The following is a 57,671-nucleotide window of genomic DNA, read 5'->3' as shown; positions in this document are numbered from 1 at the left end:
CTCGGCACTTGGCGAGGACGACCCCGTGAAGATGGCGATCGGCGCGCTGCACCACGGCCGGGCGGTACTGAAGACCGCTGTGGCCGACGGCGGCATCACGGACGAATCCTGGGTCGCGGGCCTCCGCGGCTGGTTCGAATCCTTCGTGGAAGGCCTGGCGAGCGGGCCGCCGGCCCTGCGCTCTGCGCAGCTCGCGGCGCTGGCGCGGGCAGGAGTCGTACGCTTCGTGGGCCCGGACCCCAAGTTCGGCGTGGATCGCCGGGCCCGGACGTTCACAGCGGCGTCGCCGTGGGTGGGCAGCGAAACCGATGAAACCGAGGGTGAAGAGTCAGAGGGCGCCGGAATGTATGGCGCCGGACTGGACCGTGCTGGCGTAGGCGCCGTCGGTGTGGGCGTCGTTGGTGCTGTTGGCGCCGGCAGCGGAGCCGTGGGTGGCGCCGGCATGCAGAGCGCCGCTGTGCGGAGCCCGGGTGCGGCGAGGGCGCGGACGGAGACCGCTGTGGCGGGCGCGGTGTCCGCGACGGCGATGATCGAGGCGCTGGCACCGGCCAACCGGGTAGCCGTCAATTCCTCGCCGCTGCTGGAACAGCTACTCGCCGAGGGGTTGGTGCGGCCGCGCCTCATGATGACCGTGGAGGGAACCCCGGTGGAGACCTCCGGGCTGGACGTCGTCCCGCATCCGTATCGGCCGCTGGGTGCCAACGGGTCCATGACGCCGGGACTGTATGTGCTGGGGCTCCAACTCTCCGCCACGCAATGGGGCACGGCCATCGCGGCCGAGGCCCGGCCGAAGTCTGGCCCCGTCTACCGCAGCGGCCAGCGCACGCTGCGCGACGCCGACGAGATCGCCCGCGACATCCTGGCCCAGTAGCCCGCCATTGCCCGCCTACGAAGAATGGGCATGTGCCGGGCTCGCCCGCCTCGCAAAAATGGACATGCCCTCCCTTGGTGCCGGGCAAGGGACACTTGGTGTTTATGTCCAGTGCCGCGGGCCAGGGGAGGGCATGCCCAGTGGTTCGCCCGCCTCGCAAGAATGGACATGCCCTCTCTAGGTGCCGGGCAAGGGACACTTGGTGTTTATGTCCTATGCCGCGGGCCAGGGGAGGACATGCCCTGTGATTGGCCCGCCTCGCAAAATGGGCAGGCCCTGTGGTTCGCCCGCCTCGCAAAAATGGACATGCCCTCCCCTGGGGCCGGGCAATGGACACTTGGTGTTTATGTCCAGTGCTGCGGGCCAGGGGAGGGCATGGGCCGGGGTGTCGGACTAGGAAGTCCGGGCTAAGGCATCAGCCCTTGAGGCACTTCCGGTAGGCGGCCATGGCTGTTCCGTAGTTGACCTGGCCCACAACGTCCGCGGGCCTCGTCGGCTTGACCGGAGGCGTGCACTTCGGCGGGACGGGGACGCTGGCTGCGACCAACACGACCGCTTTCACCACGGTGCCGGATTCGACGGCGGTGAGCACCAGGGTGCCCGCGCCGGCGGCGGCTCCGGCGGGAACCAACACGCTCACCGTGGCGGCGCCGCCGGTCACCGGTGACGTGCCCAGGGCTGTCACGGTACCGGCAGCATCCGTGAACTCGGCGCGCAGCGAGGCGTTCACCGGGCTGCCCAGCGAGGTGAGGTCCAGCTTCGAAACCGCCAGGGTGACGGATTCCCCGCTCTTGACCTCGGCCGCCGTCGTGTTCACAACGGCCACGGAGCGGCGGGCGAAGTCGGGCGCGACCGGGTTGTGGGTCTGCAGGTACTTGATCCAGGCGTCGCGGTCCACGAGCCCGGAGTCCTTGGTGCCTGCGCCTTCCTTGAAGATGCGGAAGTTGTCGCCGCCGGTGGCCAGGAAGTTGAACGTCCCGATCCGGTAGGACTTCGCCGGGTCAATCAGTGCACCGTTGACCCGGATCGAGGTGATCCGGTCACCGGCGGCGCGGGCGGCGTCGTAGGTGTAGTTCACGTTCTTGGACAGGCCCAGCTGCTGGTACGCGCGGCTGGGAACCGAGCCGTCCGGGTTGGTCTGCCACTGCTGCTCCAGCAGGGTCTTGAACTGCGCACCGGTGAGGGACGTGGTCCACAGATTGTTCACGAACGGCAGCACCGCGTTGGCCTCGGCGTACGTGATGGTGCCGTCGGGCGCGTAGTACAGCTCATTGCGCAGACCGCCCGGGTTGACGACGCCGATTTCGGCGGCGCCGAGTTCCGGCGCCTTCAGCGCATCCACAAGGGAGTCCGCCACCAGGTTGCCGAGGGTGGACTCGCTGGCCCGGTCATCGCGCACGGCGGGAGAACCGGCGAACGCCGTCGTGATATCCGCGGTGACCTTGCCGACCGGCTGGTTGCCGACCACGGCGGCGTCGGCCAGGGCCTTGTCCACGATGGTCTTGACGGCCGCAACCCGCGGGTACTGCGCCACAAGATCGGCTGCCGGCTGCGCGGCGCTGGTGGTGCGCTGGACGTTGCCGGCCTTGTACCCGGTCACCGACATGGTCTTGGTGTCGATGGTCAGCTGGATCTGGCCGATGAACTCGCCGTAGTTTCCGGTCTGGACGATCGGGCGGGTCCTGCCGGTCGGCTGGCCCGCAGAATCGAGGACGGGCGCGTCCCAGGAGTACTGCTTGTGGGTGTGGCCGTTGAAGATCGCGGCAACATCCGGGGTGACCTTCTGGACCATCTTGGCGAAGGGGCCGCCGGCGGCGATCTCCTGCTCCAAAGTGGCGCCGTCGGGCGCGCCGGACCCGGCGCCGTCGTGGTTCTCCACAATGATGACGTCGGCGAGCTTGTCCGCCTTGATCTTCGCCGCGACCCGGTTGATGGCGTCCACGGGGTCGCCGAACTCAAGGTCCGCGATGCCCGACGGCGTGACCAGGGAGGGGACTTCCTGCGTGACGGTGCCGATCACGGCAACCTTGACGCCGTTCATGTCCAGGACCGTGTACTCCGGCAGGACCGGGGTGGTGGTGCCCTTCGCATAGACGTTGGCACCCAGGTACGGGAACTTGGCGTTGGTCCCGCCGGCGGCGACGCGGTCGCGCAGGTCAGCCCAGCCGCCGTCGAACTCGTGGTTGCCCACCGCGGAAGTGCGCAGGTCCAAGGCGTTCAGCACGTCGATGGTCGGCTGGTCCTTGGCCACCGCCGAGGCGAACAGTGAGGCGCCGATGTTGTCGCCGGCCGAAATGAACGCCGTGGCGCCCGGGGCGGCGGCGGCACGCAGCTTCTCGATGGTCCCCGCGAAGAACACGGTGTTGGAATCGATGCGGCCGTGGAAGTCGTTGATGCCCAGGAAGTTCAGCTCCACGCTGGCCGGGGTGACGGGCAGGTCCAGCCCCACCACCACCGGATCGTGGTCGCTGGCGCGGAACTGGTCCGGAGCGTAGTAGTCGGTGACGTTGTTGTTGTAGCGGCTGTACTCCAGCGCCACGGACTCCACGGAGTTGATGTTCCAGATGTCCGCGCCGGTGACGACGGCGTTGGCCGCCGGCGAGGCGAGGATGTGGTCCAGCGAGCCCACGAGGCCGCCGAACAGGTAGGAATGCTTGGCGGAACCGTCGGCGTTTTTCGCCTTCTCATCCTGGTTGACGTACCCCGCGCCCGTGAGGACGTTGATCGGGTCCTCCTTGGCGTAGGAATTGAAGTCGCCGATCAGGAACACCTTGTCTGTGCCCTTGGACTTCTGCAGTTCCTCGGAGAACGCCAGCAGGGACTTGGCCTGGGCGGTGCGGGCGAGGTTTGAGGCGCCCTGGCCCTTGTCGGTGTCCTCCGGCGTGGCGGCGGAGCCCTTGGACTTGAAGTGGTTGGCGATCGCGATGAACTTCTTGTCATCGGCGGCGCCCACGGGCTTGAAGACCTGGGCCATCGGCTTGCGGGCGCTGGCGAAAGCGACCGTGTCGTTGTGGATGATGGACTCGCCGATTGGTTCGGCGACGGCCAACTTGTAGATGAACGCGGTGCGGATCATGTCCTCGTCGGCCAGCGGGGGTGCGTTGGCGGGCGTGCGGACGTAGTCCCAGATCCCCGGTGTGGCGATGTTCAGCGCATCCACCAACTTGGCGAGCGCGTAGTCCCGGGTCTTGCCGAACTGGGCCGAGTTTTCGACCTCCATCAGGGTGACGACGTCGGCCCCGGACTTGGAGATGGCGGCGACGATCTTGTCCTGCTGCCGCTTGAGGTTCTCCGCGTTCGCGGCGCCGCGGACGTCGCAGCCGCCCTTGACGGTGATGGGGTTGCCGTCCCGATCCGGGTAGAAAGTGCAGCCCGCCACCTGGTCGCCCGTGGTGGGGAAGTAGTTCAGCACGTTGAAGGAAGCGAGCTTGAGGGTGCCGCCCACGGCGGCCGGCGTGTCCGCTCGGGTGGCGCCGAAGCTCGCCGGCTGCACGGTGTCCGCGTTGGCGGCCGTCAGTTGGGTCAGGGGCTGGAACTTCCAGGCGCTGTTCGCGTAGCTGAGCACCACGTTGGTTCTAAACGTCACCGGCGCGCCGACCCGGACGTGATCGGCCGTGGTCAGGTACGGGAGCACCTGGGACTTGGTGGCGGCGTCCTTGAGGAAGTTCGTGGTGGCGCCGTCGTCGAGTTTGATGCCGCGGGCGGCGTTCGCCGCGACCGTGGCGGTGTACTCCGCGGAGCCGAAGGGCGCGACGGCGGTGGGCTGCTCCAGCGCTGTGGTGCCGCCGGCCAGACCGATCTCGCCGTACTGGTTCAGCGAGAAATTGTCCGCCACGGTGACCGGACCCTGCGGAGTGAGCAGCATGCCTTCGAGGGACTCACGGAAGGCCTCGTCGGCGGGGAGGGCGAAGCCGGTGGCCTTGACCTCGGGGGCGGCCTCGGTGAGCTTCTTCAGATCAGCCGCCGCGGCGACGGTCAGCTGCGTCATACCGAAGAATTCGCTGACTGCGCCGGTGAGTTCGACGTAGTCGCCGATCCTGACAGCGTCGACCGTGGACGGCGAGTAGACGAACACAGCGTCCGACGCCGCGTGGTTGGCCGGCGTGAGATCGCCGCCCGTGCCCGGGGTCTGGACGTAGTAGCCGGCGAAGCCGCCGGTGGGGAATGTGGCAGTGACCCTGCCGCGCGTGGTGACCGATGATCCTGCCAGCGGGCTTGCGGCGCCGTTGCCCTGGATTTCGGCGATGGTCTTGGCGGCCGGGGGAGTGCCGGGGCCCGGATCGACGGGTGGGTCCACGGGGCCGGAATCCGCGGCGCCATTGGCGTCCTTCGGCGTGATGGCTGCGTTGAGCGTGGCGTCAGCGGAGTTGTTGTTGGTGTCCGCGCCGTTGCTGCGGTTCAGGCTCTTGACGTCGGTGTTGCCCGACGGCGCGGCGGCCGCCTGGGTCTCGAATGTGTTGGAGGTGCCGTAGCCGAGGAGGTCGGCGACATTGGCCGGTTCAATGACCGAGCCCGTCGGCAGCGGGTTGAGCGCGGCGGCCTGCCTGGCCAGCACGATCGTGCCGCCACCTCCGGCCGGGTTGAAACCGGTGGCGGTGGCGTCTGCGGTCGGCAGGTCCGCGCCGGCCGTGCCGTTGCTGCCGCCCTTGAGCAGGTAGTAGCCCTTGGCGGGGATACTCCCGGTCAGGGCAGCCACCGAGCTCGGCGCCCCGGTCCCCGTGGCGGAGCGGTACTGGACGGACCAGCCTTCCAGCGAGACCGGCTCGTCGGAGCCGTTGTAGAGCTCGACGAACTTGTTTTTGAAGGCCGCACCGGAGCTGCCGCCGCTGAGGTAGGCCTCGTTGATGACCACCGGCGAGGTTCCGGTTGCTGCCGGGGCGGCCTCCACGGCATTAGCCGGCGCGGCCGCCAGCGGAGCCGCTATGAGCGCAGCCGACAGGGCTGTGCCCAGCACTGTTTTCCAGGTTGTTATTTTCATCCGCTCTAACTCTCATTAGGTGCCCCGGGTAAAGGGCAGGGTGCAGTGCGTCCGCAGGGTGCAGCGGACAGTGGCCGGCCTGAACTCCTGGTCAAGTCGTGCCGGGCCCATCCAAGCAGGGGTGAATGAACAACGTATGGATTAAACGTGCATTCGGCGGGACGTCCCCCAGCGAGACGTGCCGCAGCCTTCCCGGAGCGGCTCGAAAGCCCCGGGCAATGGTGACTGGTGTTGCAGGTGAGCGGTGTCCGGGTGCCTCCACGGACGCTCCACAGCAGAATACCGGCCAGTAGCCCTTGGGGAAGGGTCTGGCCGGTATTTCTTACAACAATTTTTGTAATTAGGTAGGAGGGGCCTTCCGGCCCCGCCCTGCTAGGCGTCCGTGCCGGGCTGAGCGCCCTGTCCGGTGTCAGCCACGATCTTGAACATGGCACCGGTGGGGTCGGTCAGCGTGGCGAGCCGGCCGAACGGGGTGTCGTCCGGCCCGTCAATCACCGTGGCGCCGAGGGAGAGGGCCTCTGCGATCGTGGCGTCGGTGTCGGCAACGGCGAAGTAGACCTGCCAGTTGGAGGGAACTTCGGCAGGCAGGTAGGCCGAAGCGTCCATGATCCCGGCTTTGGCCGCCGGGCCTGCGCCCAGTGTGGTGTAGCGGAATTCCGGGGTGTCGGACATGACGTCGGTGTCCCAGCCGAACACGTCCTGATAGAACTTGACGGCGGTGGCGTAGTCCTTGGTGTGGAGCTCGTGCCAGGCCGGGGCGCCGGGCTCGGCCGCCAGTTCATAGCCCTTCATTTCAGCCGGCTGCCATACGCCGATCGACGCGCCCGTGGCGTCGGCGAGCATGGCCATGCTGCCCTGCTCGGGGACGTCCATGGGCTGCATGTAGACCTGGCCACCGTGCTCGGAGGCAGCCTTGGCCGTTGCGGCGGCGTCCTCCGAGCGCAGGTAGGTGCTCCACACGTCCGGCATTCCCGCCATGTCTGCCTGCTTTTGCATGAGGCCGGCGACGGACTTCCCGTTCTTCGAGGCAGTGATGTAGCCGCCGTATTTTTCTTCGTCGCCGGTCTGGAAGGTCCAGCCGAAGACTGCCCCGTAGAACGATTTGGCTTTTTCGGTATCCGAGGTCATGAGGTCGATCCAGCATGGTGCGCCGTTGGAGTATTCGGGGGTAGGCATGAGGGCTCCTGCTCTTGGTGGCGGGCCGGACATCCGTCTGCGGCCGCCGGACTCGGGTGGATGGTCGAGGGTGGAGACACAGAGAGACTATGACGGAGAGCCGATAGTTTCAATGGCGAGTCAGGGACGGGCTGCGCCGGCGAGGACGTCGTCAATCCGGGACAGGACGCCCGGCCAGCCGTGGCTCATGCCGTGGAATGCCTGCTCGCCCATGGGGGTGTGGAGGCGGAAGCCGGTGTGCTCGAGGTGCAGGACCGTTCCGTCCTCAACGGCCTCGAGCGTCCACGCGACGGTGGTGTCGAGGGAACCCTCGGCGAAGAGAAAGCTGATCGAGGTCCCGGACTCAACGGTGAGGACTTCGCATTGCTGCAGGCCCCAGGAACCCATGTCCATCGTGAAGCGGTGCCCGGGGGTGGGGGCGATGTCGCCCGGGGCCCACCAGCGGGCGAGCAGCTCGGGAGTGGTGAGCGCGGCCCAGACGGCGGCGGGTTGGTGGGGGAAGCGGCGCTCCAGGCGGATTGTGTTGTCGGTCATGGCTGGTTCTCCTCGTCCAAAAGATCAGCCAGCGCGTCGAGGCGCTGGGCCCAGTAGTGCTCGTAGTGCTTCAGCCAGCCGCTGACTTCGGCGAGGCCTGCGGCCTGGAGATGGTAATAGCGGTACCGTCCCTGCCGTTCCTCGCGAACGAGCCCGGCCTCGCGGAGCACCGCGAGGTGCTCTGAGGCGGCCGAGCGGCTTTGTCTAAGCAGCCGCGTGAGATCCCCCGCTGTTCTGGGACCCTCGCGGAGTTCGTCGAGAATGGTGCGGCGCGCAGGGTTTGCGAGGGCGGCAAACATGTCCGGAAGCACTTGAGGATGATATGCCGGATTTTTCCGACATATCAAGTCGGCCGAACCCTGAACCCTGTTAGCGATGCCATCTATCCTTAAGAGATGAGTGACACCGCCCGTTCCACCGTCACATTCGAGGGCCGCTTCGCCCGGGAGTTTGCGGAGATGGCCATTCCCTGGCGTGCGGAGGAGGCTCCCGACCCGCAGCTGCTGGTGCTCAACGAACCCCTCGCCGTCGACCTCGGCCTCGATCCTGACTTCCTCCGCAGCCCGGAGGGCTTGCTCTTGCTCATCGGCAACGCCGTGCCCGCCGAAGCCACTCCGGTGGCGCAGGCGTACGCCGGGCATCAGTTCGGCTGGTACGCCCCCCGGCTGGGCGACGGCCGCGCGCTCCTGCTTGGAGAGATCGCGCACGCGGACGGGCAGCTGCGCGATGTCCACCTCAAGGGTTCAGGGCGCACACCGTTCGCTCGCAATGGAGACGGCCTGGCAGTCGTCGGTCCGATGCTGCGCGAGTACATCGTGAGCGAGGGCATGCACGCCCTGGGCATTCCCAGCACACGGTCCCTCGCCGTCGTGGCGACGGGGCGTTCGGTGCAGCGGGAGACCCTCCTGCCCGGAGCCGTTCTCACCAGGGTCGCCAGCAGCCATGTGCGCGTAGGAAGCTTCCAGTACGCCCGGGCAACGGCTGACATCGGCCTGCTGCGCAGGCTTGGCGATTACGCGATTAGCCGTCACCACCCCGCTGCGGGTGAGGCCGGGAACCCCTACCTCGCCCTGCTCGAGGCCGTGGTAGCTGCCCAGGCGTCGCTGGTGGCACAGTGGATGCTGGTGGGCTTCGTCCACGGGGTCATGAACACCGACAACATGACCATCTCGGGCGAGACCATTGACTACGGCCCGTGTGCATTCATGGATGCGTTCGACCCCGCCGCCTCCTACAGCTCGATCGACGAGGGCGGGCGCTACGCCTACCGTAACCAGCCGCTGGTGGCGGAGTGGAACCTTGCCCGGCTCGCCGAGACGCTCCTGCCCCTCATTCACGGTGACCAGGACAAGGCGGTGGAACTGGCGGTGGAAGCCCTCGGCGGGTTCCGTCCGCGGTACAGCGCCGCCTGGTTCGCGGGCATGAAGGCCAAGCTGGGGCTTCGCGCAGAGACCGACGTCAACGACGCCTCGCCTCTCGTCGACGAGCTGCTGGCTCTCCTCCAGGCGGGACGGGTGGACTACACATCGTTCCTCCGGAACCTGGCCACGGCCGCCCGCGGCCAGGGGGAACCTGCGCGCGGCATGGTGCCCGATATGTCGGCGTTTGATGCCTGGGCGGAGCGTTGGCGCGCGTTGGACCCGGACGCGGACTCCATGGACCGGCTGAACCCCATCTACATTCCCCGCAACCACCTGGTGGAGGAGGCCCTCGCCGCCGCTACCGGTGGCGACCTGGCTCCGCTGGGCAGGCTTCTGGAAGCGGTGTCTAATCCCTTCGAGGAGCGGCCAGGCCTGGAGCGCTACGCCGAGGCCGGCCCGGAAGATTTCGCCGCCTACCGGACGTTCTGCGGGACCTGAGCGGCGGTCGGACGGCGGTCTAATGAGGACGGACCACGGACTGCGGACTACGAACGCGAAAGAGGCCGTCTGCGGCAATCTCTCGATCGCCGCAACCGGCCTCTGTACCGCGCCAGCTCGGCGCTCTCGCGGAAGGTAAGAGATTCGAACTCTTGGTACGGGGTCACCGCACACTGGTTTTCAAGACCAGCTCCATCGGCCGCTCGGACAACCTTCCCTAACGAGTAGTCTTTCATAGGCAGTCGGCTGCCACAAAAACCAGAAACACCGTGCGCTTGCGGACGCGTCCTGCTCCCGGCCATATTCTGGGGAGTGATGTTGATCGGGCCTGGCGATCGCGGCGAACGTGCGCGGAGCCAGTTAGGAATCGGGAGTACTCCATGAAGGCTGTCTATATCTCAGAGCCCGGCGGACCCGAGGTCCTGGAAGTCCGGGAAGTTCAGGCCCCGGCGGCCGGCCCCGGCGAGGTGCTGATCGACGTCGTGGCCGCGGGCCTTAACCGTGCGGACGTCCAACAGCGCAAAGGGTTCTACCCGCCGCCCCCCGGTGCCTCCGAGATCCCCGGACTGGAGGTCTCGGGCAGGATTGCCGGGTTCGGCCCGGGCGTGACCAAGGCATTTTCCGTCGGGGACAAGGTGGTGGCGCTGCTCGCCGGCGGCGGTTATGCCCAGCAAGTGGCCGTTCCTGCCGGGCAGGTCCTGAGGATCCCCGACGGCGTGGATCTGGTCACGGCGGCCTCCCTGCCGGAGGTCGCGGCCACCGTCTATTCCAACCTGATCATGACCGCGCAGCTTCAGCCCGGCGAAACTGTCCTCATCCATGGAGCCACGGGCGGTATCGGCACCATGGCCATCCAGCTGGCCAAGGCCGTCGGCGCTCGGGTGGCCACGACGGCGGGCAACGCGGAAAAGGTCGGCACCGCCAAGGCCTTCCTTGGGGCGGACATCGCCATCAACTACGCTGAGGAAGACTTCCCGGCGAGCCTGCGCGTGCAGAACGGCGGCAAAGGCGCAGATGTCATCCTCGACGTCGTCGGGGCGAAATACCTCGAGCAAAACATCGATGCGCTCGCCGACTACGGACGCCTTGTGGTGATCGGGCTGCAGGGCGGTGCGAGGGCGGAACTGGACCTTGGACAGCTGCTGCGAAAGCGGGCCGCCATCATCGCCACCGCACTGCGTCCCCGCCCGGTCGAGGAAAAAACCGTGATCATGAACGCCGTCCGCGACGCCGTGTGGCCGATGCTGACCGACGGCAGGATCAGGCCCCTCGTGGCCAAGACCTTCCCGTTGGCCCAGGTCGCCGCCGCGCACGCCTACTTCGATTCCGGCGACCACGTGGGCAAGGTCCTGCTGGTCATGTAACGGGGCGCCGGATCCGGCTTAAGCCGCAGGTCGGGAGCAACTTATTCCGTCTGGAGCATGGGCTGTTTTGCGGCAGGGGCGGCAAAGACGATAACGTGGGTCCATACGCGGTATACACGCGTCTTGGGGCGCGTGTATGCTGTGTGGATTTTCCTGACTCCCGGGAGCGCCATGTCTATCCGTCACAGTCTCCTCGCCCTCTTGCAGGACCGCCCGCGCTACGGCTACCAGCTCAGGACCGAATTTGAGGACCGCACCGGTTCTTCCTGGCCGCTGAACATCGGGCAGGTCTACACCACCCTTGACCGGCTGGAACGCGACGGGCTGGTCCGCAACGACGGCGGCGACGGCGACGGGCACGTCATTTACAGCATCACCGCGGCCGGCCAGGCAGAAGTCAGTGACTGGTTCGCGGCCCCGGTATCCCGCGCGAATCCGCCCCGGAACGAACTGGCCATCAAGCTCGCCATCGGCCTCACGATTCCCGGGACCGACGTCGGCGCCATCATCCAGGCCCAGCGGGCCGTATCCATCCGGGCGCTGCAGGAGTACACAAAGTCCCGCCGCGACACGGCCGCGCTCCAGCGCCCGGCCGACACCGCCAGGCTTCTGGTGCTGGACTCCCTCATCTTCCAGACCGAAGCCGAAGTGCGGTGGCTGGACCTTTGCGAGGCCCGCCTCATGCAGCTCAGCAACCTCCAGGGGTAGCCTGGCCGACCGCTCGTCGCGCGAACCACGCCGCCGGGCGCAGGAGCGCCGCCAGAGCGCGGCCGCATTGGTAGGGTGCCGGGGGGGCAGTTCTGTACCGGTGGACTGCCCAGCTGGGTTTCTCGAGGAGGAGACATGGGCACAATGCCAGATGGCACGCAACGCGACAGCACGAACAGCAACACGCACAGCAGCATGCACGCCACCGCACAACTCGACGACGGGATCGTTCCGGATCCGTCCCTCCCGCCGACGTCGGTGGATGAGTCTGTCCGCGACTCCGCGGACCGCACCTGGACGCCCGCCAAGATCGCGCTGTGGGCGGTCATCGCGCTGCTGGGCGGCGTCGCCTGGTTCATGCTCGCGATCATCCGCGGCGAGACCGTCAACGCCATCTGGTTTGTGTTCGCGTCGGTCTGCACGTACCTGATCGGCTACCGCTTCTACTCCAAGGTCATTGAGCGCTATCTGCTCAAGCCCAATGACCGCCGCGCCACCCCGGCCGAATACAAGGCCGACGGCAAGGATTACGTCCGCACGGACCGCAACGTCCTGTTCGGCCACCACTTCGCCGCCATCGCCGGCGCCGGCCCCCTGGTGGGCCCGGTCATCGCGGCACAGATGGGCTACCTGCCCGGCACGATCTGGATCATCATCGGCGTCGTCCTGGCCGGCGCCGTCCAGGACTACCTCGTCCTGTTCTTCTCCATGCGCCGCGGCGGACGTTCCCTGGGCCAGATGGCCCGCGAGGAACTCGGCGTGATCGGCGGTACCGCCGCCCTCGTCGCGACCCTGCTGATCATGGTGATCATCGTCGCCATCCTTGCCCTCGTGGTCGTCAACGCCCTGGGCGAAAGCCCGTGGGGCGTCTTCTCGGTCGGCATGACCATCCCGATCGCCCTCTTCATGGGCGTGTACCTGCGCTTCATCCGGCCGGGTAAGGTCATGGAGATCTCCCTGATCGGATTCGTGCTGCTCATGGCCGCCATCATTGGCGGCGGTGCCGTGGCAGGCACCGAGTGGGGTGCCGCGTTCTTCCACCTGGACAAGATCACCATCGCGTGGGGCCTCATCATCTACGGCTTCATCGCAGCCATCCTCCCCGTCTGGCTCCTCCTGGCCCCCCGCGACTACCTCTCCACCTTCATGAAGATCGGCGTGATCGTGATGCTGGCCCTGGCCATCATCGTGGTCCGCCCCGAGATCACTGTGCCGGCGTTCAGCGAGTACGCAGGCCGCGACAACGGTCCGGTCTTCTCCGGCGCATTGTTCCCGTTCCTGTTCGTCACGATCGCCTGCGGCGCGCTGTCCGGGTTCCACGCCCTGATCGCCTCCGGCACCACACCGAAACTGATCGAGAAGGAACGCCAGACGCGCCTGATCGGCTACGGCGGCATGCTCATGGAATCCTTCGTGGCAATCATGGCCCTCGTGGCCGCAATCTCCATTGACCGCGGCATCTACTTCGCCATGAACGCCCCCGTGGCGCTGACCGGCGGGACCGTCGAAACCGCGGCCGCGTGGGTCAACAGCCTGGGCCTGTCCGGCGTCAACATCACGGCCGGCGATCTCGCGCAGACGGCCAAGGATGTGGGGGAGCAAAGCATCGTGTCCCGCTCGGGCGGCGCGCCCACCCTCGCCGTCGGCCTTGCCCACATCATGCAGCAGTTCATCGGCGGCACCGCGATGATGGCTTTCTGGTACCACTTCGCCATCATGTTCGAGGCACTGTTCATTCTCACGGCGGTCGACGCCGGCACCCGCGTTGCCCGCTTCATGCTCCAGGACTCGATCGGCAACTTTGTCCCGAAGTTCAAGGAGCACTCCTGGCGCCCGGGCGCGTGGCTCTGCACGGCCATCATGGTGGCGGCCTGGGGGGCCGTCCTGATCATGGGCGTCACCGACCCGCTGGGCGGCATCAACACCCTGTTCCCGCTGTTCGGCATCGCCAACCAGCTGCTGGCGGCCATCGCCCTCTCGGTCTGCCTGGCCATTGCCGCCAAGCGCACCGGCCCGAAGTACCTGTGGATCGTGGCGGCGCCGCTGGCGTTCGCCGCAGTCGTGACCATCACGGCGAGCTTCTACAAGATCTTCTCGCCCGTTCCGGCGGTGGGCTACTTCGCCAACAACGCAGCCTTCGCCAAGGCTCTTGCGGACGGTAAGACCTCCTTCGGAACCGCCAAGACCCAGGCCGCCATGGAGGCCGTGGTCCGCAACACCATGATCCAGGGATGGCTGTCGATCATCTTCGTGGTGCTGAGCATCATCGTCATCATCACGGCAGTGATGGCAACCATCAAGGCCCTGCGGAACACGGCCGCGGGGCTTCCCAACGCCGAGCACGAAGACCCCGCGCGGGCCTCCCGTGTCTTCGCTCCGGCAGGGTTTGTTCCCACGGCGGCGGAGCGCGACCTCGTGACCGAGTGGAACCAGCTCCCGGCCGGAGAACGGCTTGAAAAGTCCGGGCACCACTGATGCGGAGCCGGACGTGAACGCGGTACTTGCCGGGTTCCGCGGGTTTGCCGGGTACCTCGGCGGAGTCCTTGGCGCCGATGCCTACAAGAAGTACCTGGAGCACCATGAGGCCTCTGGACACACCAGCCCTCCCCTGACGGAGCGGGATTTCTGGCGTGACCGGACCGACCGGCAGGACACCAGTCCGCAGGGGCGGTGTTGTTGAGCCGGTGCTGCTGAGCGGGCGCTGTTGAGCGGGCGCTGTTGAGCGGTGTCCGACGGGGGCCGGGGGAGGGCGGCGTCGAGCACGAGAGTGTCCGACGCCGCCCCCTCCGCTTCCGGCGGACGCCGGGTCCGCGTCGCCCGGCGCGTGAGAGTATGAAGCCATGAGCGATCAGCACGACACTCAGCCCGGCGCCCAAACTGCCGACGACGTCCCCGTCGAAGGCACGCCCCTGGACGACACCCTGCCCGGTACGCCGTTGGCACCACCAGGGGCGGCGGCCGGCCAAGCCGGTGCGCCCGGCTCAAAGCCCGGGCCGCTCCGGGGAAGTCAAGTTCAGGACCTGGTGGACCAACCCGCGAAGGTCATGCGGATCGGCACGATGGTCAAGCAACTGCTGGAGGAGGTGAAGTCTGCGCCCCTGGACGACGCGGCCCGCGTCCGGCTCGCTGAAATCCACGACCGTTCCATCAAGGAACTCGAGGACGGACTGGCCCCGGAGCTCGTTGAGGAGCTCGAACGGATCAACCTTCCCTTTACGGAGAACGCCACACCCTCCGACGCGGAACTGAGGATAGCGCAGGCCCAGCTGGTCGGCTGGCTTGAGGGACTTTTCCACGGCATTCAGACGGCCATCGCGGCGCAGCACGCCGCCAGGGAGCACACCTACGCCCAGATGCAGCTGCGCCAGCTGCCGCCCGGAACAGTAATCGCACCGGGCGTCATCATCGGGGAGAACGGCGAACCGGTCCGGGCCGCTGCGCCGCGTCGCGGCGCGGATTCCTCGGAGCCGTCCGAGCCCGCGGAGCCGGACCACGGTCCGGGCCAGTACCTTTAGCGCGACCTTGGGCTTCTTCAGCGCAGCACGGCAAGGCCGCAGGGACGACGCCGAACTCGGCAAGGGCCTCTGGCGGCGCGCCCATGACCGGTTCAACCGCGGACTTGACCGCTACCACCAGGTCCTTGAGGGGGTCGAGGACGAAGCGCTGTACGGCGAGCTAGTCGACATCGCGAACCAGCTCTCCGCCCTCGCGCCCCGCGTGCGGCAGGTCTGCGTGGAGGCACAGCGGCGGTTTCCCAGCAATGGATTGGATATCCCGGGGCCCCTGGCAGGGGTTCACCGGGCCCTGTCGACAGCAGGCAATTCGCTGGCCATGACGGCTGAGGCGGCCGCGATGCTCCGGCTCGCTGTTGGGCCGGTTCCGGTGGGGGCAGCGTCCGTGCGGCGGCGCGCCGATTCCGTCCTGGAACAGGTCCACGACGCCGAGCGGCGGCTTGCGGAGGCTGACGGCAACGGGCCGACGGCGGCCTGAGCCGTTCCGCTCACTGGCGCCCGGCGGTGGCTTGCCGGCGGTCCTGGGATTCTCTGTCTCCTGGGTATTCCCGGTTACGCGCCTAGCTTAGCTGGGCCCAGACGCTGGCTGGACGGCGCCGATGTTGGCAGGATACTTATATGACTTTTTCACCGGAACTGACTTTCAATGACGGCAACACCATCCCCCAGCTTGGCTACGGGGTGTGGCAGGTTGAAGATGATGTGGCCGAAAAGGTGGTTGTGCAGGCGTTTGAGGCCGGCTTCCGCCACATCGACACGGCAAAGATCTACGGCAACGAAGCAGGCGTGGGCCGCGCCATTGAGCGTTCCGGCCTGAAGCCCGAGGAAATTTTCATCACCACTAAGCTGTGGAACGCGGACCAGGGCTACGAGTCCACCCTGAAGGCGTTCGAGGAGTCCATGGAGCGGCTGGGCCTCCAGACCCTGGACCTGTACCTGATCCACTGGATGCAGCCCAAGCAGGACAAATACGTCGACACCTGGAAGGCCCTCATCGAGCTCCAGAAGCAGGGCCGGGTGAAGACCATTGGCGTCTCCAACTTCACCAAGGAGGGCCTGCAACGCCTGATCGATGAGACCGGCGTGGTTCCGGCCATCAACCAGGTCGAGCTGCACCCCTTCTTCAGCCAGGCCGAACTGCGCGAATTCAACGCGTCCAAGGGCATCCTCACCCAGGCCTGGTCGCCGCTGGGTCAGGGCGGGGAGCTCCTCGAGAGCGCCATCATTTCCGAGATTGCCGCCAAGCACGGCGCCACGCCGGCCCAGGTTGTCATCGCGTGGCACCTGGCCATCGGCAACGTGGTCATCCCGAAGTCGGTCACTGAGTCCCGGATCCGCGAGAACTACGCGGCACTGGACGTCACCCTCGACGAGACCGACATCCAGGCCATCAACGGACTGGACCGTTCCGCGGAAGGCGCCGGCCGGATCGGCCCGGATCCGGCTGTCTCCGACTTCGCCTAAGCAACAGTCCCACGACGCAGGCGGCCAGCCGACGTTCGCACAGGGCCTTCACCCCGTACGGGGTGGAGGCCCTTTCTGCGCCCAGGACCATTCGCGCGGCCCCGTTCCCGCCGCGACCGTGACGCCCGTCGGGACTGTGACGCCCCGGGACTGTGGCACCCCGGGACTGCGGCTCCCCACCGGGACTGTGACGCCCCGGGACTGTGTGGCACCCCGGATCTAGGCGCCGATCCGGAATTGCTCCGGCGTCAGGCGGCTGCCCGGCGCTCTTTCGCCGGGATTGCATCGACGACGGCCCAGCCGTCTTCGCCCGCGATGCACCGGCTGGCGAAGCGGTCCGCGGCGGCAGCGTCATCGAAGCTCTCGGTGCGGATCCGGCCGCAGTCGGTGTCCAGGTAGGTGACCGTGAAATACAGTTCGCCATCCTGTGCGCCGTTGAAATCCGGCCCGAAATCCTGGTGGAAACTCTGCTGGAAATTCTGGTTGTTCTCCATGATTCCAGTGTGCAGCCGACCTCCGACAGTAAGACTTCACCCCTCCGGCGTGTTGCCGAGCCGCAGCACACGTTCCCGCGCCAGGACTTCCTTGCGGCGTTGCCGGTCGGCGGCCCGTGCTGACTGCTGCGCCAGGGCCGCCGACAGCTCGTGACGCTTCCGTGCTCCCTTGAGCTCGGCTTCAACTACGTCCAGACGCCGCCTGAGTTCGCGTGCCTCATCGGCCAGCCGGGTGCTTTCCGCCGTCGCCTCCGCCAGCTCCGCGGCCGCGCGGCGTGCTTCCCCGTCGGCCTCGGCGGCGGCCTCTTCGGCCGCTTCCAGGCCGGCCCGCGCCCGTTCCACCGCCGACGGCGTGGGCGTTGCCCGTGCTTTCCCGACGGCCCGGAGGCGGGGCTGTTCCGTTGGCTTTCCGCCGGCACCCTCGCCGCGATGTGCGGCCCGGGCCGCCGGTTCGGTCCCGCGGGCGCCGGTCACTGGTTCTGTCCCGCGGACGGCGGCCGTTTCCCGCGCGGTTCCAGTACCGGTTACCGCGGCCGCGTGGCTCCCCGGGACAGCCACAGCGCCGGCGAGATCGACGACGTCGACCCCGTCCGCCGAGAGCGCCCGGAGCAGGCAGCCGCTCTGCACGGCAGCTGCGGCCCCGGGGTCGGCGGTGGCGGCACGCAGCGTCTGCTCCACTTCTGTCGCCACGGCGGCGCTGATGGCCCGTCCCTGCTGGGCCGCCAGGGCGTGTGCCGTCTTTACGGCGCCTGCGAGGAGCTGGCGCCGCTGCTGTGCGAGGCGGCGGAGGTCGACTGCATCCAGGGCGTCCTGCGCGGCCTGCATCGACGTTCCCAGTCCGGCCAGCTCCCGCAGAATTTCGGGGTTGTGTGCCGCCAGCATGTTCACCGCCCACGCCGCCACCGACGGTTTGGGCAGTGCCCGGACTTCGGCCGCCAGGGCACGCTGCCCGGCCGCCGTGAGGCCAACGGCGCTGACGTCTTTGGCCGCAGCCGTTCTTGCCGCGACGAACTCGCCGTACGGCAATGCATACAGCGGCCCGGCAATGCCCTCAAGTTCCCGCGTTCCCATGCAAGAATCATAGGAGTCCGGCCCGCCACGAACGCCCAGCTCGCGGCCCCGTCATGAGACCAGGCGGCGCCAGGTTGCGGAGGAGTGTTCACTTGATCGAAATTGGCGGGCTACCAGCCCACGTCCTGCTCGTCCACGCCGTGGTGGTGCTCGCGCCGATCGCAGGCCTGGGCGCCATCGTCTATGCCGTGGCACTGCGCTGGCGGACCTACCTGGCCTGGCCTTTGGGCGTATTGTCGTTGGGGCTGGTGCCGGTGACACTGCTGACGGCGCAGGCAGGCGAGCAGTTGGAGAAGGCACGACCGGCGTCGGCCCTGCTTCACGAGCACGCCCAGCAGGGCGATGTGCTCAAAGTGGTTTCCGTGATCTTTTTCGTCCTGGTCGCGGCGATGCTGGTGGTCACGTATGAGCCCTTCGGCCGGAGGCTGGTGTTCCTCGGCGGACTTCGGGACAACCGGGCTGTCCGAGTGGCGCTCCTGATTGCCGGCGCCGTGACAGGGGCCTTCTTCGTCTACCAGAGCATCATCACGGGGCATTCGGGCGCGGTGTCCGTCTGGGCGCGCTAAGTCCGCCCATAGGCGGGCCCGTGACCCGGTGACGCGCGCCGGGCCCTGCGCAGCGTTACGAGCAGCAGGACCAGGGCCGTCGCCTGGAGTGCGGCGACGGTAATGATGAGCGCCGGCCGCGCGCTGTAGAGCGACCCGTACAGGGCCCCGCCGACCAACGCGCCGGCCCCCTCGAACGCCGCGAACACCCCGTACGCCGTGCCCTGCCGGGGCTGGGGCACCAGATCGGCGACCAACGCCTTGACCGTGGAGTCCTGGATGCCCGTGGCGGCGCCCCACACCAGGACGCCAGCCAGAACGAGCCCGGCGCTCGGCGCCAGGGCCAGAACCGGCACCCCCGTGATCAGCACGGGCAGCGCCAGGAGCACGGCCGCCCCGGCGCGATCGTAAACGACGCCACTGGCGAGGGCCCCGACGGCGCCCGCCCCCATGGCGCCGGCGTACAGCAGTGGAACCACCGCGACGGGCACGGCCACGGCGGCCGTCAGATGGTAGGAGATGACGCCGAAGGCCACCAGCCCGGCGCTCCAAAAGAAATGCGGCCGCCGCAAACAAAATGAAGGAGCCGGAGATCGCCGACGCCGGTCGGCCGGCGGCCCTCCCGTGGGCCGGCGCCGAACTTGGGTCCGAACCGCGCCTCACGGCGTCCGGGCCCGGGACGCTGCCGGGGCCGGCGTCGGGCGCCGAGTCGGCGGCGGGGTCCCGGACGCGGCGACGCAACCAAACGAGAATCGCCAGCGCCGCCACCGCCGGAATGACGAGCACGGCAAACGCCGCCGGCAGCGAGCCGCTGGCAACCAGCACCGCCGAAACGAGCAACGGGCCCAGGAGCGCCCCGGCCAAATCAAAGGATTTGTGGACGGCGAAGCCGCGGCCCCGGCCAACCGGCGTCGCGGCGGCAGCAAGCAGCACGGTTTTCGCCGGGCTGCGGACGGCTTTGCCAACCCTGTCGCCAATGATGAGCACGGCCGCCAGGGCCAGCCCGGCGGTTCCCGCCAGGGGCGTCAACGCCAGCAGCGGGACGCACACCGCCGTGAGCGCATACCCGGCCATCGTGAACGTCCAGTACCTCCCGGTGCGGTCCGCCCAGGGACCGAACACCAGCCGGAGTCCCTGGGACGCGGCCTCCGCGGCGCCGGTCACCAGACCGACGAATAGCGCCGACGCGCCGAGCTGGGCGAGCAGGGGACCTCCCAGCGGGCGGGCGCCGTCGGACACCATGTCCGTGGCGAGGCTGACCAGGCCGAAACCGACAACCGGGCCCCACAGCCGACGCCGCCGCTTATCGAGGTGGCCTCCGGACCGCGATGGCGGGATTTCCTGCTGGCGGGCTGGCAGCCTGCGCCCGGGCCGTTCCATTCCCTAAGGCTGGCGGACGGTCTGAAAAAAGACAATACGCAGGTCAGGCCCCTATGGCCGCGTCGAGGCATGGAAGGAAATTTTGACCAAAGTGGTTCTTGCCGCAGCGCAGGTGCCACCTTTTTTCGTCAGCACGCTCGGCATTGTCCTGGGTGACATCGGCGGTTCGCGGGACTCACGATGCCCTCACTCCGCAACGTATTGACGACTGCCCGGCTCGGGCGTAGACCGTGCCGTATCAAACCAACCGCAGGCCGTTGCCTTGCGGCCTGCCGCCTGTGAGGAGAAGACAATGGCCGTCGCAGTCATCATGGAATTTGCCGGTGCCACGCTGGAGCAATACGACCAAATTATTGGCAAGATGGGCCTTACGCCGAGAGGGCCCGCGCCGGCCGGCGCCCTCGGGCACTGGGTGGCCGCCACCGACGACGGGATCCTCGTCACCGACCTATGGCAGACGAGGGAGCTCTACGACGCCTTCGCGAAGGACCAGATCGGCCCGTTCACTGCCGAAGTCGGTGTCCCCGCGCCGCCCACCGTGAAGTATCTGGACGTCCACAATTACTTCACCCCGGGAGCGGGCGCCTGACCGAAGTGAGCGTGCGGAACCGGGACCAATATCCGGCATACGCCGGGGTCAACGACAGAGCCCCGGAAATCAACGATTTCCGGGGCTCTTTCCCAGCTTCCTGCGAACTGACGACGTGGCGGTCAGTTTCTCTGCCAGCAACCTGACCAGCCCTTCGTCCTCCCCGACAGACATGAGTCCACGCGCCGGCGGCTCCCGACGCGGACAGCGCCGGAGTAGCCTGACAGCAGAAGCGAGAAAGGCCTGGACCATGCGCATTCTTCAGACATCCACCGACGCCCTCAACGTCACAGGGATCGACAGGATCGCCTATCTCAACGCTGAAGAGCGGACATTTCTGACCACATCAACCGGCCGGCCGGACTTTGCCACTCCCGGGCAGGGGGAAGTCATCGCCGACATGGGGCGGGCCGTTCCCGTCACCTTGGCCTATATCGATGACCCGCTCGAAGGGAGCCTCATCATCGCGCGCCTCACGGACCTGATTGCAAACTACGATTGGCCCGTCATCAGCTTTTCCGACGTTCGAGAAGACGCCCGGAAAAAAGTGGCCGAAATCCGGTACAGAGAAGCCGAGGATAACGCCGAGCCAGACCGGACCGACCCACACGAAGACTAATCCGGGCAGCGGCCGCGAGCCCGCTGCATGAGGTCTGCGCAGACTTAGCGGCGACGCCTGACGCTTGGGCGTGCCTAGCTGGCTTCGCTCTGGATACGGTCCTTTACGCTTGGAGGCATCGTCGAGCACGCGTCAGTGTCGGCGCGCCGGTCAGCATGGTTGTTGGCGGTGTCAGTGATGCCTACCGTTGCCACGGCCGCTTGCCATCCGCCCAGGCCGGTGATCTGCCGAGGAACCCAGACGTTCGCGGCCCCGTTCACCAGGTTCCACACGGCGGGGTGGACGTCTGCGCCCAGGTAGATCCCCCCGTTGGGATCCCGCTTGACCAGATCCGGCAGGGGCAGAACACCCATCAGTTGCGCAGACTGGTAGTCCGACATGTTCCACGGCGGTGTTCCAAAGTAGTACCAGCTGGCCGCGCAGACACCATACAGATGGGGGCCGAACTGGGCGTAGTTCAGGTACAGCTCCAAAGTCCGCTGGGGGCGCAACGTGTAGCTGAATTGGGTTGCCAGGACGGCCTCAATCCCTTTTCGGGGGGCGCTCTGGTCGTCCCAGAGGAAGATGTTCTTCACCAGCTGCTGGGGGATGGTGGAACCACTAGGGTCGGGTTTCCCCTGGAAATACGCCTGTGCCCTGGCCTGGAAGTCTCCGAGGTCGAAGGCGCCACTGCGGGTGCCGAGCTGTTCGTCTTCATGGGCGATGGTCGCGGCGAGCAGGTGCCGGCTGATGTGGTTGATCGAGACGAACTGATAGACGTTTGGCTCGCCGGCCTCCAGCATGTATGCGGTGCGCGGCGGGGTCACGCCCATGCTGAACATGAAGGCAATGACCTGGATCAGAACCAGTGGGGCGATCAGAGCCAGCAGTAGCTTGCGGCGCCATTTTCGCTTGGGGCGCTTGCCCGACTGGCCGACCGGCGTGAGCGGCTGTTGAGCCTGGTCCGGCTCTGCCGCAGGCGGGCTTACCATCGGCGGCGCAGGTTCCCGAGGCGCTAGGGTCTCGGGTACCGGGTAGCTAACAACTCTCGACAATGGGCCCGGCACCGGGTAAGACACAACTTTGGCCGGTTCTGCCTCCGGATGACCGGATCGGGGAAGGCGGTCCGGCGGTATTCGCCGTGGCGAAGTTGGTGTTGTCGGGATGTCCATCGGTATGCCTTCGCTGCTCGCCCCCCGGTTACCTCTGAAAGAGGTAAAGGATGGGACGAAATTCTACCGGGCCGCCCCGGATATTGCTCCCAGCCAACTACGTAGGGGATTGTCGCGGCCATCAGCTCACGCCGCGATACGCTCCGATGGACTCCTGGTCGTGAGCCTGGGCGTCTTCCTCTTCGCCACGGAACCGCTCCCGGCGACGCCGGGCATGCTGGACGGCGACATCGAATCGTTGAATGCCCGGCACCAGGCGTCCGAAGCGGCAGCACAGCCGGCCTTCGGCAGGGTGCTGTCCACGATCGAAGATCTGGAAGCCCTGGCGACCACAGCCCCGTGCGTGATCGGGCGGCCGATCCGAGCTAGCCGCGGCCCTACGCCGCGGCCGGTCACCGGTATCGGGGCGAGGTGTTCCCGATGGGCCTTGGCGATCACCGCGGCGACACGGCGCAACTGGAGGGCAGCTGCCACCTCGGTGGCCGTGAACGGGAACATGGCGGTGATCTCGTCCGCTGTGTAGCCGGTGTTCCCGGGCGTTCCGGCCCGGTTCAGCAGATGGGAGAGGACCCAGACGCTCGGCGCCCAGCAGACCTTGTCGAAGTCGAAGAGGACCTCGCTGTCGCCGGTGTTGATGATGTTCCCGGAACGGGCATCCCCGTGAACGGCCGACCAGGAGGTGCCGCCTCGAAGAGGGCTTCCAGGGCCGTGTCGTAGCGGTTCCGCAGCCCGCAGTTCCACGGCCGGGCGCCAGGAGTGCAGGCTGGTCAAGGCCTCGTCCTGGTAGCCACGGTGGGTGCCGACCATTGGTCCAGACTCCAGGACTGGGCGCCGGTGCCCGGGAGCCTGGACCAATGGATGGTCAGCCGTGGGCGAGGACCGTGTTGATCAGCTGGGTCAGTTCGGCTGACGCTTGCTGAGTGACCGCCGGACCTGTTTTTACGGCAGTCGCGGCAAGGTTGCCTTTGATACCGGTGACGGTCAGAGCGGTTTGGGCCTGGCCTGTGGCCAGGTGCTGCTTGGTAAGTGCCGCAAAGGAAACATCCCCGTTAGTCTTGGCAGCAACAGGCGTGGTCTCTGTGGTGATTTTCTGGCCGGCCGCTTCGATGGCGAAAGTCTTGCACTTCGCAGCTGAGGCTTGGGATGCGTTCAGCTGTTCGGTCATGGTTTGGGCGTCCTTGAGGGCAATGACCGTAACCACAGTTGCCGTTTTGTCAGCTGCCGAGATCGAAGTGGCGCCCGCGTAAGTGCTGCCGTCCGGAATCTGGGCGTTGCTGTCAGCGAAGGACTTGCAGGCCGCTGGAGTGAATACGGCTGTCTTGAGCAATTCCTTGGCCTTGAGGATGCCCTGGTCGATTTGTGCTGACGGGACCACAGTCAGCGGCTTGCCCTGGGCGTCCTTCAACGTTGTAAGCAGACCTCTCAGGTCCGCATTGCTGAAGGTCTTCGTCGGAATCGGGGTGGGAGCGGCTGTCTGAGCTGCTGCCGGCGTTACGGCGGACGTTGCCGTCGCGGTGCCAGTGCCGGAGCCGGCACCGCAGCCGGTAAGGGCAAGGAGCGCGACCAGGATGACGGCCGGCGGTGTGATTCTTCGCTGCATGTAGTGTCCACCTTCTCGGTTTACCGGTCCGCCTCCCGGTCTTGGGCGGCGCGCTCCGGTACCGACCAGCCAGAGTGTCCCGGTAAGGACCCCGGCCGGTGCGGCCTGTAGCTACTCGCCGGAAAGGGGCGTGAGGGGTGTTTCTGTCGGCAGCCCGTGGTGACGGAAGGCCGATGCAACGCTCCCCCTCGCGCGCCGCTCCCAGACGCGATGGGGTCAGGCTACAGGGCGGGTCGGCCACACAACAGAGAGTAAGCTACCTGTTTTTTGCACCGCCCGCGGGACTGCAACCGCGCATAAAGAAACCAGGCCGACAATCGCCGACCTCCAGAAATCGCGGGATTATTGGCAGCGTGAGGCCACTCTATTCGGATGCGCGAGCGTTTGGTGACATAGAAATTTTTGCGATGATGCCATCCCGGGTCGCTCCCAACGGGGCGTCACCGAGTCGTCGGCGGAGTTCGACGGATGGAGCCTGGCCGCCGGAAGGCTGCAATTCGCCGACCGCTAGGGTCTGTTCAGCTCGTTGTTGAAGCCTGTGTGAGCTTTTACGAATCCGGGGTGTTGTCGAGCATTACGTTTTGCCCGGCTTGTGGGACATGCGTCTGACCTACAGGTGTGGAAGCCAGCTGAGGTCGCGGACAGAAAACCTCCGCGCGGGTGTCTCATACTCGGTCATGACCCCGTACTTGGTGTCAACGAACGCAGAACCGGTAAAGCGGGGATCTTCAAGAGCGATCAGGGCAAGCCTGACTCCTTCACCTTCCACCTCAGCTCCCGCCACCCGGAAGTCGTCCGGGATTCCGCCCCAGATGCGCATGGACAACGGGAAGAACAAAGCGATTTCCGGGGGGAGGTAATCGTCCCGGTCCCGAGGCGCCTGCTCGACCTCCCCGGTGCTGTACTCGATCCTGCCGCCGCGGGCGGGTGTGAACGACCAGAGCTTGTTTTCGTCAGTAACCGACCAGGTCCTGTAGCTGTAGCTGACTATGACTTCGGCTGACCGTCTGTCGCCTCCCTCCATGTCCACCACATCGACGGTGGCGCCCAGCCTGCGCTGCATGAGGGAGTTCCGCACGGCGGTCAGAATCAACAGCAGGGCGTTGAAGGATTCATCCACGGCCATGACGTCCTCTACCTGGGGAACAGTGGGCAGGCTATTGGATGCCAACCTATCCGAGAAAAAGGTGCGTGGTGCTGATCCTAAAGAGGTGGCCCCGAAGTTGCAGCCCCTCACTCTCAGCTCCGAGTGGGCAAAGTTCACCACCGCCTGGACGAAGCAAGTCCCCGCTGAGGACGGAAGGGTTGAGAACGGCGACCTGACACCGTTTGTACAACCCGACGTCGTCCTCACCAGCAAGCCGGAGCTTCTGGACAGGGACACATCAGGGTTTGCATTGACTGCGGTTCATCCGTCGTAAGCGTCTTCTAGCAGGGCTTTGGCCGCTGCCGCTGTTTCCTGGAACCGTTCCTCGTGGATCGCCTTGATGGGCGATTCGTATCCGAGACGGGGGGTTGATGGTCAGGGCCCAGGCCTGGGCGACCTCCTTGCCCTGGGCGCTTTCGATTTCGTACAGGACGTCATGGGCGAACCGGAGGCGCTGCTGGGCGGGCCGGGTCGGTTCAAGGTCGCCGCGGGCCCACTTGGGACCTGGCCGGGGCCTTTAACGCCGGGAGAGTCCTAGGCAGCAGCCAGGTGGGCGATCGGGTGCTGCTGCAGGTCGGTCAGGTGGGTGCGGACGAGGGCGTCGACTGCGTGGAACCGGAGGGTGCCGTGCTGCTTGACATCAGTCCCGAGCCGGTCGGGGTCCATTCGCGGACGGTGCTGTTGGGTTTGAGGGCTCCCGGGACGGATCCGATGCGTTCGCCGTCGAGGTAGACGTCGGCGGTCACCAGCGACGCGGCGCCTTCACCGGCCTTGTGGTCCGGGCCGAGTTCGCCGGTGCGGGTACGGAACCACGCGGGCTTGTTCAGCTTGCCAGGGGTGACGGGCTTCAGCTTGATGTCAGGCATGGGTCTCCAATCGGGGCTGTTCCCAGTGAGATCAAGACCGCCTTCACCGAGCAGGCCTCCGCCATCTGGGGCCGGGAATGTAGGACCATCGTCGGTTCCACCCGCGAAGCCCCCGACTTCCTCGGGGTCGTTGTCAACTAAAACGACAGAACCCCCGGAAATCGTTGATTTCCGGGGGTTCTTTCCGAGCTTCCTGCCAGAATCGAACTGGCGACCTTCTCATTACGAGTGAGACGCTCTACCAACTGAGCTAAGGAAGCAACCACATGAATGCCCGGCGAACCGGGCGGATCATGCAAGAGACAACTGTAATAGAGTCCCGGCGTCCGGGTCAAAATGAACGGCGGAAGCCGCCTTTCGGTTCGTCCGCGTACCTAGCAGACGGTGTTGTCCGCCGGGACTTTGCCGTCCACCAGGTAGTCATCGACGGCGTTGCCGATGCAGCTGTTGGAGCGGCCGTAGGCCGTGTGGCCCTCGCCCTTCCACGTCAACAGCGACGCATTCCCGAGCTGCTTGCGCAGGGCACTGGCCCATTCCACCGGGGTAGCCGGATCGCCGGTAGTTCCCACAACAACAATCGGGGCCGAACCCTTGTACTCCACCGGGGCAGGAGTCAGGACATTCTTGTACGGCCAGTCCTTGCAGTTGCTGCCGCCGTACGCGAAGTAGTAACCAAAGGTGGGCGAGAGTTGGCGAAGCTTCTGGTCCTCGGCGCGCATGGAGGCGGCGTCGGAGACCATCGGGCGGCCCAGGCAGTTGATGGCGTTGAAGGCGAAGGTGCTGTTGTCCGTGTAGGTTCCGCTGGGGTCCCGGTCGGCGCCGAAGTCGGCCAACTGCAGCATGCCGGTGCCGTCGCCGGCCAGGGCCGTAGCGAGCGCCCGGGTGAGGATTGGCCAGTTGTCATTGTTGTAGAGCGGGATGAGGAGGCCGCTGACAAACGTCGACCCCGAGACCTTCCGCCCATCCTTCGCCGGCAACGGGTTGGCCTCCGCCGCTGTGATGGCATTGCGGATCTGCTGGACGCCTTCCTCGGTGCTTCCCGTAAGCGGGCATCCGGACGTCTGCTGGCATTTGGCGACGTATGCGTGGAGGGCCTTCTCGAAGGCCACGGCCTGGCCGCGGGTCAGTTCCACGTCGCTCAGCGACGGGTCAAGGGCACCGTCGAGGACCAACCGGCCCACGTTGTCCGGAAACAGCGAAGCGTAGGTGGAGCCCAGGAGGGTCCCGTAGGAGTAGCCCAGGTAGTTCAGCTTCGTGTCGTTGGCCACCCCGCGCAGGATATCGAGGTCCTTGACTGCACTGACGGTGTCGACGTGGGCCAGGACCGGGCCGGTCTTCTCCACACATTTTGCTGCGATCGCCTTGTTTTCTGCCTCGGCCGCCTCAAGTCCGGCATCCGTGTCCAGGGCGTAGTTCTTGGCGCGGGACGCATCCCGTTCCTTGTCCGTGAGGCACGTGACCGGGGCGGAGCGCTTCACGCCGCGGGGGTCGAAGCCCACGATGTCATACGCGGAGCGGACCTTCTCCGAAATGTTGGTGTTGGCGGCGTCCCTGACGAAGTCGTAACCCGAAGCGCCCGGGCCGCCCGGGTTGACCAGCAGGGTGCCCTTCTTGGTGCCGTTCGTGGCGAGCTTGATGGCCGCAAGTTCAATGCGGTCACCGTCCGGCTTGCCGTAGTCCAGCGGAACCTTGACCTTGGCGCACTGGAAGGCGCCCTCTTCGCACGGCTTCCAGTCGATCTGCTGGGAGTAGTAGCTGCGCAGCTCCGCCGGCGCCGCATCGACAATTGACTGGTCCGCCTGCTTCGGTGCCCCCGATGTACCGGCATTCGACCCGCCGTTGCCCCCGCCGAAAAGGGTGCACGAGGCCAGTGTGATGGCCAGGGCCACGGCGCCGACGGCCCGCATGCCGATCGCCAGGGATCGGGATCTTGCGGACTGGGGTCGAGCAGGCTTCATGCGGTTCTCCTTGGAGGATAGGAACGAAAGCGAAGGTGTCGTTGGAGCGGCCGGGACCGTCAAATAAGGCTGGCAGCCATGGACTCGATCGTCAGCAGCGGAGCCACGTTGGTGGTGGTGATCCGCGTGCGGGCCTTGTTGACGGCGTCCATACGGGCGAGGGTCACTTCGGCGGTGGAACGGGAGGCGAAGTCTTCGAGTTCGCTTCTGAGTTCAAGGTTGACGAGTTCCACGGCGTTCCCCATCTGGATGATCAGGACATCCCGGTAAAAGGACAGCAGGTCCGTCAGTGTGCGGTCAAGGGAATCGGTGACGGAACGCTTGGCGCGGCGCTTCTGGTCGTCCTCGAGTTGCTTGACCTGGCTCCGCATGGCCGGCGGCAGCGTGCCGCTTTCGGGCGCCCCGAGGGTGGCCAGCAGCGCGGTTTTCTCGGCGGCATCGCGCTCGTCATTGGAGCTATTGGCTTCCTCGGTGGCGATCTTGACCAGCTTCTCGGCCATCATGACCGCCGCCGTGACGCCGCGAAGGGACAACGGAAACCGCACCGTTTCAAGGCGGCGCTCCCGGGCCTCCGGGTCCCGGGCCAGGCGGCGGGCGATGCCGACGTGGCTTTGCGCGGCTCGGGCGGCGCGCTCGGCAACCGCCGGGTCCACGCCGTCGCGCTTGACCAGCAGGGCCGCGACGTCGGCGGCCGGCGGAAGCCGGAGCGCCACCGGCCGGCAGCGGGAGCGGATCGTCACGAGGACATCGGCGGGGGAGGGCGCGCAGAGCATCCAGACTGTGCGGGGAGTGGGTTCCTCGATGGCCTTGAGCAGCACGTTGGTGGTCCGCTCGGCCATCCGGTCCGCATCCTCCACCACGATGATCCGCCATCGGGCGGACGACGGCCGGTTCCCGGCGGTGGACACGAGCTCGCGTGCCTCATCGATGGTGATGGTGACCTTCTCCGTGCGCACGAACGCGACATCGGAATGGGTTTCGCCCAGGATGGTCAGGCACGCCGGGCATTCGCCGCAGCCTCGCAGGCTGACGTCCTCCTGGTCACAGTTCAGGGCTGCGGCGAAGGCCTTCGCGGCGTTGGAACGGCCGGAGCCGGGAGGTCCGGTGAATAGCCACGCGTGCGTCAGCCCCTCCCCCTGGGCGGCCTGGCGCAGTTGGGCCACGACGGCATCCTGGCCCTGGAGGTCGTCCCAGACAGTCATGCCGTGCTGCTTTGGGTGACGGCCAGCAGGGATTCGACGCGCTCGAAGATCCGGGCGGCGAGTTCGGCCACGGGCAGGCGGGCGGGCAGCACCAGGTAGGCTTCGGGCCGGGCCGCGGCCAGGTCCAGGAAGGCCGATCGGATCTTGGCATGGAATTCGTCGGCCTCGGACTCGAGGCGGTCTTCGGCGGCCTCGCCGGCTGTGCGCCGTTGCCGGCCAACGGCGGGCTCGACGTCGAGAAGTACCGTCAGGTCCGGCTGCAGGTCCGAGGTCGCCCAAGCGTTGATGTCCCTGACCGCCTCCGTCCCGAGGCCGCGGCCGGCGCCCTGGTACGCGACCGAGGAGTCGATGTACCGGTCAGTGAGGACGATCTCGCCGCGTTCCAGGGCGGGCCGGATGACCTGGCTCGCGTGCGCGGCACGGGACGCCGCGAAAATAAGGGCCTCGGTATGGCCGTCGATGTGGCCATGGCCGTGATCCAGTACGAGCGAACGCAGCTTTTCGCCGATCGCCGTGCCGCCCGGTTCCCGGGTCCGCAGCACTGTGAAGCCGCCTGATTCCAGCGTTTTGGCGAGTTCAGCCGCCTGCGTGGACTTGCCGGCGCCGTCTCCGCCCTCGAAGGCAATAAACAGTCCGGGCAACGGGCTTGGCAACTGTTGAGGGGACGCTCCGGGGCTCTGGTTAGTCACTGTTCAAGAGTACCGACAATCACCGACACTTCAGTGTCCGGCGTAACGGCTTGGGTTCCTCGCGGGGCGCCCACGTACCCTGTCTCCATGAGTCTTTCTGAAGAGCAGGCCGCCACGCTTTCGCCGGATTCCCTGGTTGTGGCGGCAGGGCGGCCGCCGCGCACCCGCGACGAACCGGTCAACCCGCCGCTTGTGCTGTCCTCGACCTACTTCGGCACAGGACCGCTGGGCGACGGCGACCGCGGCTACGGCCGGTATTCCAATCCCACGTGGGACCCCTTCGAAGAGGCGCTGGCCCAGTTGGAAGGCGCGGACCTGCCGGGCCTGCTTTACGCCTCTGGACTCGCCGCCGTGAGTTCGGCCCTGTCCCTGGTGCCCGCCCAGGGCGTGCTCGTGATGCCGTCGCACAGCTACGCGGGTTCGGTCACCATGGCTGCCGAACTGGCGGCCAAGGGCTTCCTCGAGTTGCGGACGGTGGACATCGCGGACACCGACGCCGTTGTGGCCGCACTTGCCCCGGCCAGCGGCCGCGCCGCCAGCATGCTGTGGCTGGAGAGTCCCACCAACCCCATGCTCGGAGTCGCGGACATGCGGGCCCTGACCACCGCGGCGCATGAGGCCGGCGCGATCGTCGTCACGGACAACACCTTTTCCACGCCCTTGGTGCAGCAGCCCCTGAGCCTGGGCTCCGACGTCGTGCTGCATTCGGTGACCAAGTACCTCTCCGGCCATTCCGACGTTGTGCTCGGTGCGCTGGTGACCTCCGACGCCGGTCTCCGCGCCGCCCTGCTGCACCACCGCACCATCCATGGCGGGATCGCCGGACCGTTCGAGGCGTGGCTGGCGCTGCGCGGGCTCCGGACCCTGGCGCTGCGGATTGAGCGTTCACAGGCGTCGGCCCAGGTCCTTGCCGACCGGCTCAACGGCCATCCGCGGGTTGCCGGCATCCGGTTCCCCGGGCTGGCCTCGGACCCCGGCCACGTGCGGGCCAAGAAGCAGATGAAGGGGTTCGGGTCCATCCTGTGCATCGAGGTGGCGCCTGTCGTCGGAGACACGGGCAGCCTCAGCGGCGCGGAAGCCGCGGACCGGATGATCCGCGCCCTGCGCCTTTGGCTCCCCGCCACGTCCCTGGGTGGGGTGGAATCCCTGATCGAACGCCGGCGCCGGCACACGGCCGAGCCGGAGAGCGTGCCGGACAACCTGGTCCGGATGAGCGTGGGCATTGAGAACGTGGACGACCTTTGGGCCGATTTGGATCAGGCATTGGGCACTCTGGACGGCTAGGCTGGGGGAGTGGACGGACGCATACTCATTTACTTTGTCGAATCCGGGGTCTACCTGGTCCTGGCCGTCGTGGCCTTTGCCTTGGAGGCATGGGCGTTTTTCGATTGCCTCCGGCACAAGGCCAACGCGTTCGAGGCCGTATCGAAGCGGACCAAGACCTTCTGGCTGGCCCTGACCGGCGGCGCGTTCGTTGTGGGCCTGTTCTCCCTGCTCGCGCAGCTGGGCAGCGGTGGTGGCGCCGGTTCGCTCGGCATCTTCGGCCTCGCGGCCGTGACGGCCGCGTCCGTGTACCTTGCCGACGTCCGTCCCGCGGTCAAAGACGCCGGCCGCGGCCGCAACATGGGCCCCTACGGCCCCTGGTGACGTAGGCCCGCTTCAGGCTTTCTAGGGTCCTAACTCCCCGGGCGCCACGGCTTCCCAAGCGACCGTCACTTCGCCCAGCCGCCAGCGGGACGGGCCGTCCTGGATGGGCCAGCCAGCGTCGAGCAGGGCACGGCACATTGCTGTGAAGCGCTGCCGGCTGCCGAACGATGCCAGCGGCGCCGCTTCCAGCCAGGCTTTGTCCATAGCCTGCAGGTAGGCGTGAATCTTCTCTCCGGGCACGTTGCGGTGGATCAGGGCCTTCGGCAGCCTTTCTGCCACGTCGGAGGGTAGCGCGAAGGCACCGAACCGCATGGACAAACTCAGGCTCAGCGGCCGCTCGACGTCGAGAGCCACCCAGGCGGCGCGCCGCCCGATTTCATCGCACGTGCCGTCGATGAACAGCCCACCCGGCGCGAGACGGTCCTGCACCAGCCGCCAGATGCCAGCCACGTCAGCTTCCTCGTACTGCCGCAGGACGTTGAAGGCGCGGACCAGCACGGGATTTCCCGTCACGGGCAGTTCGAAGCCGCCCATCTGGAACATCAGGCCCGGCCGTTCAAGTGCTTGGGCCTGCCGGACACGCTCCGGTTCGATTTCGATGCCCACCACCTGCATATCCGCGCGGACCGCGGCGAGGCGTTCGAAGAGTTCGACGGCGGTGGCCGGCGACGCGCCATAGCCGAGGTCGACGGCGAGGGGATGGGCCGCGGCGCGCAGCCGCCAGGCCTGCGGCCCGGTCAGCCAGCGGTCCACCCGTCGCATCCGGTTGGGGTTCGTGGTTCCACGGGTCACGTTGCCCACGGGCCTGCCGCCACGCGCGCCGCTTCTCGTTCCGCCCTGGTTCCGGGGGGACAGCACCCGTTCAGCCTTCTGCACCACCGCCCAAGCCTATCCTCCAACGCCTGTCCTCCCACGCGGGTCACTTCCGGCCCATGTCGGGCCCGCGGATGGGCCGGAAGTGACCCCGCGTTGCAGTGAAGCGCACGCGCTGTAACGCTCGGCACCGCCGCCAACCGCTCGGCTAGGATGAAAACCATGACTTACAAGCTGATTCTGCTGCGCCACGGCCACAGCGACTGGAATGCCAAGAACCTCTTCACCGGCTGGGTGGACGTTGACCTCAATGACCAGGGCCGTGCCGAGGCGGTGCGCGGCGGCGAGCTGCTCGTGGAGAACAACATCCTCCCCGACATCCTCTACACCTCGCGGCTGAAGCGGGCCATCAACACGGCGAATATGGTCCTCGAAAAGGCCGACCGCGGCTGGATCGACGTCAAGCGTGACTGGCGGCTCAACGAGCGCCACTACGGCGCGCTGCAGGGCAAGGACAAGGCCCAGACCCTCGCCGAATTCGGCGAGGAGCAGTTCATGCTGTGGCGCCGGTCCTACGACACCCCGCCGCCGCCCCTGGCCGACGATTCCGAGTTCTCCCAGGCGGGGGACCCGCGCTACGCGGACCTCGGCGACGCCATCCCGCGCACCGAATGCCTCAAGGATGTCCTGATCCGGCTCATGCCGTACTGGGAATCGGACATCAAGGAAGACCTCAAGGCCGGAAAGACCGTCCTGGTCACAGCCCACGGCAACTCGCTCCGCGCCCTCGTCAAGCACCTTGACGGGATCAGCGACGACGACATCGCCAGCCTGAACATCCCCACCGGCATCCCGCTGGTCTACGAACTGGACGAGGACTTCAAGCCGCTGAAACCGGGCGGCACCTACCTCGACCCCGAGGCCGCCGCCGAGGCCATCAAGGCAGTTGCCAACCAGGGCAAGAAGTAGGCGGTTCCCGCTCCGCTAGTACTAAAAGTACAAAGCACAAAGCCAAGTACAAACGACGGCGTCCGGTCACCCCCCAAGGTGACCGGACGCCGTCGTTGTGTCAGCGCAGTTTGCCCCTGCGCAGTTGTGTCAGAGCGAAGCCGGCGTCAGCTGTGCTCGATGCTGTTCGGCTGCCATGCGCCGGTGACCAGGTACGTGACCTTCTGGGCAACCGAAACGCCGTGGTCGGCGAAGCGCTCAAAGTAGCGGCTGGCCAAGGCAACGTCGACCGTGGTGGCCGGCGACTCCTGCCAGTCGCTGCGCGCGATCGCCTTGAAAACGCTCAGGTGAAGGTCGTTGACGGTGCTGTTGGCCTTCATGATGTCCCGGGCCACGCCAAGGTCGCGGGTTGCGAGCAGCTCCGTTAGCTTCTCGGCGATCAGCAAGTCCTGTTCCGCGAAGCTCTTGAAGGTCTCGCGCAGCTGATCCGGGACCACTGACGCCGGATAGCGCAGACGCGCCAGCTGGGCCAAGTGGCGGGCGAGGTCGCCCATGCGCTCCAGCGACGCGCTCATCCGGAGCGAACCAACCAGCATGCGCAGATCGCTCGCCACCGGGCCCTGAAGGGCAAGGATGTCGATGGCGCGCTCGTCGAGGCTGTTCTGCAGGAAGTCGATGCGGGCATCGGCGGCAATCACGTCCTCGGCGAGGTCGATATCGGCGCCCTCGAACGCTGTCGTGGCCTTCTCGATGGCCTCTGTGACCAGCGTTGAGATCTCGACGAGCTGTTCCCTTACCTGGGCGAGCTCCTCCTGAAAAACCTTACGCACGTGTGCGTCCTTTCCTCGGAAATATTGCCTGCAATCAAAGTGGCGGGCCTATTTCGGTTCGCCTACCGGCGCTCCAACGCTCAACTCTTTCAGTGTCCGGTGAACTGTTACGCCCCAATAGGTGAACGTTAGCTGAACCGGCGCCCGAATCGCAGGAGATTTCGGTTTCGGCCGCATGGCAGAGCATAAGCTGGAGCCGTGGATCCAATGCTCATCGGCGTGATCGCCGGCCTGATCGGCCTCTCGTTTGGCATGTTCGGCGTACTCGCGTTCCGGGTGAGTGAGCAGCAGCGGCACATTGTCGACGTCGACGTCGAGGACCCCTCGCTGCCCGAGGGCGCCGCGGAGGTGCTTGCCGTCCTCGGCCGCGCTTTCGTGGTGGTGGATGCGATCGACGGCGTGGTCCGCGCCAGCCCTGCCGCCTACGCCTATGGCCTGGTCCGCGGGCACACCGTGGTGCACCAGCAGCTGCTGGAACTGACGGCCAAGGTGCGGCGGGACGGTGTCGTCCTCGAAAAGCAACTGGAGCTGCCGCGCGGCCCGCTCGGCCAGGGAACGATCATTGTCCAGGTCCGGGCCGCCGTCATCACAGAGGAATATATCCTGCTGCTGGCCGATGACCGGACGGAATTCACCCGCACCGAGGAAGTCCGCAACGACTTTGTCGCGAACGTCTCCCACGAACTGAAGACACCCGTCGGGGCGATCTCCCTGCTGGCTGAGGCACTCGAATCGTCCGCTGACGACCCGGAGGCGGTCAAGCGGTTCGCCAAGCGCATGCACAAGGAATCGACCCGGCTTGCGGCCCTGGTCCAGGACATCATCGAACTCTCCCGGCTCCAGGGCGCCAACGTCGCGCAGCAGAGCCGCCCGGTGGACATCAACACTGTGGTCAGCGAGGCCGTGGACCGCTCCCAGCTCCCGGCCGAGAGCAAGAACATCCAGCTGGTGGTCGGAGGGCACGCTGCCGCCATGGTCTACGGCGACCAGGACCTCCTCGTGACCGCGCTGCGCAACCTGATCGACAACGCCATCCGGTACTCGCCGGAGAACACCAAGGTTGGGGTGGGCATCCGGGTCAAGGACGGCCTCGTGGCGGTTTCGGTGACGGACCAGGGCGATGGGCTCAGCGCCGAGGACCAGGAGCGGGTCTTCGAGCGCTTCTACCGCGTGGATGCCGCCCGCTCCCGTCAGACCGGAGGCACGGGACTTGGCCTGAGCATCGTCAAACACGTCATTTCCAACCACGGCGGCGAGGTGACCCTATGGTCCCAGCCCGGCCAGGGTTCCACGTTCACCATCCGACTTCCCGAGATGGAAGGGCAGGACGACGGCGACGCCTCTGACGCGGGCAAACCCGTTGCCCACACTTCCAGTCGGGACCCCAGACCGCAACGACGTGACGCCGCCGGCGTCCATGAGCAAGGAGCTACCGCTTGAGCCGGATTCTGATTGTCGAGGACGAGGAGTCCTTCAGCGACCCCCTGTCCTATCTGTTGGGTAAAGAAGGGTTTGAGGTCGAGGTGGTGGACAACGGACTGGACGCCATCACCGAATTCGACCGCAACGGCGCCGACCTCGTACTCCTGGACCTCCAGCTGCCGGGCCAGTCAGGCACAGAGGTCTGCCGCCAACTCCGGCAGCGCTCCGGGGTGCCCGTGATCATGCTGACCGCCAAGGACTCGGAAATCGACAAAGTGGTGGGGCTGGAACTGGGCGCCGACGACTACGTCACCAAGCCCTATTCCTCACGGGAGCTCGTCGCCCGGGTCCGTGCCGTCCTGCGGCGCCAGAGCGAGCCGGAGGAACTCGTCTCCAGTACGGTGCAGGCCGGTCCTGTCCGGATGGACATTGAACGCCACGTGGTGAGCGTCGGGGGCGAGCAGATCGCCTTGCCGCTCAAAGAGTTCGAGCTGCTGGAAATGCTGTTGCGGAACTCCGGCAGGGTCCTGACGCGCGGTCAGCTGATCGACAGGGTCTGGGGCTCCGACTACGTGGGGGATACCAAGACCCTCGACGTCCACGTCAAGCGGCTGCGCAGCAAGATCGAGCCGGATGCCTCCGCTCCGCGGTACCTGATTACCGTCCGCGGACTGGGTTACAAGTTTGAGCCCTAAAGCCGGATGAAGCTGCCCGGCGGCCTGGCCGGGCAGCTGGGAGTCCAAGGCCGCTGGAGTCCAGGCGGCATGCAAAAAGGAGGGGCACCTGCAGGTGCCCCTCCTTTTTGCTATAGGTCCAGCCGCTGGGCTAGTGGCCGGCGGTGCTGCTCGGTGTCGGCGTCTCGGTCGAGGTTGCCGTCCCGGACGACGTCGCCGCGCCCGTGGCGGTGGGCTCCGGCGTCGGCAGGTACGACTTGTAGTCGACGATGGTGCCGTCCATGACCGGAACCTTGAACATGGCGTTCTGGCTGGTGCCGTCCTCGGAGATGGTGACCTCGGCAATGGATCCCGGCTTGGCGCCGACGGTGCTCAGGATCGCCGGGGCGGCGGAGTCGTTGAGCATGGTGTAGGACTTCTGCTTGACCGGAACCTCGGCCTGCGACCCCGATGCGCCCTTGATGGTCAGCACAACGTCCTTGGAGGAGGTGTTGTACACGGCGCCGATCACGCGGCCCGGCTTGTTCTCACCGTCGGAGATTATGACGAAGTTGCGCAGCTGCAGCGCTCCGAGATCAGTGCGGGTTCCGTCGGATGCCGAGTACTGCTCCGAGGTCTGCTGGGGGTTGATGTAGCCACAGCCGGTCACGGACAGCAGGCCAATGCCCAGTGCAGCCGTAGCCATTGCCAGCTTGCCGCGCTGGCCCCGGTTCATCGCAGTGAAACGCACGTCACGCACTCCTTGAGAGTCTTGGAACATTATTCAGCCATAGCCTATCCGCAATCGGCCTCAAACAAGGACTCGGCGCCTACACATAGGCGCACGGACGCGTGTCTCTGAAGCGGGCGGAGCCCGCTTGGCGGGGGCCGGAAACCTCTTGGCAGTTAAGGCCAAAGGCACTATTATCTGCATTCGTCAAGGGGTTTGAGGGGGTGGATTGAGGCCATTTTCCCCGGATTCATGCGGTTCCCGGCCCCTTTGGATGCCAGTTGTATGCCTTAATCGTGATAAACTGGTCTGCGGGAAAGGGGAATGTCCACATGGTTTTTGAGGTCGGCGAGACAGTAGTTTACCCTCACCACGGTGCAGCCAAAATTGAAGAAATCAAGATGCGCACTGTCAAGGGCGAAGAGAAGATGTATCTCAAGCTCAAGGTGGCTCAGGGTGATCTGACCATTGAAGTTCCAGCAGAAAACGTTGACCTGGTTGGGGTTCGGGACGTAGTGGGCAAAGAAGGCTTGGAGCACGTGTTCGATGTGCTGCGGGCCGAGTTCACTGAAGAGCCCACCAACTGGTCGCGTCGTTACAAGGCAAACCTGGAAAAGCTTGCTTCCGGTGACGTCATCAAGGTAGCTGAGGTCGTCCGCGACCTCTGGCGCCGTGATCACGACCGGGGTCTCTCCGCAGGAGAGAAGCGCATGCTGGCCAAGGCCCGCCAGATCCTGATTTCGGAGCTGGCACTGGCTGAAAAGACTGATGAAGAGAAGGCTGCAAGCGTTCTCGACGAGGTCCTGGCTTCCTAATACAGGGCCGGCCCCAGCAGGGCCGGCGCAGATAAGAATCGAACCCCGGTGGCGTCAGGCCGCCGGGGCTTCTTTTTGCCCTTTTTCAGCCGCTTTTCAGCCGCCGCCCCTCGGTTGCGCTATCACTTATGGTCCCTCTGAGCGCCCAGAGCAGCCACAACCGATAGCGCAACGGGATACTCCAAGGCGCGGGGACGTAGTCTTGTGCGCATGGATACTGCACCGACGAATACGTCACCAGCCGGTCCCGCCACTGCGGTCATTGTTGTGGCCGCCGGCTCCGGCCAGCGCCTGGGCTACGGCATGCCGAAAGCAAAAGTGCCTCTCGGCGGGGACAGCATCCTCACCCACGCCCTGCGCGGCGTGGCAGCCGCCGGGATCGCGCAGCAGATCTGCATTGCGATCCCCCCGGGGGACACCGAGTTGCGGGCGCTGTGCGAGGCCTTCAAGCAAGAGCTTGCGGCCGGGGACCGCCTCACCGTGCCGGGCCACGGAGCCCCGGTCCCGGTCGTCACGGTGGTCGACGGCGGTGCGAACCGCGCCGAATCAGTCCGCGCCGCGATGGCAGCACTCCTGCCTGATACCGAATCAGTTCTGGTCCACGATGCCGCCCGGGCATTGGCGCCGGAGGCCGTCTTTCACCGGGTGGCAGCGGCGCTTGGCGCCGGCGCCTCGGCCGTCATTCCGGTGATTCCGGTCGTCGACACGGTCAAGACCGTCGAACCGACCACCGGCGACGGCGCCGCGGTGGCGCCCGAGCTGGTCACCGGGACGGCGCCCCGGGAGTCGCTCCGCGCCGTGCAGACGCCGCAGGGATTTGCCTTCACCACCCTCAAACGCGCCCACGAGGCTGCCGCCGGGTTCGACGCCGGCCAGGCCGCCCTCGTCACGGACGATGCGATGCTCGTGGAGCTGATCGGCGTCCCCGTCCACGCCGTGCGCGGCGCCAGCCAGTCCCTGAAGATCACCACGCCCCTGGACCTGATCCTGGCCGAAGGCCTCCTCGAAGGGCCCTTGGGTGTGCGCTGGGTGGAGGGATGAGCATGTCCACCAACGCGCCGCTGATCCCCAGGACCGGGATCGGGATCGATGTCCATGCCTACGCAGCCGAAGCCGAGCCGCAGCCGCTGTGGCTCGGCGGCCTCTTCTGGGAGGGGGAGCGGGGACTCTCCGGCCACTCCGACGGCGACCCCGTGGCGCACGCCGCGGCGGACGCGCTTTTCTCGGCCTGCGGTATCGGGGATCTGGGCACGCATTTCGGTACGGACCGGCCCGAATATGCCGGGGCGTCGGGTGTGACCCTGCTGGCCGAGGCCGCCAGGATTGTTCGCGCCCACGGATTCGAAATCGGCAATATCGCCGTTCAGTTCGTGGCCAACCGGCCTAAATTCGGCCCGCGGCGGGAGGAATCCCAGCGGGTCCTCAGCGACGCTGCCGCAGCGCCGGTCAGCGTCACAGCCACCACGAGCGACGGACTCGGATTCACTGGCCGGGGCGAGGGGATCTCGGCCGTGGCAACAGCGCTCGTCTATAGGGCCGGCTGATCGGCCCTGCTGAAGGGCCCTGCTCACTGGGCCCTCCGTCCCCTAGGCTTAAGGGGCAACCCCTTCCGGCAACATCAGGAGACTCCCGTGAAAAAGCTGATGCCCGCCGCCGTCGTACTCGTGGCAGCGACCATGCTGAGCGGCTGTGCCGGCTCGACGACCGCGCCCCAGACGCCCAGCGCCACGCCGAAGTTGAGCGTCGAGGAAAGCTGCAAGTTCCTCAACACCGATACCTTCGTGCCCTCCGGGACCGCGAAGGAGCAGGCCGGGCAGATTGGCCAGCACTACCAGGAAGTTGCGGACAAGGTGGCGCCGGAAGTGGGCGCCCCTATCCAGCAGATGGCCGAGATCATGAAGCAGGTTGCGGCGAGCCCAACGGGAACCAAGACCAACGAACAGACCGCCCAGCTCACGGAGCAGATCAACAAGATCGGGCAATACTGCAAGTAGGTTGCCGGATCCGTGGTCCCGGACTCCCGGCCGCCAGCAAAGCCGCGGTAAAGCCGCGGACCGCCATCGGCTAATCTGGAGCGGTGACCCTGCGCTTTTACGACACTGCATCCGCCGAAGTCCGCGACTTCGTCCCCCTGGTACCTGGCAACGTGAGCCTGTACTACTGCGGAGCCACCGTGCAGGGCATGCCACATGTCGGCCACATCCGCTCGGCCATCGCATTCGACCAGCTGACCCGCTGGCTGCAGTACCGCGGCTTCCGCGTGACGGCGGTCCGCAACGTCACCGACATCGACGACAAGATCCTCGCCAAGTCCGCCGCGTCTTTCGGCCCCGACTTTGAAGACGAACCCGGGGCGCTGCGCAACGAGGAATGGTGGGCCCTGGCCTACCGCTACGAGCAGGAATTCCTCAAGGCCTACGACACCCTGGGCGTCTCCCGCCCCACCTATGAGCCCCGCGCCACCGGCCACATCCCGGAAATGCATGCCCTCATCCAGCAGCTGATCGACCGGGGCCACGCCTACCCGGCCCCCGACGACTCCGGCGACGTCTACTTCGACGTACGTTCCTGGTCCAAGTACGGCACGCTGACGAACCAAAGACTCGACGACATGCAGGGTGCCCAGGACGTCGAACCTCAATTCAGCAACAGGAAGAAGGACCCCCGCGACTTCGCGCTGTGGAAGGGCTACAAGGACGGGGAGCCGACGACGGCGAGCTGGGCCTCCCCGTGGGGCCCCGGCCGCCCGGGCTGGCACCTCGAATGCTCCGCGATGGTCACCAAGTACCTCGGCACCGAGTTCGACATCCACGGCGGCGGCCTGGACCTGCGCTTCCCGCACCACGAAAACGAAATGGCGCAGTCCCAGGCGGCAGGCCACGGCTTCGCCAACTTTTGGATGCACAACGGCATGGTCACCTACGCCGGCGAGAAGATGTCCAAGTCCATCGGCAATACCGTCAGCCCGGCGGAAATGCTCGAACTCGCCCCGCCGCGCGTTGTCCGGTACTACCTCGGGCAGGCGCAGTACCGCTCGGTCCTGGACTACCAGCCGACGTCCCTGCAGGAAGCCGCCGCCGCCGTCGAACGGATCGACGGCTTCCTCACCCGCGCCAGCAGGATCCTCCCCGACGCTGGATCGGATTCGTCCGGCGCTTCGGTCCCGGAGGCTTTTGCTTTGGCCATGGACGATGACCTGAACGTCCCGCAGGCCCTGGCAGCGCTCCACGAAACCGTCCGCGCCGGCAACACGGCCCTCACTGACGGGGACCTCGGCGCCGCGGGACAGGCATTCGCGAGCGTCACCGCCATGGCGGACGTTCTCGGCCTCAACGCCACCGCGACACCGGCGGCCGACGAACCGGCCAACACCGCCCTTGGCGTCCTGGTCGAGGCGCAGCTCGAGGCGCGGGCCCACGCCCGGGCCGCCAAAAACTGGGCGGCGTCCGACGCCATCCGGGACACCTTGGCCGCAGCCGGCGTCGTCGTCGAGGACGGCCAGGACGGGGCGAGCTGGAGCCTCAAGCGCGGCTGAACCACGTTGCCGGCGGCCGGTGTTGCGGACCGCCGTCGTCCCTTCCGGTCGAGGATTTAACTCGAGTCAGTAGACTGGAGGTCAGACTTATCAACGAATCGCGTATTTAAAGGGTGAAACTCATGGCCAACAACGGTCGCCGCTCGGTCAAATTGAAGAAGGGCCCCTCCGTCGGAACTGGCGGTCACGGCCGCAAGGCACTTGAGGGCAAGGGCCCCACGCCCAAGGCGGAGGACCGCCCGTACCACAAGGCGTTCAAGAACAAGCAGCTCTCGGAACGCTCCGAGGCCAAGCGCGCCAGCGGGAGCCGCACCACCAGCGCCGCCGCCCGCACCGGCCGCTCCGGTCCCAAGGGCCGCGCCACCGAAGAAGTTGTCACCGGACGCAACTCGGTGGTCGAAGCCCTGCGCGCCGGCATCCCGGCCAAGGCCCTGCACGTCGCCGTCCGCATCGAAATGGACGACCGCGTCAAGGAATCCCTGAAGCTCGCCGCCGAACGTGGTATTCCGCTGATGGAAACCGGCAAGCCCGAGCTGGACCGCATGACCGACGACGCCATCCACCAGGGCCTCGTGCTGCAGATCCCGCCGTACGAATACCAGGACGCCTACGAGCTCGCGGAGGAAACCCTCGAGGCCTGGAAGAAGGGCCACGTCGCCAACGCCCCGCTCTTCGTTGCACTCGACGGCATCACCGATCCCCGCAACTTGGGCGCGATCATCCGCTCCGTTTCGGCCTTTAGCGGCCACGGCGTCGTCGTCCCGGAGCGCCGCTCCGTGGGTGTCACGGCCTCGGCTTGGAAGACCAGCGCCGGCGCAGCCGTCCGCGTCCCCGTCGCACGCGCGGCCAACCTGAACAACACGCTCAAGGCCTTCAAGAACATGGGCATCTACGTCCTGGGCCTCGACGGCGACGGCGATGTCTCGCTGCCCGAGCTCGCCCTGGCCACCGAACCGGTGTGCATCGTCGTAGGTTCCGAGGGCAAGGGCCTGAGCCGCCTGGTCCGCGAAAACTGCGACCAGATCGTCTCGATCCCGATCGACTCCGCCATGGAATCCCTTAACGCCTCCATGGCCGTCGGCATCTCCCTCTACGAAATCTCCCGCCAGCGCGCCGCTAAGTAGTCCCGGTTCCGTCTCCGACGCTCCCTCACCTTTGGCGGTAATCGGCAAACGCTCTCTCACACGTTGTGGGGGAGCGTTTCCGTTTGCGCCAGAGCGGTGGGCAGCCGCCAGTGCATCGCCGACAACCCGGCGGACGTCATTCGGATGCTGACGGGATGGCTGCTCCCTCGAGGGCTGTACCGCTGTCCGCGCCCGGTACCGCTTCAGCCGTTCCCACGATCCGAACAGGAGAGCACAATTAAATCCATGAAGACATCGAGGACGTATGTGCTGGTGCACGGTTCATTCGTCGGCGGATGGTGCTGGTCGCGAGTCGTCCCTCCGCTGGAAGCTGCCGGGCATGAGGTTTACGCGCCGACGCTCACCGGTGTCGGAGAACGCGCGGGCGAAGCAACCCCGGAGGTGGGGTTGCTGGCGCACATCGATCAGATCACCGGGCTTGTCGAGGTGAACGACCTTCGGGATGTCGTCCTGGTGGGGCACAGCTACGGCGGAATGGTGGTGGCCGGTGTCGCAGGGCGTATTCCGGAGCGGATCGCGGGGATTGTGTACGTGGATGCATTCGTCCCAAAGCCGGGCCAGTCCGCCTTCGACGTTTTGCCGTGGCTCCGGGATGCCTTTGCCGCCCAGGCTCTGCCCGAGCGTCCATGGCTGTTTGCGCCATTCCCGCTCGAGGCACTCGGAGTCGAGGACCAGCAGATACGCGAGTGGGCCACGCCGCTGCTCACACCCATGCTCTGGAAGGCCGTCGAGGAAAGGCTGCCCGTCGACGCAGGAGATCTGAGCAAGGTTCCGACCGTCTTCGTGCTCTGCGCCCGGGGGCAATTCTTCGATGACACCGCCATCGACTTACGGTCCCGGGGGATCCCCGTTCTGACCATGGACGAGGGGCACATGGTGCACCTCACGAGCCCAGGGCGCCTTGCCGCAGTGCTCATTGAGGCAGAGGATGAGCTCGGCAGGCTGACGGGGTGAGGTGGTCCAGTCGCCCTAGAATTTATGCCGGTTGGCCAAGACCGGGAGTTTGGTGCGGGCTTCCTTGACGGCCGTGGTGTCGAGGTCGGCGAATAGCAGACCGGGAGCGCCGTCGAGCTCTTCCAGGATCTCGCCCAGGGGGGAGACCACCACGGAGTGCCCGACGCCGGTGGGGGCGGAACCTTTGACCGGGATGCCCTGGCTCGCGGGATCGCCCTGGCCGCAGGCGAGGACCAGGGTGGTTGAGTCCAGGGCGCGGGCCCGTGCCAGGAGCTTCCACTGGTCGGCCTTGCCGGGGCCCGATCCCCAGGAGGCGCACACAATGTTTACGTCGGCACCGCGATCCGCGTTTTCCGTGAACAGGTTCGGGAAGCGGACGTCGTAGCAAGTGGCGAGGCCGAAGGTCACGCCGTCGAGCTCGAAGGTGACGGGGGCGGTGCCGGCGTCAACCGTGTCCGACTCGGCGAAACCAAAGGCATCGAACAGGTGGATTTTGTCGTAGCTGGCCTCGAGGCCGGGGCCGGTGACCAGCAGGGTGTTGCGCACCTTGGCGCCATTGCCGGCAGTGCCAGGGGTGAACATCCCCGCGACGATCACGATGCCGAGTTCCGCGGCGAGGGAGCGCACGCGTGCAGCCCACGGACCGTCCAGCGGCTCGGCGATGTCCAGGAGCGAATTGCCGAAGGCCCGCATGGTCGCTTCCGGGAAGACCACCAGCTCCGCGCCGCCGGCCTTGGCCTGGCGCGCGTAGGTGTCCACGAGGGCCAGGTTCGCGGCCAGATCGCGGCCGGTGATGATTTGGGCTAATGCAACGCGCACATTTACCTCCAACTCGGCGCTTCATTACAGTATGCAGTGCGGGGGTCCGTACACTGCAAAACGTCATGAAAACGAAAACGGGGGCCATTTGCCCGGCCCGGCTAAGCTTTAAGCAATGGTTATGTCTTACATAGATACCGCTTCCACCGTAGACGCTTCGCGGGCGTTTCCGCTGGGGATCAGCGTTCCGCACACCGGTTCACCGGCAGTGGACGATCCCCGGGGTGCGTTCGCCAACGTGGCCGTCTACGCGCCCGGCGTGACCACCCTGGAGATCGCGTTTCAGCCGCCCGGAGGCACTTGGCAGGTAAAGACTCTGCCTAACTACACCGACGGCGTCCACCACGGCATTGTGGAGGGCATTCCCGCCGGTTCGCGCTATGGCTTCCGGACCTCCCCGGAACACGAGGCCCTCCCGCTGTCCATGCCCTCCACGGATTTCGATGCCGGCGGCGAGCAGCCGTTGCTGATGGACCCCTATGGTCGGGCCGTCGACGAGCGCGAGGATCTGATTACCAGCGTCCGGGTCGGCAACGACTTTGACTGGGGGCTGGACCGCAGCCCCCGCGTCCCGTGGCGCAACACGATCGTCTACGAGGCCCACGTCCGCGGCCAGACGAAACTGCACCCGGATATTCCGGAGGAACTGCAGGGGACGTACGCCGGAATGGCCCACCCGGCCATGATCGAGCATTTGATCTCGCTGGGTGTCACGGCGATCCAGCTCCTGCCCGTCCATTTCCACGTGGACGAGCCGCACCTGCAGCAGCTTGGGCTGACGAACTACTGGGGCTACAACACGGCCGCCTTCTTCGCCCCGCACCCCGGCTACGCCACCGAGGCCGCCCGGGCCGCCGGCGCCCACGCGGTCCAGGACGAGTTCAAGGGCATGGTCAAGCTGCTGCATGCCGCCGGGCTCGAGGTGATCCTCGACGTCGTGTACAACCACACCGCCGAGGGAGGCACGGACGGCCCTACCCTGAGCTTCCGCGGCTTGGGCGAGATGCAGTACTACCGCAACGACGGCCAAGGCAAGTACGTGGACACCACGGGCTGCGGCAACAGCCTGAACTTCGGCGAACCCCGCGTGGTGCAGCTGGTGCTGGATTCCCTGCGCTACTGGGTGAGCGAGTTCCACATCGACGGCTTCCGCTTCGACCTTGCCGTCACCCTGTGCCGCAACAGCGCCAACGAATTCGATCCCCGGCACCCCTTCCTCGTCGCGGTGGGCGCCGATCCTGTCCTGTCCGGCGTCAAGTTGATTTCCGAACCCTGGGACGTGGGCTATGGCGGCTGGCAGACCGGCCGCTTTCCGCCCGGATGGGTGGACTGGAACGATCATTTCCGCGACGCCGTCCGCAGCTTCTGGCTCGCCGACCGCGCCGCGATCGACGGCGGCGGCAGCGGCGGCCCGGTGGCCCGCCTCGCGGACGCCCTCTCTGGTTCCGCCCGGCTGTTCGAGTCCTCGGGCCGGTCCCGGCTTGCCTCGCTCAACTTCATCACGGCCCACGATGGCTTCAGCCTGGCCGATCTGACGGCCTACGACCGCAAGCACAACGAGGCCAACGGCGAGCAGAACCGGGACGGCCACGGCGACAACCGCAGCTACAACCACGGCTTCGAGGGTCCCACCGAAGACGGCGACATCCTCGCCCGGCGCGCCCAAAGCCGGCGGAACCTGATGGCCTGCCTGATGATTTCCCAGGGCGTACCGATGATCACCGCCGGGGACGAGATCTGCCGGACCCAGCAGGGCAACAACAACGCCTACTGCCAGGACAATGCGCTCACCTGGATCGACTGGACCAGCACCACGGAATCGCATGCGATGCTGCGCACCACCAAGCGCGTCATCCGGCTGCGCAAGGAGTTCCTGGCCAGCCAGCCGCATGATTACCCGGCGCGCGACAAACAGTCCTACTTCCATTGGTTCGATGTAGACGGCAAGCCCATGTCGGCCGACACGTGGCATGACCCCGGTCACCGGGTGATCCAGCTCCTGCTCGGCTCCGACGACGGGCACGTGGACGGCCTCGTGGTGGTCAACGGCGGCGCCGACGACGTCAAGGTCACTTTGCCGCAGCTGAGCAACGAGGACGGCACCGGGCACCGGCTCTTCGAGCTTCGCGTGACCACCTCTGACCTTCATGACCGGCGTCAGGGCGCCCGCGTTGCCTCCGGTGAACGGGATCTCGTCCAGGCCAACACGATCAATATCTATCGCACCTAATTATTTCGAGATTAAGGACCCCATGAAGATTTACTCGGCAGAGACCTGGACCATCGAAGAACTCACGGCGCAAATCAACGACGCCGGCCGCCGCGCCCTGGTGGTCGCGGCCGCCGATACCAAGCAGGCGGTCCTGGACACGTTCGGCGAGCTCCTGGACGTCCCCGAGGACTATGGCACGGACCTGGATGCCCTGCACGATTCGCTGCACGACGTCGCCGATGCCGTGACGGACGACGGCGAGGCCCCCGTCACCTTCATCTGGCAGGTGCCGGCCGCTCTCCGCGCGGACCGCTCTTTCGCCGTCATCTGCGAAACGCTGCAGGACGCCGAGGGCTACGCCGGCAAGAGCCTGGACGTCATCGCTGTCTGCCTCTAGGAGACGCCAGGCGTTGACGATCCGGCTAAGACGCTAGGCGTTGACGATCAGGCCAAGTTCCGCCTTGGACGCCAACGCCTCATTCTTGGGGAGCACGCGCACGGTGTAGCCGAAGGACCCCGAACGGTCGATCACCAGCGTGCCGCTGAAGAGATGCCGGCCCTTGCCGAGGTCTTCGGCGGCCTTCAGCTCCGCGACCGTGATGTCCGTCAGCTCGTCTGTATCCTCGGCCCGGCCGTAGGCCACTTCAACAAAGACGTCGTCCGGGGAGAGCTCACGCAGGGCAACGTATGCATTGACCTGCAGCAGATCGCCGATCTGCGGGTCCTCGGAGACCCCCACAGAGTCGACGTGTTCCACCTGGATCTGCGGCCACGCGGCCCGGATCCGAGAGGTCCACGCCGCCAGAGCCTTGGCCTGGGCGTAGTTGCCCGCCACGGCGTGGCGTCCTGCGATCGCGGCGGGCCGGTACAGCACGTTGACGTAGTCCTTGAGCATCCGCTCCGCGGAGACCGCCGGGCCAAGGTGGGACATGGTGTGCTTGATCATGGAGACCCAGTGCGTGGGAACCGCCTGCGGGCCGGGCTTGGACGGTCCGGCGGCTCCGGCCGCGTCGGACACGGTCAGCCCGTAGAACCGCGGCGCCACCTGCGTCTCGAGCAGCTCGTACAGTGCTGATGCTTCGATGTCGTCACGTTCGTCCGGGGAGGCGTCGTTGTTGGCGGTCGGGATCGCCCAGCCGTTCTCGCCGTCGTACATCTCGTCCCACCAGCCGTCCATGACCGAGAGGTTCAGCGAACCGTTCAGGGCAGCCTTCATGCCCGAGGTACCGCAGGCCTCCAGAGGGCGCAGCGGGTTGTTCAGCCACACGTCGCAGCCGGGGAACAGGGTCCGGGCCATGGCGATGTCGTAGTTGGGCAGGAACGCGATCCGGTGCCGCACGGCGGGGTCGTCGGTGAACCGCACCAGGTCCTGGATCATCTTCTTGCCGGCGTCGTCGGCCGGGTGCGATTTCCCGGCGATGACCAGCTGGATGGGGTGCGTCTTGTGCAGCAGCAGCGCCTTGAGCCGTTCGGGGTCGCGCAGCATCAGGGTCAGCCGCTTGTAGGTCGGCACGCGGCGGGCAAAGCCAATGGTCAGGATGTCCGGGTCCAGGACGGAGTCCGTCCACGCCAGCTCGGCGTCGGCCGCGCCGCGCTTCTTCCAGGCGGCCCGGAGTCGGCGCCGGACGTCATCGACCAGGGACACCCGCATCTCGCGCCGCAGTGCCCAGAGGTCCTCGTCGGTGACGTTGTAGGCCAGGTCCCAACGGCCCTGCGCCTCCGCCTCGGCGCCGAAGTGGTCCCGCGCCAAGGCGGAGATGCGCGGGTCCACCCAGGTGGGGACGTGCACGCCGTTGGTGACGGAGGTGATGGGGATTTCGGAGTGGTCGAAGCCCGGCCAGAGGGCAGAGAACATTCCGCGGGAGACTACCCCGTGCAGTTTGGCCACGCCGTTGGCCCGCTGGGCCAGCCGCAGTCCCATGACGGCCATGTTGAACACGAACGGGTTGCCGTCGGCGAAGTCCTCCCGGCCCAGGTCCAGGATCTTTGCCACCGGCACGTCCGGGGCGAGGCCGGCTTCGAAGAAGTGCTGAATCTGGGCGATCTCGAAGCGGTCAATCCCCGCGGGGACCGGCGTGTGGGTGGTGAAGACAGTGGACGCCCGCCCGGCGGCCAGGGCTTCCTCCCAGCTCAGCGGCTGCGCGCCGGACATCAATTCCTGGATCCGCTCGACGCCCAGGAAGCCGGCGTGGCCCTCGTTGGTGTGGAAGACCTCCGGTGCGGGGACGCCCGTGAGCCGCTGGAACTCGCGCAGCGCCTTGACCCCGCCCATGCCCAGCAGGAGTTCCTGCTGGAGCCGGTGGTCACCGCCGCCGCCGTACAGGCGGTCGGTGATGCCGCGGGCGGCCTCGTCGTTGCCCGGAACGTTGGAGTCCAGAAGCAGCAACGGAACGCGTCCGACGTCGGCCCGCCACACGTGCGCCAGCAGGCGCCGGCCGTTGGGGAGGGGCAGGGAGATCTGGATCGGTTTGCCGTTGCCGTCCGGGGCGGCCTCGCGCAGGAGCGTCAGGGGCAGGCCGTCCGGGTCCAGGACCGGGTACGTTTCCTGCTGCCAGGCGTCCCGGGAGAGCGACTGCTTAAAGTAGCCGGCCTGGTACAGGAGTCCGACGCCGATCAGCGGCACGCCAAGGTCCGAGGCCGCTTTCAGGTGGTCTCCGGCCAGGATGCCGAGGCCGCCAGAGTACTGGGGCAGGACCTCGGTGATGCCGAATTCGGGCGAGAAGTAAGCGATGCACGCCGGTGCGCCGTCGCCCAGGCCCTGGTACCAGCGCGGCTGTTCCAGGTACCGGTCGAGGTCGTCGGCTGCGGCATGGACACGCTGCACCACGTCCTGGTCCGCCGCGAGGCGCTGCAACTCTTCCCGGCTTACCAGGCCCAGGAAAGTCACGGGGTCGTGGGCGCTCTCCGCCCAGATCCCGGGGTTGAGCCCCTCAAAAAGCTCCCGGGTGGGCCGATGCCAGGACCACCGGAGGTTGGTGGCGAGCCGGGCCAGCGGCCGGATCGACTCCGGGAGAACGGTTCGGACAGTAAATCTGCGGATTGCCTTCACCAGCGAAACACTAACCGACAAGTGGTTGCCCCGGAACTGCTTTAAGATTCTTTCCTGTAAATGACGGTTATCGGTCCGACCAGAACCGGAAACGTCCAGAAAACGTTCGAGGCCTTAGCATTCTGGCCGTTTTGTAGATAACGTCGAGCCTGTGACGAATAACTCGCGAACCAGCGCCGTGTCCAAGCAAAAGCCCAAGGCCCTGATCACGGATGGCCTGCGATTTGGCCGCTTTCCGATCACCGCTGTGCAGCCTTCGGTAGACGGCGGAAAGTTCCCCGCCAAAGCCGTCGAGGGCCAAACCATTGTCGTGGGCGCCACCGCGTTCCGGGAGGGACACGATCAGCTCGGCGTCAGCGCCGTCCTGCTCGACCCCCGCGGCAAAGAGCGGCAGCGGGTCCGCCTCGCGCCGCCGCGCGGACCGCGCGGGATGGGCACAGACCGCTGGGAAGGCCTCCTGACCCCGCCCGCCACAGGCAACTGGTCCTTCGTCATCGAGGCCTGGCACGACCGCTTCGGCACCTGGCACCACAACGCCGAGGTCAAGGTGGAGGCCGGCATTGACGTCGAGCTCATGCTGGCCGAAGGCGCCGCACTGCTGGCGGAGGCTTCCGAGGACGCCTCGCGCCCCTCCGCTGACCGCAGAACGCTGCGGATGGCCGTCGTCGTCCTCTCCGATACTTCCCGGACACCCGAGGAGCGCCTCGCCGCCGGCTTCGGCGCCGACGTCGCTGCCGTCGTCGAACGCCAGCCCATCCGGGAATTTGTGACGGTTTCCGAGCCCTATCCGCTGCTGGTGGAGCGAACGCTTGCCGGGTCCGGCGCCTGGTATGAATTTTTTCCGCGCTCCGAGGGTGCTGTGCGCAACCACGACACGGGGGAATGGACCTCTGGCAACTTCCGCACCGCCGCGCGGCGCCTCGACGCCGTCGCCGCCATGGGTTTTGACATCATCTATATGCCGCCGATCCACCCGATCGGTGTCCAGTACCGCAAGGGGCCGAACAACACCCTGATCGCCGGGCCGCACGATCCGGGTTCGCCGTGGGCCATCGGGTCCCAGGAGGGCGGCCACGACGCCATCCACCCGGACCTGGGCACGTTCGAGGACTTCGACGCGTTCGTGGCGCGGGCCGGTGAGCTGGGACTGGAAGTGGCTCTGGACCTCGCGCTGCAGGCTGCGCCGGACCACCCGTGGGTGCAAAGCCATCCGGAATGGTTCACCACTCGCGTCGATGGCACTATTGCGTACGCGGAGAATCCGCCGAAGAAATACCAGGACATTTTCCCGCTGAATTTCGACAACGACCCCGCGGGGCTGTCCAACGAAATTCTCCGGATCGTGATGCTCTGGGTCAGCCACGGCGTCAAGGTCTTCCGGGTGGATAATCCGCACACCAAACCCGTGTGGTTCTGGGAATGGCTGATCGGCAAGGTCAATAAGAAACACCCCGACGTCGTCTTCCTGGCCGAGGCATTCACCCGCCCGGCCATGATGCACGCTCTTGGCCGGGCCGGCTTCCAGCAGTCCTACACGTACTTCACTTGGCGGAACACCAAGGAAGAATTGGAGGAGTACTTCCAGGAGGTCAGCCACGAATCGCCGGCCTACTTCCGGCCAAACTTCTTCGTCAACACCCCGGACATCCTCACCGAATACCTGCAGTTCGGCGGCCCGGCGGCCTTCAAGATCCGTGCCGCCCTGGCCGCGACGGCAAGCCCCATCTGGGGGGTGTACGCCGGCTTTGAGCTCTACGAACACGTGGCACGTCCCGGTGCCGAGGAGTACATCGACAACGAGAAGTTTGAGTACAAGTCCCGCGACTGGGACGCGGCGGCCGAATCCGGACGCACGTTGGCCCCGTACCTGACCCGGCTCAACGCGATCCGGCGCGCGCACCCGGCCCTCGGGGATCTGCAGAACCTGACGGTGCACCAGAGCTCGGACACCTCCACCGTGGTGTACTCCAAGCACAAGACCCTCCCGGACGGGACCAAGGACACCCTGATCATCGTCGTCAACGTGGACCCGCACGGCACCCGGGAGAGCACCGTATCCCTAGACCTGCCGGCGCTGGAACTGGATCCGGAGAACTTCACGCACAACGGCCGTTTCCTCGTTGATGACCTGCTGACCGGCGAGAGTTGGGAATGGGGGGAGTACAACTACGTCCGCCTGGACCCGCACGTCGAGCCCGTTCACGTTCTTAGCATCCGGAGGTAGTGCCAGTGAGTTTCAGCCCGCAGAACCCCAGCCAGCACTTCAGCCAGAGGGGGAGCTTTGAACTGAACGCTCCAGGGCTCCAGCACGATCCCCTCTGGTACCGCAAGGCGGTCTTCTACGAGGTGCTCGTCCGGGGCTTCGCCGACGGAAACGGAGACGGTTCGGGCGATTTCCACGGCCTGATCGAGAAACTGGACTACCTGCAATGGCTGGGAGTTGACTGCCTCTGGATCCCGCCGTTCTTCCAGTCCCCGCTGCGCGACGGCGGCTACGACATCTCGGACTACAACTCCGTGCTGGACGAGTTCGGCACCATCAGCGACTTCAAACGGCTCGTGGCCGAGGCGCATGCCCGGGGCGTGCGGGTGATCATCGACCTTCCGCTGAACCACACCTCCGACCAGCACCCGTGGTTCCAAGAGTCGCGCAAGGACCCCGACGGTCCCTTCGGCGACTTCTACGTCTGGAGCGATACCGACGAGAAGTATGAAGACGCCCGCATCATCTTCGTGGACACCGAGGAATCCAACTGGACCTTCGACCCCATCCGCCGGCAGTTCTTCTGGCACCGGTTCTTCAGCCACCAGCCCGACCTCAACTTCGAGAACCCCAAAGTCATTGACGCGCTCTTCGACGTCGTGCGGTTCTGGCTGGACCAGGGCATCGACGGCTTCCGGGCCGACGCCATTCCATACCTGTTCGAGGAGGAGGGCACCAACTGCGAGAACCTGCCCCAGACCCACGAATTCCTGCGCCAGTTGCGCCGCATGGTCGATGAAAGCTACCCGGGCCGGGTAATCATTGCCGAGGCCAACCAGCCGCCCGCCGAGGTGGTGGAGTACTTCGGCACCGAAGAGGAACCTGAGTGCCACATGGCGTTCCACTTCCCGATCATGCCGCGCCTTTACTATGCGCTGCGTGACCAGAAGGCGGCCCCCATCATCGAGACGATGAAGGACACGCCGGACATCCCCGAAGGCGCCCAGTGGGGTACGTTTCTGCGCAACCACGACGAACTGACGCTGGAAATGGTCACCTCTGACGAGCGCGCCGCGATGCTCGGCTGGTACGCGCCGGATCCGCGCATGCGCGCCAACATCGGCATCCGACGCCGGCTGGCCCCGCTGCTGGATAACTCCCGCTCCGAGATCGAGCTCATCAACGCCCTGCTGCTGTCCCTGCCGGGCAGCCCGTTCCTGTATTACGGGGACGAGATCGGCATGGGGGACAACATCTGGCTCGAGGACCGCGACGCCGTCCGCACCCCGATGCAGTGGAACCCGGACCGGAACGCCGGGTTCTCTGCCGCCGACCCGGGAAAGCTGTACCTCCCGGTGATCCAGTCGCTGGTCTACAACTACAGCATGTCGAACGTGGAGGCCGAGGCGGCACATTCGGGTTCGCTCTTGCGCTGGACCCGGCAGATCCTGAGCGTCCGCAAGAACCACCCGGCGTTCGGGCTCGGCGGATTCAAGCACGTGGAGGCTGACCACGACGTCGTCCTCGCCTACCTGCGCGAGCTCCCGGAAGGCAACGCCGCCGGCGCGGACCCCGAGACAATTTTGTGCGCCTTCAACCTCTCGCAGCACCCCGTGGCAACCACGCTGCGCGTGCCTAGCTTCGCCGGCAGGGGCCTCCGGGACGTCTTCGGCGGCCAGGCGTTCCCGGCGATCGGCGAGGACGGAGCGCTAACCCTTACCCTGGGCAGCCACGATTTCTTCTGGTTGCGGATCCGTTCCGCCGCCTCCAACCCGGCATCCCCGTTCACGCAGGCGATGCCCATCCTGTCCATCGAGGGTTGAGATGACTCGACCAGCCCTTGCCCCGGCCTTGAGCGGACTGCTTGGCGCCTGGCTGCCGCGCCAGCGATGGTTCCCCGTCAAGACTGCCGAGTTCACCTTCGAGCCGGCGGGCGGCCTGCGCCTGGAGCCCGGCACCGGCGAGGGCGCCCCCGGCGCGGCAGCATTTGAGGTGTTGTTAGTTGCGGTGTCCTACCCCACCCCCGGTGGCAACCGGACCGACATCGTCCAAGTGCCGCTCAGTTTCCGGCCAGAACCACTGCCGGGGGCGGAGCGCGCGCTGATCGGCGAGCTTCCCGGCACGCGTGGTGATGCCGCCCACCTGTGGGTCTACGACGGCGTCCATGACGCCTCCTTCGTCGCCGCCTGGCTCGAGCTCATGCGCCACGGCGGGAGTGCGCCGTCGGGGAACGCCACCGGCCACCTGGTGGACTCCGGCTACCGCCTGCCGTTCGCAACGGGCAAGGTCAAGGTGCTCGCCGGCGAGCAATCGAACAGTTCGGTGATAGTCGACGACGACGACGGCGGCACAGCCGCCATCGTGAAATTCTTCCGCGTGCTGTCGGAAGGCCAGAACCCCGAGGTTGAAATCGGCGCGGCGCTGACCGCAGGTCGCACCGAAGAGGTCCCGGCAACCCTTGGCTGGGTAACTGGCGAGTGGGAGACTGCGGCGGCTGCACTAGGGGCTGAGCCTTCCGGAGCCGCCCGTCCTGCGCGTGGCGAGCTCGCTGTTGCGCACGAATTCCTCGCCGGCGGGCTCGATGCCTGGCGGCTCGCCGTGGACGCGGCCAGCCGGGGGATCGGGTTCGCTGCCGAAGCCCACGCGCTGGGCACGGCGACGGCCACAGTGCACCGGAGGCTTGCCGAGGCACTGGGCACAGCCGCCGAATCTGCGCCGGGGCAGGACATCGCTCCGGGAGTTGCCCAGCGCGTCCGCGAATCCTGGGCCCAGGCGTCCAACACCGTCGGGCCGTACGAAGAAGGGCTGAATAGACTCCTCGACCGGCTCGCAGGCACAAGCGCCGGGCCTCTCCAGCGGATCCACGGCGACCTCCATCTCGGGCAGATCCTGCAGGTTCCGGGCGATGCCGCGATGGCACCGCGCTGGGCTATCCTCGACTTCGAGGGCGAGCCCCTGCGGCCCATCTCCGAACGCAACTTCCCCGACGTCCCACTTCGCGACGTCGTGGGCATGCTGCGCTCCTTCGACTACGCCGCCGGCGCCGCCGTCCGCGAAAATCCCGGCGCAGTGGTGCCGGGGACCTGGGTGGACGACTGCGCCGAGGCCTTCCTGGCCGGCTACGCCGAAATAATCCCCGGCAGCATCGACCGCGACTCGCCGCTCTTTGTGGCGCTGTGGCTCGACAAAGCCCTCTATGAAGTCATCTATGAACTAAGGAACAGGCCGGACTGGCTCTCCATTCCGGTGAATGCATCGCGTCGTCTCCTCGGCAGTACAGGTTCCGGCGTCGCCGCCGAAACCGCAGCGGAAGGTATAAAAATGACAGGATCAGCACGTATCGATCGGCCCGGCGCACCACTGCCCGTGGACGGTGAGACCCTTGCGAGGGTCTCCAGCGGCGAACACCACGCGCCCCACTCGGTCCTGGGCGCCCACCTTGATGACCACGGCCACGTCACGATCCGGACGGTCAAGCACTTGGCGGAGGAGGTTTCTGTCGTGACGTCGGCGGGCACGGTGCCCATGACGCACGAGTCCGACGGCGTGTGGGTGGCCGTGATGGAACCGCTCGAGCGGGGCCACGTGCCGGATTACCGGCTCGAAGTGACCTACAAAGAGCACGAGCCGCAGGTCATGGACGACCCCTACCGCTACCTGCCGACCGTCGGCGAAGTGGACCTGCACCTGATCGGCGAGGGCCGGCACGAGCGTCTGTGGGACGTGCTGGGCGCGCATGTCCAGCACTACAAGTCCTCACTGGGAGACGTCGACGGAGTGTCCTTCGCCGTCTGGGCCCCCAACGCCCAGGCAGTGCGCGTCAAGGGCGACTTCAACGGCTGGGACGGCCGCGAGCACTCCATGCGCTCCCTCGGATCCACCGGCGTGTGGGAACTCTTCATCCCGGGGGTTGTAGCAGGGGCGTGCTACAAGTTTGAACTGCAGACCCGGCACGGATACTGGGTGGAAAAGGCGGACCCGCTGGCCTTCGGGACCGAGGTCCCTCCGCTGACGGCATCCCGGGTGGTTGAACCCTCCTATGTCTTCAAGGATGCCGAGTGGATGCAGGCCCGCGAAAGCCGCGATCCCCACAACTCGCCCATGAGCGTGTACGAGGTCCACCTCGGCTCGTGGCGGGTGGGGCTGGGTTACCGCGAACTGGCCAAGGAACTGGTGGAATACGTCAAATGGCTTGGCTTCACCCATGTGGAGTTCATGCCCGTGGCCGAGCACCCCTTCGGCGGCTCGTGGGGGTACCAGGTCACCTCCTACTTCGCGCCGACCTCCCGCTTCGGGCACCCGGACGAATTCCGGCATCTCGTCGACGAACTCCACCAGGCCGGCATCGGCGTCCTGCTGGACTGGGTCCCGGCGCACTTCCCCAAGGACGAATGGGCCCTGGCCCGGTTCGACGGCGAACCCCTGTACGAGCACGCCGATCCGAATCTGGGCGAGCACCCGGACTGGGGAACGCTGATCTTCGACTTCGGCCGCACGGAGGTGCGCAACTTCCTGGTTGCCAACGCGCTGTACTGGCTCGAGGAGTTCCACATCGACGGGCTGCGCGTGGACGCCGTCGCCTCCATGCTGTATCTGGACTACTCGCGCGAAGAGGGGCAATGGCAGCCGAACCGGTATGGCGGCCGCGAAAACCTTGAAGCGATCTCCTTCCTCCAGGAGGTCAACGCCACGGTCTACAAGACCCACCCCGGCGCGGTCATGATCGCCGAGGAATCCACCGCATTCCCGGGTGTCACCGCACCCACGAGCGGCGGCGGCCTGGGCTTCGGCCTCAAGTGGAACATGGGCTGGATGCATGACTCGCTCAAGTACATGGCCGAGGACCCGTACAACCGCCGGTGGCACCACGGCACCATCACGTTCTCGATGGTTTATGCCTTCACGGAAAACTTCCTCCTGCCGATCAGCCACGATGAAGTTGTGCACGGCAAGGGCTCCATGCTGCGCAAGATGCCCGGCGACCGGTGGCAGCAGTTGGCAAACCTGCGCGCCTTCCTGGGATATCAGTGGGCCCACCCTGGCAAGCAGCTGATCTTCATGGGCACGGAATTCGGCCAAGAAGCGGAGTGGTCGGAGCAGTATGGCCTGGATTGGTGGCTTGCGGACATCCCGGCACACAAGGGCATGCAGCTCCTGACCAAGGACCTCAACGAGCTGTACCGTTCCACGCCGGCCCTGTACCAGCAGGACAACCAGCCCGAAGGCTTCCAGTGGATCAATGGGGGAGACTCGGACCGCAACGTGCTGACGTTCATCCGCCGCGATGTGGACGGCAACCCGCTGGTCTGCGCCGTGAACTTTTCCGGCGGCCCGCACACGGACTACCTCCTGGGTGTCCCGGTGGCCGGCGAATGGCAGGAAGTGCTCAACACCGACGCCGCCAGCTATGGCGGTTCCGGGGTAGAGAACACCGGAACCCTGACTGCGACGAAGGACGGCCTCGACGGGCAGCCGGCCGCGCTCTCTGTCACCCTGCCTCCGCTCGGAGCGGCGTACTTCAAGCCGCTGGTCTAGGGAAAGCGCCCGGAAACGAACCGGGCGCGTGGCACCGAGGTGTACCCGCGAGAGGCCCGGAATCCCCGTGATTCCGGGCTTTTCTGCACCGTCTTCCAGGCGGCTTTGTCAGCCGGGCGAAGTGGTGGTAGAGTTTATTTCCGCGCTGCTCCCCGGAGTTGATCGGCCACCAAGACCCAGAAGCCAATGGCAAGACTGAGTTTGGATCGCCGATTTGACTAGGGTGAAGCGGCCGGGTAAGTTTGGAAAGTTGCTCCGGAGCGATCCTTGACCGATTGGTTGTGGTGGTGCCGGGTGTGTCTGTTGTTTGAGAACTCAATAGTGTGCCAAGTTTGTTGATACCAATTTATTGTATTGAATTGGTTGAATTTGCCGGGCCCGCCACCCCGTGGTGTGGTCTGGTGTTTTTGGCTGGTTTCAAATTTTGTGCAGCCTGTGCATCCCGTTTTCCCGGGGGCGCCGGTTGTGTCTGTTTTTCTTCAACGGAGAGTTTGATCCTGGCTCAGGATGAACGCTGGCGGCGTGCTTAACACATGCAAGTCGAACGATGACCCGGTGCTTGCACCGGTGATTAGTGGCGAACG

General features: G+C 66.4%; 49 protein-coding genes, 2 tRNA genes, 1 rRNA gene and 1 pseudogene (1 of these 53 running past the window's edge). 30 read left to right on the top strand and 23 right to left on the bottom strand.

Going from position 1 to position 57,671, the window contains the following annotated elements; translation table 11 throughout:
- Positions 1-871, top strand: the end of a protein-coding gene (locus tag BLQ10_RS11815) for an FAD/NAD(P)-binding protein (RefSeq protein ID WP_091562164.1). 1,382 nt of this gene lie to the left of the window's left edge; 871 of the gene's 2,253 nt are visible here — the last part of the coding sequence; its start codon lies off the left edge, out of view; its stop codon occupies positions 869-871.
- A 415-nt stretch (positions 872-1,286) separates the two neighbouring features.
- Here the strand turns inward: BLQ10_RS11815 and BLQ10_RS11810 are convergent, their stop codons facing one another.
- The 4 genes from BLQ10_RS11810 to BLQ10_RS11795 all read right to left on the bottom strand — a co-directional run bounded on the left by BLQ10_RS11810 (position 1,287) and on the right by BLQ10_RS11795 (position 7,870).
- The gene (locus tag BLQ10_RS11810; RefSeq protein ID WP_091562162.1) at positions 1,287-5,849 is read right to left on the bottom strand and encodes an ExeM/NucH family extracellular endonuclease; all 4,563 of its coding nucleotides are present in this window, start codon (positions 5,847-5,849) and stop codon (positions 1,287-1,289) included.
- A gap of 372 nt (positions 5,850-6,221) precedes the next feature.
- Positions 6,222-7,025, bottom strand: a complete 804-nt coding sequence (locus tag BLQ10_RS11805) for a VOC family protein (RefSeq protein ID WP_091562159.1) — start codon at positions 7,023-7,025, stop codon at positions 6,222-6,224.
- Between the two features lie 120 nt (positions 7,026-7,145).
- Positions 7,146-7,559: an SRPBCC family protein gene (locus tag BLQ10_RS11800; protein ID WP_091562158.1), complete on the bottom strand. Its 414-nt coding sequence runs from the start codon at positions 7,557-7,559 to the stop codon at positions 7,146-7,148.
- The gene (locus BLQ10_RS11795) at positions 7,556-7,870 is read right to left on the bottom strand and encodes an ArsR/SmtB family transcription factor (RefSeq protein WP_217635810.1); all 315 of its coding nucleotides are present in this window, start codon (positions 7,868-7,870) and stop codon (positions 7,556-7,558) included. The genes BLQ10_RS11800 and BLQ10_RS11795 overlap by 4 nt, the downstream gene beginning before the upstream one ends.
- Before the next feature lie 84 nt (positions 7,871-7,954).
- Here BLQ10_RS11795 and BLQ10_RS11790 point away from each other — a divergent pair, with 84 nt between their 5' ends.
- A complete protein-coding gene (locus tag BLQ10_RS11790) occupies positions 7,955-9,418 on the top strand; it encodes a protein adenylyltransferase SelO (protein ID WP_091562154.1) in 1,464 nt (487 codons plus the stop codon).
- Between the two features lie 129 nt (positions 9,419-9,547).
- Here BLQ10_RS11790 and BLQ10_RS11785 read toward each other — a convergent pair.
- A tRNA-Ser gene (locus BLQ10_RS11785) sits at positions 9,548-9,635 on the bottom strand.
- Positions 9,636-9,798: 163 nt separating this feature from the next.
- Here BLQ10_RS11785 and BLQ10_RS11780 point away from each other — a divergent pair.
- From BLQ10_RS11780 to BLQ10_RS11750, 7 genes are all read left to right on the top strand, one after another.
- Entirely contained in the window at positions 9,799-10,782 is a 984-nt protein-coding gene (locus BLQ10_RS11780) for an NAD(P)H-quinone oxidoreductase (RefSeq protein WP_091562151.1), read from the top strand.
- A gap of 171 nt (positions 10,783-10,953) precedes the next feature.
- Positions 10,954-11,490 carry a PadR family transcriptional regulator gene (locus BLQ10_RS11775; RefSeq protein WP_091562148.1) on the top strand — a complete coding sequence of 179 codons (537 nt, stop codon included), beginning with the start codon at positions 10,954-10,956 and terminating at the stop codon, positions 11,488-11,490.
- Positions 11,491-11,685: 195 nt separating this feature from the next.
- Entirely contained in the window at positions 11,686-13,965 is a 2,280-nt protein-coding gene (locus BLQ10_RS11770; protein WP_091562471.1) for a carbon starvation CstA family protein, read from the top strand.
- Positions 13,966-13,978: 13 nt separating this feature from the next.
- Entirely contained in the window at positions 13,979-14,170 is a 192-nt protein-coding gene (locus BLQ10_RS11765; protein WP_091562146.1) for a YbdD/YjiX family protein, read from the top strand.
- Between the two features lie 160 nt (positions 14,171-14,330).
- Entirely contained in the window at positions 14,331-15,005 is a 675-nt protein-coding gene (locus BLQ10_RS11760) for a bacterial proteasome activator family protein (protein ID WP_091562143.1), read from the top strand.
- A gap of 7 nt (positions 15,006-15,012) precedes the next feature.
- Positions 15,013-15,480 carry a hypothetical protein gene (locus BLQ10_RS11755; RefSeq protein ID WP_091562141.1) on the top strand — a complete coding sequence of 156 codons (468 nt, stop codon included), beginning with the start codon at positions 15,013-15,015 and terminating at the stop codon, positions 15,478-15,480.
- Positions 15,481-15,620: 140 nt separating this feature from the next.
- Entirely contained in the window at positions 15,621-16,466 is an 846-nt protein-coding gene (locus BLQ10_RS11750) for an aldo/keto reductase (protein ID WP_091562139.1), read from the top strand.
- Positions 16,467-16,714: 248 nt separating this feature from the next.
- Here the strand turns inward: BLQ10_RS11750 and BLQ10_RS11745 are convergent, their stop codons facing one another.
- Positions 16,715-16,960, bottom strand: coding sequence for a hypothetical protein (locus BLQ10_RS11745; protein ID WP_091562136.1), 246 nt, complete (start codon positions 16,958-16,960; stop codon positions 16,715-16,717).
- A gap of 36 nt (positions 16,961-16,996) precedes the next feature.
- The gene (locus tag BLQ10_RS11740) at positions 16,997-18,031 is read right to left on the bottom strand and encodes a hypothetical protein (protein ID WP_091562135.1); all 1,035 of its coding nucleotides are present in this window, start codon (positions 18,029-18,031) and stop codon (positions 16,997-16,999) included.
- Between the two features lie 92 nt (positions 18,032-18,123).
- Here BLQ10_RS11740 and BLQ10_RS11735 point away from each other — a divergent pair, with 92 nt between their 5' ends.
- Entirely contained in the window at positions 18,124-18,597 is a 474-nt protein-coding gene (locus BLQ10_RS11735; protein ID WP_091562132.1) for a DUF2231 domain-containing protein, read from the top strand.
- Here BLQ10_RS11735 and BLQ10_RS22745 read toward each other — a convergent pair.
- Together BLQ10_RS22745 and BLQ10_RS22740 are read right to left on the bottom strand one after the other, a co-directional pair.
- Positions 18,594-19,112: an MFS transporter gene (locus BLQ10_RS22745; RefSeq protein ID WP_254785529.1), complete on the bottom strand. Its 519-nt coding sequence runs from the start codon at positions 19,110-19,112 to the stop codon at positions 18,594-18,596. The genes BLQ10_RS11735 and BLQ10_RS22745 overlap by 4 nt on opposite strands.
- A gap of 169 nt (positions 19,113-19,281) precedes the next feature.
- A pseudogene (locus BLQ10_RS22740) lies at positions 19,282-19,818 on the bottom strand (MFS transporter); the annotation flags it as partial.
- A gap of 430 nt (positions 19,819-20,248) precedes the next feature.
- Here BLQ10_RS22740 and BLQ10_RS11725 point away from each other — a divergent pair.
- A complete protein-coding gene (locus BLQ10_RS11725) occupies positions 20,249-20,545 on the top strand; it encodes a hypothetical protein (protein WP_091562129.1) in 297 nt (98 codons plus the stop codon).
- Between the two features lie 250 nt (positions 20,546-20,795).
- Positions 20,796-21,164 carry a hypothetical protein gene (locus BLQ10_RS11720; protein ID WP_091562127.1) on the top strand — a complete coding sequence of 123 codons (369 nt, stop codon included), beginning with the start codon at positions 20,796-20,798 and terminating at the stop codon, positions 21,162-21,164.
- Between the two features lie 74 nt (positions 21,165-21,238).
- Here the strand turns inward: BLQ10_RS11720 and BLQ10_RS11715 are convergent, their stop codons facing one another.
- The 9 genes from BLQ10_RS11715 to tmk form a co-directional block, all read right to left on the bottom strand.
- Positions 21,239-22,135, bottom strand: coding sequence for a transglycosylase domain-containing protein (locus BLQ10_RS11715; RefSeq protein ID WP_091562125.1), 897 nt, complete (start codon positions 22,133-22,135; stop codon positions 21,239-21,241).
- Positions 22,136-22,441: 306 nt separating this feature from the next.
- The gene (locus tag BLQ10_RS11710) at positions 22,442-23,122 is read right to left on the bottom strand and encodes an aminoglycoside phosphotransferase/kinase family protein (RefSeq protein ID WP_091562123.1); all 681 of its coding nucleotides are present in this window, start codon (positions 23,120-23,122) and stop codon (positions 22,442-22,444) included.
- 55 nt (positions 23,123-23,177) lie between these two features.
- The gene (locus tag BLQ10_RS11705) at positions 23,178-23,915 is read right to left on the bottom strand and encodes a hypothetical protein (protein WP_091562121.1); all 738 of its coding nucleotides are present in this window, start codon (positions 23,913-23,915) and stop codon (positions 23,178-23,180) included.
- A 610-nt stretch (positions 23,916-24,525) separates the two neighbouring features.
- Positions 24,526-25,086: a hypothetical protein gene (locus BLQ10_RS11700; protein WP_139164219.1), complete on the bottom strand. Its 561-nt coding sequence runs from the start codon at positions 25,084-25,086 to the stop codon at positions 24,526-24,528.
- 554 nt (positions 25,087-25,640) lie between these two features.
- Entirely contained in the window at positions 25,641-25,928 is a 288-nt protein-coding gene (locus BLQ10_RS11685; RefSeq protein WP_091562110.1) for a hypothetical protein, read from the bottom strand.
- A 187-nt stretch (positions 25,929-26,115) separates the two neighbouring features.
- Positions 26,116-26,188: transfer RNA gene (locus BLQ10_RS11680), tRNA-Thr, on the bottom strand.
- A 114-nt stretch (positions 26,189-26,302) separates the two neighbouring features.
- Entirely contained in the window at positions 26,303-27,886 is a 1,584-nt protein-coding gene (locus BLQ10_RS11675; protein ID WP_175558593.1) for an alpha/beta hydrolase, read from the bottom strand.
- A 59-nt stretch (positions 27,887-27,945) separates the two neighbouring features.
- Complete coding sequence (locus tag BLQ10_RS11670; protein ID WP_091562105.1) at positions 27,946-29,088, bottom strand: DNA polymerase III subunit delta'; 1,143 nt, start codon at positions 29,086-29,088, stop codon at positions 27,946-27,948.
- Complete coding sequence (gene tmk / locus BLQ10_RS11665) at positions 29,085-29,741, bottom strand: dTMP kinase (protein WP_091562103.1); 657 nt, start codon at positions 29,739-29,741, stop codon at positions 29,085-29,087. The genes BLQ10_RS11670 and tmk overlap by 4 nt, the downstream gene beginning before the upstream one ends.
- 123 nt (positions 29,742-29,864) lie before the next feature.
- Here tmk and BLQ10_RS11660 point away from each other — a divergent pair, with 123 nt between their 5' ends.
- Both BLQ10_RS11660 and BLQ10_RS11655 read left to right on the top strand, forming a co-directional pair.
- Entirely contained in the window at positions 29,865-31,061 is a 1,197-nt protein-coding gene (locus BLQ10_RS11660; protein ID WP_091562101.1) for a trans-sulfuration enzyme family protein, read from the top strand.
- A gap of 9 nt (positions 31,062-31,070) precedes the next feature.
- Positions 31,071-31,424: a DUF2516 family protein gene (locus BLQ10_RS11655; RefSeq protein WP_091562098.1), complete on the top strand. Its 354-nt coding sequence runs from the start codon at positions 31,071-31,073 to the stop codon at positions 31,422-31,424.
- 21 nt (positions 31,425-31,445) lie between these two features.
- Here the strand turns inward: BLQ10_RS11655 and BLQ10_RS11650 are convergent, their stop codons facing one another.
- Complete coding sequence (locus BLQ10_RS11650) at positions 31,446-32,303, bottom strand: class I SAM-dependent methyltransferase (protein ID WP_175558592.1); 858 nt, start codon at positions 32,301-32,303, stop codon at positions 31,446-31,448.
- 156 nt (positions 32,304-32,459) lie between these two features.
- Here BLQ10_RS11650 and BLQ10_RS11645 point away from each other — a divergent pair, with 156 nt between their 5' ends.
- Positions 32,460-33,206, top strand: a complete 747-nt coding sequence (locus BLQ10_RS11645; RefSeq protein WP_091562096.1) for a phosphoglyceromutase — start codon at positions 32,460-32,462, stop codon at positions 33,204-33,206.
- Between the two features lie 146 nt (positions 33,207-33,352).
- On the opposite strand, the gene phoU is transcribed toward BLQ10_RS11645, so the two are convergent.
- Positions 33,353-34,015, bottom strand: coding sequence for a phosphate signaling complex protein PhoU (gene phoU / locus BLQ10_RS11640; protein ID WP_091562093.1), 663 nt, complete (start codon positions 34,013-34,015; stop codon positions 33,353-33,355).
- A gap of 207 nt (positions 34,016-34,222) precedes the next feature.
- On the opposite strand from phoU, the gene BLQ10_RS11635 reads away from it, so the two are divergent.
- Positions 34,223-35,455 (top strand): sensor histidine kinase, encoded by a 1,233-nt coding sequence (locus BLQ10_RS11635; protein WP_091562090.1) that lies wholly within the window; start codon positions 34,223-34,225, stop codon positions 35,453-35,455.
- Complete coding sequence (locus BLQ10_RS11630; protein WP_090583992.1) at positions 35,452-36,132, top strand: response regulator transcription factor; 681 nt, start codon at positions 35,452-35,454, stop codon at positions 36,130-36,132. The genes BLQ10_RS11635 and BLQ10_RS11630 overlap by 4 nt, the downstream gene beginning before the upstream one ends.
- A 130-nt stretch (positions 36,133-36,262) precedes the next feature.
- Here BLQ10_RS11630 and BLQ10_RS11625 read toward each other — a convergent pair whose 3' ends face one another.
- A complete protein-coding gene (locus tag BLQ10_RS11625) occupies positions 36,263-36,826 on the bottom strand; it encodes a hypothetical protein (RefSeq protein ID WP_091562089.1) in 564 nt (187 codons plus the stop codon).
- Positions 36,827-37,152: 326 nt separating this feature from the next.
- On the opposite strand from BLQ10_RS11625, the gene BLQ10_RS11620 reads away from it, so the two are divergent.
- The 7 genes from BLQ10_RS11620 to BLQ10_RS11590 all read left to right on the top strand — a co-directional run bounded on the left by BLQ10_RS11620 (position 37,153) and on the right by BLQ10_RS11590 (position 43,269).
- Positions 37,153-37,635, top strand: a complete 483-nt coding sequence (locus tag BLQ10_RS11620) for a CarD family transcriptional regulator (protein ID WP_026266570.1) — start codon at positions 37,153-37,155, stop codon at positions 37,633-37,635.
- A gap of 210 nt (positions 37,636-37,845) precedes the next feature.
- Positions 37,846-38,676 (top strand): 2-C-methyl-D-erythritol 4-phosphate cytidylyltransferase, encoded by an 831-nt coding sequence (gene ispD, locus BLQ10_RS11615; RefSeq protein WP_091562086.1) that lies wholly within the window; start codon positions 37,846-37,848, stop codon positions 38,674-38,676.
- On the top strand, positions 38,673-39,179 hold the full coding sequence (ispF, locus tag BLQ10_RS11610; protein WP_091562084.1) for a 2-C-methyl-D-erythritol 2,4-cyclodiphosphate synthase: 507 nt from the start codon (positions 38,673-38,675) through the stop codon (positions 39,177-39,179). The genes ispD and ispF overlap by 4 nt, the downstream gene beginning before the upstream one ends.
- 87 nt (positions 39,180-39,266) lie before the next feature.
- Positions 39,267-39,629, top strand: coding sequence for a hypothetical protein (locus tag BLQ10_RS11605; protein ID WP_091562082.1), 363 nt, complete (start codon positions 39,267-39,269; stop codon positions 39,627-39,629).
- Between the two features lie 83 nt (positions 39,630-39,712).
- Positions 39,713-41,170, top strand: coding sequence for a cysteine--tRNA ligase (gene cysS / locus BLQ10_RS11600; RefSeq protein ID WP_091562079.1), 1,458 nt, complete (start codon positions 39,713-39,715; stop codon positions 41,168-41,170).
- A gap of 122 nt (positions 41,171-41,292) precedes the next feature.
- Entirely contained in the window at positions 41,293-42,294 is a 1,002-nt protein-coding gene (rlmB, locus tag BLQ10_RS11595; protein WP_091562466.1) for a 23S rRNA (guanosine(2251)-2'-O)-methyltransferase RlmB, read from the top strand.
- 246 nt (positions 42,295-42,540) lie between these two features.
- Positions 42,541-43,269 (top strand): alpha/beta fold hydrolase, encoded by a 729-nt coding sequence (locus tag BLQ10_RS11590; protein ID WP_175558591.1) that lies wholly within the window; start codon positions 42,541-42,543, stop codon positions 43,267-43,269.
- 15 nt (positions 43,270-43,284) lie between these two features.
- Here the strand turns inward: BLQ10_RS11590 and BLQ10_RS11585 are convergent, their stop codons facing one another.
- A complete protein-coding gene (locus tag BLQ10_RS11585) occupies positions 43,285-44,088 on the bottom strand; it encodes a carbon-nitrogen hydrolase family protein (protein ID WP_091562463.1) in 804 nt (267 codons plus the stop codon).
- A gap of 115 nt (positions 44,089-44,203) precedes the next feature.
- On the opposite strand from BLQ10_RS11585, the gene glgX reads away from it, so the two are divergent.
- Both glgX and BLQ10_RS11575 read left to right on the top strand, forming a co-directional pair.
- Entirely contained in the window at positions 44,204-46,318 is a 2,115-nt protein-coding gene (gene glgX / locus BLQ10_RS11580; protein ID WP_091562074.1) for a glycogen debranching protein GlgX, read from the top strand.
- Positions 46,319-46,340: 22 nt separating this feature from the next.
- Positions 46,341-46,697, top strand: a complete 357-nt coding sequence (locus tag BLQ10_RS11575) for a barstar family protein (protein WP_091562073.1) — start codon at positions 46,341-46,343, stop codon at positions 46,695-46,697.
- A gap of 33 nt (positions 46,698-46,730) precedes the next feature.
- On the opposite strand, the gene glgP is transcribed toward BLQ10_RS11575, so the two are convergent.
- Positions 46,731-49,349 carry an alpha-glucan family phosphorylase gene (gene glgP, locus BLQ10_RS11570; protein ID WP_175558590.1) on the bottom strand — a complete coding sequence of 873 codons (2,619 nt, stop codon included), beginning with the start codon at positions 49,347-49,349 and terminating at the stop codon, positions 46,731-46,733.
- Positions 49,350-49,500: 151 nt separating this feature from the next.
- On the opposite strand from glgP, the gene BLQ10_RS11565 reads away from it, so the two are divergent.
- The 4 genes from BLQ10_RS11565 to BLQ10_RS11550 form a co-directional block, all read left to right on the top strand.
- A complete protein-coding gene (locus tag BLQ10_RS11565) occupies positions 49,501-51,573 on the top strand; it encodes an alpha-1,4-glucan--maltose-1-phosphate maltosyltransferase (protein WP_254785528.1) in 2,073 nt (690 codons plus the stop codon).
- A 5-nt stretch (positions 51,574-51,578) separates the two neighbouring features.
- Positions 51,579-53,375: a maltose alpha-D-glucosyltransferase gene (gene treS, locus BLQ10_RS11560; protein WP_091562066.1), complete on the top strand. Its 1,797-nt coding sequence runs from the start codon at positions 51,579-51,581 to the stop codon at positions 53,373-53,375.
- A 1-nt stretch (position 53,376) separates the two neighbouring features.
- The gene (locus BLQ10_RS11555; protein ID WP_091562063.1) at positions 53,377-57,087 is read left to right on the top strand and encodes a 1,4-alpha-glucan branching enzyme; all 3,711 of its coding nucleotides are present in this window, start codon (positions 53,377-53,379) and stop codon (positions 57,085-57,087) included.
- A gap of 479 nt (positions 57,088-57,566) precedes the next feature.
- Positions 57,567-57,671 (top strand): 16S ribosomal RNA (locus BLQ10_RS11550); the annotation flags it as partial.

It is taken from the genome of Arthrobacter sp. ok362 (genome assembly GCF_900102785.1).
Lineage (GTDB): Bacteria > Actinomycetota > Actinomycetes > Actinomycetales > Micrococcaceae > Arthrobacter.
Note: the sequence above shows the minus strand (reverse complement) of the source record. Positions and strands in the feature narration are given on the sequence as shown.

What these genes read in the sequence shown, in the direction of transcription:
- BLQ10_RS11780 (WP_091562151.1), top strand. Translation starts at nt 9,799, where the DNA reads ATGAAGGCTGTCTATATCTCAGAGCCCGGCGGACCCGAGGTCCTGGAA.
- BLQ10_RS11635 (WP_091562090.1), top strand. Translation starts at nt 34,223, where the DNA reads ATGCTCATCGGCGTGATCGCCGGCCTGATCGGCCTCTCGTTTGGCATG.
- BLQ10_RS11645 (WP_091562096.1), top strand. Translation starts at nt 32,460, where the DNA reads ATGACTTACAAGCTGATTCTGCTGCGCCACGGCCACAGCGACTGGAAT.
- BLQ10_RS11810 (WP_091562162.1), bottom strand. Translation starts at nt 5,849, where the DNA reads ATGAAAATAACAACCTGGAAAACAGTGCTGGGCACAGCCCTGTCGGCT.
- BLQ10_RS11555 (WP_091562063.1), top strand. Translation starts at nt 53,377, where the DNA reads ATGACTCGACCAGCCCTTGCCCCGGCCTTGAGCGGACTGCTTGGCGCC.
- BLQ10_RS11670 (WP_091562105.1), bottom strand. Translation starts at nt 29,088, where the DNA reads ATGACTGTCTGGGACGACCTCCAGGGCCAGGATGCCGTCGTGGCCCAA.
- BLQ10_RS11800 (WP_091562158.1), bottom strand. Translation starts at nt 7,559, where the DNA reads ATGACCGACAACACAATCCGCCTGGAGCGCCGCTTCCCCCACCAACCC.
- BLQ10_RS11805 (WP_091562159.1), bottom strand. Translation starts at nt 7,025, where the DNA reads ATGCCTACCCCCGAATACTCCAACGGCGCACCATGCTGGATCGACCTC.
- BLQ10_RS11685 (WP_091562110.1), bottom strand. Translation starts at nt 25,928, where the DNA reads ATGCCTGACATCAAGCTGAAGCCCGTCACCCCTGGCAAGCTGAACAAG.
- BLQ10_RS11720 (WP_091562127.1), top strand. Translation starts at nt 20,796, where the DNA reads ATGCGCATTCTTCAGACATCCACCGACGCCCTCAACGTCACAGGGATC.
- BLQ10_RS11715 (WP_091562125.1), bottom strand. Translation starts at nt 22,135, where the DNA reads ATGGTAAGCCCGCCTGCGGCAGAGCCGGACCAGGCTCAACAGCCGCTC.
- BLQ10_RS11775 (WP_091562148.1), top strand. Translation starts at nt 10,954, where the DNA reads ATGTCTATCCGTCACAGTCTCCTCGCCCTCTTGCAGGACCGCCCGCGC.
- BLQ10_RS11745 (WP_091562136.1), bottom strand. Translation starts at nt 16,960, where the DNA reads ATGGAGAACAACCAGAATTTCCAGCAGAGTTTCCACCAGGATTTCGGG.
- BLQ10_RS11710 (WP_091562123.1), bottom strand. Translation starts at nt 23,122, where the DNA reads ATGGTCGGCACCCACCGTGGCTACCAGGACGAGGCCTTGACCAGCCTG.
- glgX (WP_091562074.1), top strand. Translation starts at nt 44,204, where the DNA reads ATGGTTATGTCTTACATAGATACCGCTTCCACCGTAGACGCTTCGCGG.
- rlmB (WP_091562466.1), top strand. Translation starts at nt 41,293, where the DNA reads ATGGCCAACAACGGTCGCCGCTCGGTCAAATTGAAGAAGGGCCCCTCC.
- BLQ10_RS11625 (WP_091562089.1), bottom strand. Translation starts at nt 36,826, where the DNA reads ATGAACCGGGGCCAGCGCGGCAAGCTGGCAATGGCTACGGCTGCACTG.
- BLQ10_RS11620 (WP_026266570.1), top strand. Translation starts at nt 37,153, where the DNA reads ATGGTTTTTGAGGTCGGCGAGACAGTAGTTTACCCTCACCACGGTGCA.
- BLQ10_RS11750 (WP_091562139.1), top strand. Translation starts at nt 15,621, where the DNA reads ATGACTTTTTCACCGGAACTGACTTTCAATGACGGCAACACCATCCCC.
- ispD (WP_091562086.1), top strand. Translation starts at nt 37,846, where the DNA reads ATGGATACTGCACCGACGAATACGTCACCAGCCGGTCCCGCCACTGCG.
- ispF (WP_091562084.1), top strand. Translation starts at nt 38,673, where the DNA reads ATGAGCATGTCCACCAACGCGCCGCTGATCCCCAGGACCGGGATCGGG.
- BLQ10_RS11760 (WP_091562143.1), top strand. Translation starts at nt 14,331, where the DNA reads ATGAGCGATCAGCACGACACTCAGCCCGGCGCCCAAACTGCCGACGAC.
- BLQ10_RS11675 (WP_175558593.1), bottom strand. Translation starts at nt 27,886, where the DNA reads ATGAAGCCTGCTCGACCCCAGTCCGCAAGATCCCGATCCCTGGCGATC.
- BLQ10_RS11740 (WP_091562135.1), bottom strand. Translation starts at nt 18,031, where the DNA reads ATGGGAACGCGGGAACTTGAGGGCATTGCCGGGCCGCTGTATGCATTG.
- BLQ10_RS11660 (WP_091562101.1), top strand. Translation starts at nt 29,865, where the DNA reads ATGAGTCTTTCTGAAGAGCAGGCCGCCACGCTTTCGCCGGATTCCCTG.
- BLQ10_RS11725 (WP_091562129.1), top strand. Translation starts at nt 20,249, where the DNA reads ATGGCCGTCGCAGTCATCATGGAATTTGCCGGTGCCACGCTGGAGCAA.
- BLQ10_RS11770 (WP_091562471.1), top strand. Translation starts at nt 11,686, where the DNA reads ATGCACGCCACCGCACAACTCGACGACGGGATCGTTCCGGATCCGTCC.
- BLQ10_RS11790 (WP_091562154.1), top strand. Translation starts at nt 7,955, where the DNA reads ATGAGTGACACCGCCCGTTCCACCGTCACATTCGAGGGCCGCTTCGCC.
- BLQ10_RS11590 (WP_175558591.1), top strand. Translation starts at nt 42,541, where the DNA reads ATGAAGACATCGAGGACGTATGTGCTGGTGCACGGTTCATTCGTCGGC.
- BLQ10_RS11575 (WP_091562073.1), top strand. Translation starts at nt 46,341, where the DNA reads ATGAAGATTTACTCGGCAGAGACCTGGACCATCGAAGAACTCACGGCG.
- BLQ10_RS11705 (WP_091562121.1), bottom strand. Translation starts at nt 23,915, where the DNA reads ATGCAGCGAAGAATCACACCGCCGGCCGTCATCCTGGTCGCGCTCCTT.